Source organism: Fibrisoma limi BUZ 3 (assembly GCF_000296815.2).
In the GTDB taxonomy this organism is placed as follows: Bacteria; Bacteroidota; Bacteroidia; order Cytophagales; family Spirosomataceae; genus Fibrisoma; species Fibrisoma limi.
On the sequence record NZ_CAIT01000009.1, the window covers coordinates 1557131 to 1613689 of the forward strand.

Consider the following 56559-nt stretch of genomic DNA (forward strand, 5'->3'; position numbering starts at 1 on the left):
GGTGCTGTTACGTAGCTTTCCTTGAACACCCGCTCATTCGGCACGCCCAGCAACGATAAAGCCGAACGGGCTTCGGCCATCATGCCGTCTGGTCCACACAGATAGAACGTGGCATTCTGAAGCTGGTACGTATCTAACTCACTTAGCAGCTTTGTCAACGAATGCTGATTGAGCCGCCCTTCAAGTCCATTCCAGCCAAAACCGGGTTGACTCAATACGTGTGTCACCCGAAACCGGTTTTTACCATGAGCCTGCTCCATTGCATCCAGGTGTGCCCTATAAATGATAGACTCCTTATTACGGTTACCGTAAATCAGCCACACCCGACTAGCCGGTTCGACATGCAAAATGGATTTAGCCATCGAGAACAGGGGCGTTATGCCACTACCCGCTCCGATCAGTATAATTAACCGCTGGTTCTGTGCTTCCAGTCTGGGAGTGAAAGTCCCCATGGGCTCCAGCGTTTCGATAATGTCGCCGGGTTTGATACGGTCGCAGAGGTAGTTCGAAGCCAATCCGCCCGGTACGCGCTTCACCGATACGGCCAGCGATACGTCCACGTGGGGCGAACTAGCCATCGAATACGACCGCCGAACCTTCTGCCCGTTGATATTCAGCAGAAAGGTGAGAAACTGCCCCGGCTGATACCGAACTTCTTCGTTGATGGGGTGCCAGAAGGTAATCGTAACGGCGTCCGGGGTTTCACGAACGACGTCTTTCACTTTTAAAAAATATCGATTTGCCATTGTTTCAGGTTGCGCTTTGCTCTTTACAGACATTGACTGTCAACCCCATCCGGGTTTATTGGCCACTGTCTGGCATCTGCAAAAGTACGGCAGACAGCCGTTTGATACGCTTTATAAACGGTGAAACTCAACCAGCCGTTCAGCCGGGGCTTTTAAAATACGACCCATGGTCATCCCCTCCTCAGCCACGACCTGGCTTAGCTGGTCAGCGAAGTAGTAGGCAATCGACCCGACGAAGTGAACAGGCCATTCACCTGCCTCCGGAAACCGACGCACGTAGATCGTCAGAAATAACCTGAACGCTTCTTTCACCAGGATAACAACGTACGGATGCGCCAGATGTTCGGTCAGGAAGGGTGTGAAGGACGCGAAGTAGCGGTTGGGAAACGGCTTCTGGTACGCATTTTCCAACAGTGTAGCCCGGTCGAGGGAGTATCGTTCGTGGAAAGCAGCGCGCAGATCGTCCGGTAGCCGCTCCTGAAAGTAATCGCGGACAAGCGTTTTGCCAAGATACCCTCCGCTGCCTTCGTCGCCCAGCCAGAAGCCCAGCGACTGAATGCCGCGCGTAATCTGCCCATCAGCGTAGCAACAGGCATTGGCTCCGGTACCCAGAATGCATACGATAGCAGCCTCCTGACCAGCCGCCCCCCGGGCCGCGCCCAGCATATCACTGTTGACATCGACAGTTAACAGGTTAGGGAACACCCCCTTGAGCGCATCAGCCACGATGTAGTTTACGGTAGGCCCAATGCAGCCCGTTCCGTAAAAAAATACGTTTTGAACGGCAGCTCCGTTAATTTGAGGAAGCAGTTGCAACCGTAGGCGGTCAATTATGGTCTCTGTAGTCTGGTAATACGGATTAAATCCGTCGGTATGCAGGGTTTGAACGGTACCATTGGCAGCCACTAACCGCCAGTCTGTTTTTGTGGAGCCGCTATCGGCAATGAGCATCATAGATTTTGTTTTGTGTGACGCCGGGAACTTCCGTTATGCGTAAGCCTGGCGAATGGGAATCAGATTAACCGGCCTACGGCTTTGAATTTGGCAAAAACCCAATCGGCATGCGGGGCATCGGCCAGCTCGGCCGTAAGGTCCTGACCGGCCCAGTGTTCGTAGTGTTTGCCGTTACGCCAGAGTCTCGATGCCGATACGTCGTAGATGATACCCTCGTAAGCGCACCAGATTTCGTCGCGGTCGCTGCCGTTGCGGAGTGCCAGTTGGGATCGGGTATACGGGGTCAGCAGCGGCAGATCAGTAGAATGCATACGTCCGTTTAGTCAATCGGAATAATTATTGCTCACTTTACATTGTGGGTGAACACAAATTTAGCGTAACTTTAGCCACTTCTGTTTACATGCAACGATTAACCATGAGAAAGACTTCTCTCCCCTTATTATTCACTATAGTAGCGCTGGTAGGCCTGCTGACAGGTTGCAGCAAGGAAAAAACGCCACCTATTTCTGAGCGAATTGCCAAAATCTGGACGGCCCGGATTGTGGAAGAGAATACTGTAGTGGTGTACAGCCGGGGCGTTACGAACCCTGCTCCCGTTCGGCCTACGTACTCAAACTTCAGACTTGATCTGTCTTCTGCGCCAACGGTTCGTTATACTGAGTTCGACGGCAATACCTTCGTTGGTCAATACACCGTAACGGATTCAAAACTGACACTGACTTCCCTAAACCCTCAGCCTACCGGTACTACGGGTACCATTGAGTTTACGATCAACTCGATCAGCGACAACGAATTAGTGCTGACGCGGTCGTCGCAGAGCCAGAAAACCGGTAATACGACGAACAAGTACACCCTGTCGAATCCGTAAGGTTCGCAAACCAATTCTCACTCAAAGCCGTTCCGTTCATCAGACGGAACGGCTTTTTTGTTCCATTTTCATCCTTCTGACTGTCACTTCGTTTCTTTTTAGTCGGCAGTCCAGCCTTAATTTAACCATGACTGATCTGAACGCACTTGGCGAAATTGGATTAATCGACCGCATCCGGCAGGCTACAACCGCACCCACCCATCCGGAAACCATCCGGGGCATCGGCGACGACGCGGCCGTATTTGACTGGGGGGATAACTACGGTCTTCTGTCGACGGATATGCTGGTCGAGGGCGTTCATTTTGACCTGACCTACGTACCCTTAAAACACCTTGGTTTCAAGGCTGTGGCCGTAAACGTATCGGACATCGCAGCGATGAACGGCTTACCTGTCCAGCTTACGGTCTCGGTGGGGCTAAGCAGTCGTTTTCCGGTCGAGGCCGTTGACGAGCTGTATGCTGGTATCCGGGCGGCCTGCGAAGCGTACAATGTCGACCTGGTCGGAGGTGATACCACAACCTCCCGGGCGGGACTGATCATTTCAATTTCTGTACTTGGCAAAGTGCCGAAAGATCGAATTACCTATCGCAACACGGCCCAGTTTAACGACGTCATCTGCGTAACGGGCGATTTAGGAGCGGCTTATCTGGGCTTGCAATTGCTGGAGCGCGAAAAACAGGTGTTTCTGGCCGATCCGAATATGCAGCCAAGCCTGTCGGAAGAACGGTCATACCTGATTCAGCGCCAGCTACGCCCCGACGCCCGCACCGACGTTGTCCACGAACTTCGCGACCTGAACATCGTGCCCACGGCCATGATCGATATTTCGGACGGACTGGCGTCGGAACTGCTGCATATATGCCGCCAATCGAACAAAGGGGCGGTTATCTTCGACGAAAACATTCCTATCGACGATCAGACGTATCTGGCGGCTGATGAATTCAAGATTAGCCCGATTACGTCGGCGCTGAACGGCGGGGAAGACTACGAGCTACTGTTCACCGTGCGGCCGCAGGCGTTCGAGCAATTGCAGAATAACTCCCGCATCACGGCCATCGGCTACCTCACGGCCGACCCGTCGCAGGTAGTGCTGGCTACCAAAGCCGGTCAACAGACGCCGATCCGGGCACAGGGCTGGCAAAGCGTTTAAACCCGTGGTTTATCGCGCCCGTACGAACTTAAGATAACAGCTATTGCAGGGCGGAATAATCAGCATTGAATCCTGCCGGACGCGCAACGCCTGCTGAAAGCGAACATTGGCGCCGTTGGTTGAGATAAACAGGTTAAGCCGAAGTGTGTCAGAATCAGGCCGAAGGGCATCAGGATCAACGCGATAGTTACTGATTGGCCGGTAATACGAAACCTCATTACCTTCAGCGGTCAATTTACCATCGGCTTCAAACGTCAGGGTCTGCGGGTTCGTTGTCGGGTATCGCCGGGTAACGTAGAAGGTAGTATCCCGATTGTAGCTGACGGTATCGACCCGGATAGAGTACACAGAGTCCTGGAAAAAGCCCCGCTCGGCCAGCCGCCACGTACCCACCACGCGTGGGTCACCGGGGCCCGTTGAAAAGGAGGCAGTGGGGTCGCTGCTACAACCGATAACGAAACCCGCTACTACCAGTAGCCAGCTATATGCCAGAAGGTGCCTTTGCACGATCAAAGAGGATAGGTTGACAAAATAAGTAGTCGATAGCCTGCGTCGGTATAAAACGCAACGCAGGCTATCGACTAACAAAACGACATTTGCGAAATTTTCTTACACAAATTCAGCACCGCGCTCTTTCGCATCGGCCACGAACGCCTTCACTTTCTGCTCTTCTTCCTTGCGGCAGATCATCAGCACGTTGTCATACTCGGCCACAATGTACCCATCGAGTCCATTGACCACCACGAGCCGGTCTTTCGGTGTTTTGATGATACAGTTGCGGGTGTCGTACAGCATGATATGCCCGTCGATTACGTTCAGATCATCGTTTTTATCCGACACCTCATACAACGACTTCCAGGTGCCCAGATCTGACCAGCCAAAATCGCTCAGCACAACGTGTACGTTATCTGCCCGCTCCATTACGCCGTTGTCGATGGAAATACTTTTGCTGTGCGAATACGCCTTATCAACAAAAGCCTGTTCCTGGTCGGTATAATAGACATCCTTTCCCTCGGCAAAAATCTCGGCTATTTCAGGCAGATATTCTTCAAACGCCTTGATGATAGACTGCGCATTCCAGACGAAGATTCCGGCATTCCAGACGAACTCGCCACTTTCAATGAATTGCTGAGCCAGTTCAAGATGCGGCTTTTCGGTGAATGTTTTCACCTTTTTGACCGGGCTATCCGCATCGGGTACGTACTGGATATAGCCGTAGCCCGTGTCAGGGCGGCTGGGCTGAATGCCCAGAGTTACCAGGATATCCGTGCCCTGAGTAGCGTCTAAAGCTGTTTGGATAGTGCGCTGAAACTCTTCTTCCTTCAGGATGATATGATCGGCGGGCGCTACCACGACGTTGGCCTGCGGATCGCGCTGGGCAATTTTGTAGCAGGCATAGGCAATACAGGGAGCGGTATTACGGGCTATCGGCTCACACAGAATTTGTTCGTACGAAAGCTGCGGCAACTGCTGCTTGCACAACTCGCGGTACTTATCGCTGGTAACGATAAATATATTTTCGGGAGGGCAGATACCGTCGAACCGATCGGCTGTTTGCTGAAGTAATGTTCGGCCGGTGCCTAACACATCGTGGAACTGCTTTGGATAATTTGAGCGGCTAAATGGCCAGAAGCGCGTTCCTACGCCACCCGCCATGATTACTACATACGTATGGTTCATTGACACACTGACTTGATTGGGGGGTTATTGCACTAAAGTTGCATTACTCCTACCCCGAAATTACCAGAAAAGTTTGGATTTCTACCAGTTTCTTAGGCAGGGCAAAGCCCAGTGCCCAAATTACGCAACCAGCGGAATGTCAGCAAACAAAATGTATATAATAACAGAGATTTCATAAATCAAAAGTCCCCCCCAAGCGATTTGAGCAAGGCTACCACATACTGAGCTTCCTGACTACGGAGTTGCACCAGTTGTTGCTCAGAAATCAGCACTGTCCGTTGCGCGTCCAGTACTTCGAGGTACGTAGTGAGCCCACGGACATACAGTTCCCGATTGTATTGCTCCGTCCGGCGGGCCAGGGTCAGGGCTTCGCTTTGTTGCTCAATCTGCTGCCGCAACATACTGAGGTTATCCAGTGCCGTTTCGGCTTCGCGCTGGGCCACCTGCAAGGCCTGCTGGTAAGCTTGCTGATTAGTTTGTACCTGCTGTCTGGAAAGCGCTACATTCTGGCGATTCCGGTGGCCTTCGTAAAGCGGCACCGAGGCATTTACACCCACCAGGTACGTTGCACTACTGGGCGTAATCCACGGACCAATCTGCCCCGAAAGTAATCCGCCCGAGCCAACCACCGTTACGCGTGGTAACGTAGTAGCCTGCAACACCTGTATTTGGGCTTGCGCAATCTCCGTTTGTTTCTCAAATTGCTGTAAATCGGGTCGGCGACGAAGCAGTTCGGCGGGGACATTGTTGTACGACAGCGTTGGTAACGTAGCCGGTAGTGTTCCGGATGCAAGCTGAAATGCAGCCGGGTCCTGTGCACAAAGTTGCGCCAGGCCGTTTACCAGTTCAGTCCGGACGCGTTGTAGTCCACGTAGCTGAACCTGTAGATTGGCATAATCAGTTTCGGCCCGCTGGACATCAATCTGATTGATTAAGCCCGCCCGAAAGCGTTCGCGGATAATGGCAATGGTCGTATCGCGCGACCGGATGTTACGTTGGAAAACAGCCTGTTCAGCGTCGTTGCCCCGAATGAGGTAATAAAATCGGGCAATGTCCGATGCCAGGATCAGCCGTAGGGTTCGGTAGTCGGTTTCAGATGCCTGTATCTGCAACGAAGCCACGGCAATCGAGCTGCGAATCCGTCGGAACAGGTCAATTTCGTAGCTGGCATCAATCGGCAGCAGTTGAAACGTATTTAACTGGAACCGGGGCAATCGGTCGGCGGCCGTCGGAATGGCAATGGGCCGATGCTCCGACAAGCTTTGCGTTGTGACGAGTGCACTGCTCCGTACCGATGGCAACAGATACGACTGAGCTACCTGCAGGCGAATGCGCCCCTCCTCAATACGACTTACGGCCGTGCGCAGGTTGGGGCTATTGTCCAGCCCCTGCCTGACCAACGATTCGAGCGTGGGATCACCAAAGCGGCTGATACCGGCCTGAATCAGATCGGGGGTCGACGGAATAGGATTAACTCCATTTACGGCTGCCGCCTGCCCCGGCACTGTTGCATTCCCCCCGGTCGGGGCTGGCGAAGGATTTACTACCGATGGATTGTTGCCAAGGGTAACCGCCCCCCCGCTGGTGTTCTGCGGCATTGTTTGCGCCGACAACTCACCAATTGAAAGATAGACCGTTAAGCAGAATAAATAGCTTGTTCGCACGTGTATAAACCGAAAACAGACTAACAGAAACCGCACTTACCGCTGCGCAATATTTTTTTCGCTACCTGCCTTGCGCAACCGCACCCGTTGCCCGTCGCGCAGACGATCATTGGGGTTGGTTATAACCCGCTCCTGCCCTGTGAGGCCACTGATGACTTCGATCGTAGTACCGTAATCACGCCCAAGCGTAACGGGTTGAAAACGCACGGTCTGGTTTGGATCGACCACTACCACACGGGGGCCCTGGGGTGTGATCTGCAAGGCATTGGCAGGGACAAGCACAGGTGCGTTAGCTGCAATCATGTCAAATTTTACCTGTCCGTAGAGACCCGACGGCAACGCCCCACCCCGGTTGGGGATGGCAACCTCGGCCAGTAGGGTCCGCGAATCACTACGCAACGCCCCTGATGTCCGGACCACCCGCCCCTTAAGTGTCTGGTTCTGCAATTCGGGAATAGTGACCTGGGCTGGCAGCCCAACTTTCACGTACCGGAAGTACGTTTGTGGTACATCGACAAACACCCGTAGCGTATCCAGTTTCGCAATCGTAAACAACGGTTGTCCACTGCCCGGCGATACTAGTGCGCCAATATCCACGTTCCGGTTCGTGACAACGCCACTGAACGGCGCATGAATCTGCTGCAAAGCCTTTAAAGCCTGCAAGCGACGCAGATTCGCCTGCGAGACCGTAACGGCCGAACGGCGGGTATCTATGTCCTGTTTGGCTACCGCACCCGGCAGCGTTACGCTTTCTAAACGATTGAGGTTGGCTTCGGCCAGTTGCTGATCGGCCTGAGCTCGGGCAATATCCTGGTCAAGTTCCGGTACGTCGATGGTAGCAAGCAGTTGTCCCTGGCGAACGTTGGTGCCAATGTCCACATACCACCGGCGCAGGAATCCCTGGGTACGGGCATACAGGGGCGTTTCACGATACGGACGTATCTGGCCCGGTAAGGTCAACGCGGTCGTATCCGAGGCCTGTTTCAACGGTACGGCATTGACCACCGGCTCCCGATTGGCTTCCCGGTCGGCGGCTGCCTTCAACTCCTGCGTGTTTTTAATCCGGGGCAATACACCGACAAAGACAAACAGCGCAATCAGTAAAGCTACCGGAATAAGTATTCTGAGCGATTTCATACAGGTGCTTGATAAGCAGTTATCGTATTGCTTCCACGCTCACAACGGCGTCTTTATCCAAGGGGCCGTAGAGGTGCGGAAAATGGTCATTATTCGTCGATACTTCGTACGTCAATTCGTGCGTCAGTCGGGCTGGGTCAATCTGTATCAGCAGTAAGTCGGGAACTCCCTGATAATACCGCTCCAGAACACCGGCCACCTGTTTGTCCGTCGATAGGTGAATGAACCCTTCTGATCTCAGGCTGGCTGCTTCGTAGGTCGGCTTATCCGCCCAGTTAGCCCAGTCGACGGCCGAGACGATATGGTACACAAACTCATTAGACATAGCTTTATGCGTTTGCTGGCTGGGTTTGCGGTTTCTCCCCTTTATACTTAGCGAGGTAGCTGAACACAACCGGCACGAACAGTAGCGTTGTGAACGTAGCCAGCAACAACCCCCCAATCACAGCCCGGCCCAGGGGCGCGTTCTGCTCACCACCTTCACCCAGGCCCAGCGACATCGGCAACATACCAATCACCATCGCGATGGCCGTCATCAGGATCGGGCGCAAGCGGGTACGTCCTGCCTCCAGAGCCGCTTCGAGCGCATTCCCTCCTACTTCGGGCAAATGATCCTTGGCAAAACTTACCATCAGAATGCTGTTGGCCGTAGCCACCCCCACACTCATAATTGCGCCCATCAGCGACGGAATGCTGAACGTAGTATGCGTCAGGAACAGCATCCAGACCATGCCGCAAAGGGCACCCGGCAACGCCGTAATGATGATAAACGGATAGCGGAACGACTGGAAATTGACCACCATCAGCAGATACACCAGCACAGCCGCGAAGATGATACCGATACCCAGCCGGTTGAAGGCGCTCTCCATACTTTCAACCTGCCCCCGAATGGCGATTTTATTACCGGGCTTCAGTTGGCTTTCGTACTCTTTAGCCAGCTTGTTCAGTTCATCGGCTACCGATCCGAGGTCCGTACCTTCAACGGCCGCGTACACATCGTAGGCTGGTTGCGTATTCACCCGGTTAATGATCACCGGCGCGGCCGTGCGCTTGATGGTTGTTACATTGCTCAGCAGTTGAGGAACCGCCTGTTGATTGGCCGCTACGGGAATTCGGAGCAGTTTGTCGTACGAATCAAGCTTATAGGGTGGCGTCTGCACGACAATCAGGTAGGGAAAACCCGTTACCGGGTCGGGCCAGAAGTTCGGCCGCGTTTGCCCGGTACCGCTGAGCGAAATGTTCATGTTCGTCGCCACCCGTTGTTCGGTCAATCCGAACTGGTTAGCTCGTTCACGATCAATATCCAGAAACAGTTCCGGTGCGTCGAGCACCTGATGCAGGTGTACGTCAACCGCACCCGGTATCTGCGCAATTCGCTGCCGTAGTTCACGCGCTACCCGCAGGTTGTTAGCCCGGTCGAAGCCACTGACCTGCACATCGATGGACGAAGTCAGGCCAAAGTTCAGAATCTGACTGACGATGTCGGCGGGCTGGAAGAAGTACGTCACCTCGGGCATTTCTTCCTGCAGTCGATTGCGTAGTTCCCGAATGTAGTCGTTCGTAGGACGGGAGCGCTCTTCTGTCAGAGAGATCAACAATTCGGCGTCAGCCACCCCGGCAGTTGAATTATCAGTAAAGATGAAGTTGTACCGCTCAGAGGTCAGACCAATGTTGCTAATCACCGAACCAACTTCTTCGACGGGAATTACATCACGCACGATTTCTGATGTTAAGGCGGCAATGCGTTCGGTTTCTTCCAGTCGCGAGCCGGCTGGAGCCCGCAGGTGCAGCTTAATCTGGCCCGCATCAACTTTTGGAAAGAAATCGCGACCGATAAAAGGCAACATGGCGCCCGTGAACGCTACAACGCCGAGAAAGATTACAAATACCAGTTTCCGGTTAGACAACGTCCAATTCAGCGCCCGCATGTACCGGGCCTGGAAACGCTCAAATCCAGCATTGAAGCGGTCATAAAACGAAGGACGCGCAGTAGAGGTAAGCGCATCGTGCCCCCCGTCCTTCGCCCCGTGCCCTTCATTACGAAGCATCAGGTCGGCCATCATCGGCACGAGCGTCCGCGACAGCACATACGACGCCAGCATGGCAAACACTACCGAGAGCGCCAGCGGCCCGAACAGGAAGCGGGCCGGCCCTTCGAGGAACAAGACCGACGTAAATACAATACAGATGGTCAGTGTCGAAACCAGAGTTGGCGTAGCGATCTGATGCGCTCCTTCCAGAATAGCCGTCCGTAACGGCATGCCCAGCTCCTCGTTCCGGTGAATATTTTCAATGGTTACCGTTGCGTCGTCGACGAGGATACCGATAGCCAGCGCTAATCCGCCCAGGGTCATGATGTTGAGCGTTTCGCCCATGAAATACAGGACACAAATCGACGTCAGAATTGACAGTGGAATGGAAACGGCAACAATCAACGTACTCCGCCAACTGCCTAAGAAAAGCAGAATCATGGCCGCCGTGAGCAGGGCCGCAATGAGCCCTTCGACCAACACGCCCTGAATCGACGCCCGCACAAACACCGACTGATCGAAGAGTTCCTGAATTCGGAGATTCGATGGAGCGGCTGCGCGGATGGTAGGCAGAATCTGGTTTCGAATCCGATCGACAATCTGTGTCGTAGAGGCACTACCGGTTTTTACGATACTCAGCAAAACGCCCCGGCTGCCGTCCTGCTTCACTACGTTAGCCTGCACGGCAGCCCCGTCGTGCACGTTGGCTACGTCGCGCATGTGGACAACCGTACCACCCACGCTTTTGATCGGTATGTCGTTCAGCGTTGTGATAACATCCGGTTTACTGTTCAGGCGGACATTGTATTCCCGTTCGGCCACGCGCAGGCTACCGGTGGGCAGCGTAAGGTTCTGGGCCGATACTGCGTTCAGCACTTCTTCCGGCGTGACACCATAAGCAACCAGTTGGTCCGGTTCCAGATCGACCATAATCTGGCGGGTTTTTCCGCCAAATGCCTGCGACAGCCGGCTGCCCGGTACGGTCGATATCTGCGGCCGAATGCGCGTAGTGGAATAATCGGTGATCTGCGGTTCAGTAAGGCTGTCGGAGGAGAGACCTAACTGTAGCACAGGTACGTCGGTGGCGTTGTAGCGAACGATCAGCGGAGGCTGCGTGCCGGGGGGCATTCGAACCAGAATGGTCTGCGAAATAGCCGTCACCTGCGCAATGGCCTCTTCAATTTTAACCGTCGGGTGAAAATAAATCCGGATGGACGACGTGCCATTGTACGTTTGTGATTCGACACGCTGAATATCGGCTACGTTATTGATCAGCGATGTTTCGGAGAAGTTGGTAACCATCTTCTCCATTTCGTTTGTCGACAGGCCGTTGTACCCCCAGAGAACCGAAACAACCGGAATGTTAATCCGCGGAAAAATGTCGGTCGGCATCTGTGTGACCGATACGCCCCCCATGATCAGGATCAGCAGGGCCATCACCGCAATGGTATATTTCTTCTCGAGAGCTAAACGTACTATCCACATACTCGCCGAAAGCGTTGCAGCAAAGTCAGCCCTGACAGTGATCCAGCGTAAGACAATGCCGTATTAAACAAACAAAAATAACCGGGTGCCGACCGCCACAACAGGTATGTTTCGCAGTTTCACTGGTAAAAAATGCAGACGCTCTATTCTCTCGCAGGTAAAAATACCATTATTAATAGATTAAGTTGTGCTCAGGTACTCAACCTCACACAGTTACGGTCAGCCCCTGTTCCTGCTCACGGTACGCCCGGGGGGTAACACCCGTCAGGTGTTTAAAGAATTTGGTAAAATTGGAAGGATCGTCGAAGTGAAGCTGGTAACCAATTTCCGCTACCGTCAGGTTGGTGTTTCGCAGTAGGGTCTGCGCTTCCAGAATAGTACGGTCCCGGATGTGTTGTAAAGCCGTCTTGCCGGTATATTTTTTCAGGATGTCGCTCAGATAATGCGGATGGATGTGCAATTGCTGAGCAATGGCATGTACCGTGGGCAACGTACGGCCATTTCCCAGATAATACGTCTGAATCAATGTCTGGAAGCTTTCGACTAACGACACCGGATGCGCGTGGTTGGTAGCCGAAAGCGCCTGCTGGTAAATGGTACGGCTCTTGATCAGCAGTACCTGGAGCAGATGATAAAGCAGGTCGTGTCGTTCTGCTTTCTGGAGTTCAGGATTGACGAACTCCGTACGTAGCTGTTCAAACAGAATGGCTAACCGGTGTGTATCAACGGGTTCAATCTGAATGAGTGGATGGGCTCCCCGCCGGTAAAACGGATGCTCTCGCATTGGATCGGTCAGCACCGACCGCCTGGACACAAACTCTGGCGTAAACATTAAAACATACCCGTGCCATTGATCGTCCTTACGCAGCGATCGGAGCGTCCAGGGTCGTAAAAAGTATAGCGTACCGGGGTTGACTGCATACGGCAATCCATCGAGATGAATTGTCCCGCTGCCTTCGGTAACCAAAGCCGCCACATACGTATTACTACGAAATGGTGGAATTACCTCCCCCGGCCCGCCAAACTGTTCGAACGGGTAGATAACAAAGCAACGATTCGTGGCTTCAATGGACTTAACTACCTTCAGGAAGTCGGGTAGATTGTCGTAGTAAGGTATCGCTTGAGTCTCCACGGCGTATGAACACAGGCAACAATGCCAATCTAACCGTGAAAGTTACCAAACAATTCGTTTAAAAGCGCACGAAATTCCAAAAGATGTTTGGCGCAGGCACCTTTTATCTACCTGTATTAATGCCGAACTTCCAGTTCCATTACCGGCGGCTTGCGGGTGATAATACCCGATATGGCCAGCAGAACAGCTCCGACTGCCCCCGCTATGGCGAACAGCGGAATGCGCTCATTCCCCTCCTGTTCCACCGCTATAGCAACATAAGCCCAGGCAAACACCAGAATGTAAGACAGGCTCCGGAATCGATTAAACACGAACGCGCCAATAACCAGCCCTACAACCAGAATAATCACGCCCCATTCGGCCTCATTCAGTCCAAACAGGTCAAACTCGGTCGCTTCCAGATACACCGCTACGTTCAGAATCGTTGCTACCGTGAGCCAGCCAAAGTAAATCGAGAAGGGAACCCGAGCCAGCCAGGTTTCCGTGGCTGATACGTACGATTCGGGTAGCGACGCATCCAGGTCCGGCGCGACAACCGGTACGTGGTGGCGGGCCAGCAGTTTCTGCTCAATGACGATGAGTGAGAACAGCATAACGAGAATAACCAGCAGCGCCAACCCAATCTGCTCATTGTTGAACAGGGGGCTCCAGATGGCGTTGCAGAAGGCATTCAGGATCACCCACGGTCCGATGGCCTGAAAACGCGGGTTCGTCCGCTGCGACGGCAAGGCCTGATACACCGCAAAGGCCAGTAAACCCAGGAAAATAAGCCCCCAGATTGCAAAGGCATAACCAGCCGGGGTGATAAGCGTATGGTACTTGTCGGAAACCTCGCCGTTGGTTTGGCCACCAAACACCCCTGCATTGGACAGGTAGTTCATCACAATCAGCGACACGATGCTGAAGACGACGAGAAACTGTCTGAGTTTATCGTTATCGTTACCCATAAAAAACCCGTTTATTGATACGTATTCAACAAACGGGTTTGGGTAATGTTTGTAATAAGATACTGAGCAGGAAGGCCGTGGATTACACAAATCCATGGCCTGTGTAGCAATCAGCCTACAGCGACAGAATCTTGAACTCCGTCCGGCGGTTGCGCTGGTGTTCCTCTTCAGTTTTGGCGTTTTTCACCACCAGCACGGTCTCGCCGTAGCCCTTGGCAACCATGCGGCTCGGATCGATTCCCTTCGATACAATGTAATCAACGGCCGCCTTAGCCCGGTTCTGCGACAGACGCATGTTGTAGGCATCCGGTGCCCGTACGTCTGTGTGCGAACTTAGCTCAATTTTCAGCGTCGGGTTATCTTTCAGGATCGTTACCAGCTTATCCAGTTCTTCGGCTGCATCCGGACGGATGTTGTATTTATCCAGATCGTAGTAAATGTTTTCCAGCACGAATGTTCGGTTCAGTGTTGCCTTGTCCAGCAGGATTGCTACGTTAAATGTCGTGTCGGTCTGGGGCTTGGTCAGGAACACTTCCGGAATACTCTTTCCCTGCATTGTGAACGGTTCCCGGCGCGTCAGATAGCCTTTACGTTCCGCCAGAATGGTATAATCTTTACCTTCCTGCAGCGGGTACTTGCCGAACGTACCGGGCTGACCCGTCACCACCTCCGCGATCGGCTGACCAGTAGCATCATCGATGATCCGAACGCGCGCCGAGTCGAGTGGCGCAACCGGCTGCTCATTGGCCGATACGGTTCCGGCCAGAAAGTAGCGAACGGTTTTGGGTGCATTCTGGGCAATGGTCGGCGGTGCTTCGGTGGTTGTCCCTTCCTCGAAGAAGTAAATATCGTCGTCGCCCTTGCCGCCTTCCCGATTCGACGCCAGGAATCCTTTGTCGGGCTCGGTAAAGACCAGGCCAAAGTCATCGGCGGGTGAGTTGATTGGCTGGCCCATATTCTCGACCCGCGTTACGCCCCCTGAGCGGGTTGCCACAAAAACATCCAGCTTACCAAGACCCGGATGCCCATCAGATGCAAAATACAGCTTGGCATCGGCGCTGACGTACGGAAACATCTCGTCGCCGGGGGTATTGATGTCGCGCCCCATATTTACGGGACGGCTAAAACGGCCCGATGCGTCGATACTGGTCCGGTACAGATCAATACCGCCCTGCCCACCGGCCCGGTTAGAGGCAAAGTACAGAGTTTTACCATCGGCCGAAAACGCCGGCGAACCATCCCAGGCGGTTGAGTCGCTGATCGGCAGTCGCTGCGGCTCGCTCCAGCTATTTCCTTCGCCAAGCCGGCTAATGAACAGATCCACATCCAGCCCGCCCTTACGCTTGCCGTTGTTACCCCGCGCCAGAATCATCGTCTTGCCATCTTTCGAAAAAGCGGGCGTTCCCTCGTTAACGTCTTCCTTGAAAATATTGGCGCTGAACCGTTCGGGGGCGTTACCGGTTTCGTCAAGCTTTTGATTGAGTTTGGTCTTGTACAAACCCAGCATCTGCTGACCATTGTTCTTGTAGACTTTGTCTTTCCGCGAAGCCGTGAAGATCAGTTCATCTCCTCGCACAATGGGCGCAAACTCCGCCCCCGGCGAGTTGAGGTTCCCCATATTTTTCAGGTTAATCTGGGTCTTTTTACGGGCAAGGATATCCATAGCCCGTAAGGTTTCGACCTCACGTTTTGCTTTTTCGAGGGTGGCTTTACCGGTCGTTTTGGGAGCCTTCGCGACAAACTGCTGGAGTTGCTCCAATGCCCCGGCATAATTCCCCTGCGATTTCAGAGCGTAAGCGTAGTTGAAACGAGCGTTTGGTTCCTGCGTACCGGCTTCGATGGCTTTCTGATACAACGGAGCGGCTTCGGCAAATCGGTTCGACAGGCGGTATGCTTCGGCTTCGTAATAATTCAGCTTGGCCGCATCGATATTACCCTTCCGAGCCTTTTCGAATTGCGGAATGGCCAGGTTGTACTCCCCGGCGTCGTAGTGCCGGACACCTTTTTTATACGCCTGCATGGCTGAGTTACAGCCCGCCAGCCCGGTGGCTAAGCCTAACGCCACCAGCAGCACAGACGACGTATTGATTCTCATATAACTTACGTGAAGGGTAAACAGTACTTTGCCGCCAAGATAAGCAAATCCTGACGGGTCTTACTTTTAACGAATACAATCTGATTTTATTGGTGAATGTTTGGACGTAAACAACCTACGTACGCGCTTTTTCATCGGCCGTATTCTCCTCTATAACACCAACGTTTTATAATCGACCTACTACGACCTGAAAGGGTTGCAGTGTGGACTAAAATTCACCTGCATACGATGAGTATAGCGTACCTACACCCATCAAAGTCACAAGAATATGAGACTTTAACAATCGAACAAAAAAGTATACACTCCCTGCGTTCTCTCTTCCAACTGCCTTTTGCCGTAAATTCGCACCTGTTATGACCATAAAACCGTTTATCGTCGGTATTACCGGCGGCAGTGCCTCCGGCAAAACATCGTTCCTTCGTGGGTTGCTCAGTGCGTTTTCAGCGAACGATGTTTGCCTGATTTCCCAGGATAACTATTACCGCCCGCTTCACGAAATCGCCGTCGATGATCAGGGTGTCCATAATTTTGATCTCCCCGAAACAATTGACCACCATCGCTACGCCGAACACATCCATCAACTGCGGGAAGGCCATGTTGTGGAGCAGATCGAATACACATTCAACAACCCGAACGTTGTTCCCCAGATTCTAACCTTCCACCCGGCTCCGATCATTGTTGTGGAGGGTATTTTCGTATTCCACTTTCGCGAGCTGGCCGACCAGATGGACCTGAAAATTTTCATCGATGCCAAGAATAGCATCAAGCTTGAACGACGAGTCAGGCGCGACGCCGAAGAGCGTGGCTATGATCTCGACGATGTAATGTACCGGTGGAAATACCACGTTAAGCCAACGTACAAGCGGTATATCAAGCCCTACCGCGCCGAAGCCGACATTGTCATTCCCAACAATGTCCATTATCAGAAAGGATTAGACGTTGTGATTGAGTTTCTGAAAACGAAGGTGGGGTAAAAAGGAGAAAAGGGAGGAGAAACAAAGGGGAGAAAAGGAAAAAGGTCGCTGTCCAGGTCTGACGGTACGTCTGACCATTTGGTTACTAGACAGTCAAGACGGTCAGACGTACCGTCAGACCTGGACGGAGATCATCCTCCCCTAAATCTCCACTATGACTCCATCGCTTTCCGGGTAGCCGGTGCAGGTTAATATCCAGCCGTCGCGAAGGTCTTTGTCCGTCAGTACGTCGTTGATGGTCATGTGCACGCTGCCAGAAAGACAACGGGCCGCACAGGTAGAACACCGGCCGCCTTTACAGCTATACGGCAGAGAAACCCCCTCATCCAGAGCCGCCTGAAGAATCGACTTATAGGCCGGAACCTGTATGTCAATTTCCCGTCCACGGAACCGGAGTAACACCGTGCGATCAACGGCAAGGGCCGGTGGGGGCGTTTGTACAACCTGGTCGATCACAAAATTCTCCCGTCGAATCTGTTCTGGCGAAAGACCACTGAATACCAGCGTAAACTGCACCATGCGCATGTAATCGGCTGGTCCGCAGACGTAGCAGCGGACTGTATTCAGATCGGGGCCGGCCAGGGTAGGCAGCAGGCGTTCCAGCATCATATTGTTCAGCCGCCCCGGCTGAACGCTTCCACGTAGTCGATGCCAGTCGTCGGCTGGATTACTAAGCAGATACAGTAATCGAAAACGACCGGGGAATTGCCGTTGCAGGTCGTCAAGTTCGTCGCGGAAAATGACGTTACGTTCGTTGGAACTGCTATACAGTAGCGTTATGCGTCGGCCAGGCTCCACGTGTAATGAATGTTTCAGAATAGAAAACAAGGGCGTAATGCCACTTCCGGCCCCAAGCAGCAAGAGGTCGCCCGGTTGGTTTGAGTCGATCGTAAAGCGACCGGCGGGGGGCAAACTGGTCAGTACATCGCCCACCTGAAGCGTATCCAGCAAATGGCGGGAAATCTCACCGTTGGTAATCCGTTTGATGGTCAGCCGGAGCTGCTGATCAACGTCGGGCGCTGAACTAAGCGAGTATGACCGCCGGACCTCATGGCCCCCATGTTCGATAATCAGGGTCAGAAACTGCCCGGCCCGGTATGGAACCCTCCGTCCGTCAACCGGTTCGAGCCAGTAGCTTTTAGCATCCGGCGTTTCGGCCCTTATTTCAGTAATGCGTAGATATAAAAACTCGTCGTTCATAATGCGCACTCCATGGTCTCCTGCTACAACATGGTAAATACGGTCAGATGTTTGAAAGCCGAAAACCTTTACGCAAATTCGCCGGTTGAGACATTTTTTGGCCTCTGATTGTTTAGTTGTTACAAACTGCCGACTACATGGAAGCACTCCTGGAAGAAGTAAAGCGCGTGGGTTATGTAAACGAACCCGTAGCCGACAATATAGATTTAGTGGCCGAGATTAACCGGCTCAGAAAAGAAAAGAATGCGGTCATTCTGGCTCATTACTACGTAGATGGTGCTATTCAGGACCTGGCCGACTACATCGGCGACAGCCTGGGCCTTTCGCAGCAGGCCGCCAGCACCGACGCCGAAATGATCGTGTTCTGCGGTGTTCATTTTATGGGCGAGACGGCCAAAATTTTGTCGCCGGACAAGAAAGTAGTCATTCCGGATCTGAATGCCGGGTGCTCACTGGCCGACTCGGCCCCTGCCGATAAATTCGCGGCCTTCAAAGCGCAGTACCCCGACCATATTGTGTTGTCGTATATCAACTGCTCGGCCGACATAAAAGCCCTCTCCGACATCATCGTTACGTCGTCGAACGCCTTGAAGATCGTGGAGAGCCTGCCCAAGGATCAGAAGATTATCTTCGCGCCCGACGCGAACCTGGGTCGCTTTATCATCAATAAAACTGGCCGCGACATGGTGTTGTGGGATGGCGCCTGCATCGTTCACATCGATATTTCGTTAGAGAAACTCCAGGCGTTACGTCAAAAATACCCGGAGGCTAAATTCATTGCCCACCCCGAATGTCAGGAGCACATTCTGGTCCATGCCGACTACGTTGGGTCAACAACGGCCCTGCTGAAATACGTAGTCGACAGCCCAGAGCAAACGTTTATCGTAGGGACCGAAGCGGGTATTCTACACAAGATGCGTCAGGCCGCTCCTCATAAGAAAATTATTCCCGCTCCGGCCAGCCAGAACAATACGTGTGCCTGCTCGGAGTGTCCATACATGAAGATGAACACGCTGGAAAAGCTATACAACTGCATGTTGTACGAACAGCCGGAGATTCTGGTGCCGGAAGACGTGCGGGTGAAGGCTGAAGCCTCGGTGTTGCGGATGCTGGAGATGAGTAAGAGCTTATAAATGGAAATCTATGCAAACGATCATAGTGCACCCCAAAAACCAGGAGGAGCTCCAGTTTGTCACTCAGTTAATGAAGCGAATGAAGATCAAAGCTGCAGTAATTGACGAACAACCTAAACAGCGGAAGAAGCAAGAGATACTGGAAGGCCTGGAACGAAGTGTAGATCAAATGAATGCTCATTTGCGGGGCGAAATCAAGCTTAGATCAGCAGACGAGTTGCTCAATGAGTTATAAGGTGGTGGTAACTGACGACGCAGCCAAATATGCTAAGCAGTTACATAAGCGCTATAATTCGTTCAAAGCAGACCTGGCTAAATTGATCTCATCTCTTGAGCAAACACCTCAACAAGGCGAACCATTGGGGAAGGATTGTTACAAGGTCAGGCTGGCTATTAAGGCAAAGAAGAAAGGGAAAAGTGGCGGAGCCAGAGTCATCACCTGCGTCAAAATTGTACAGGAAACCGTTTTCTTGCTGTCTATATATGACAAAAGCGAAGCCGCAACTATTTCAGACAAAGAACTAAAGGATCGGCTCAAAAACGCCGGTCTTTATACATGAAGATGAACACACGGGAAAAACTCTATAACTGCATGCTTTTGGCAACGGTCAGACTATATCCCAACTACTGGAAGCATACCCACGGGTTAGCGAAGCAGCATTGTACGCTTGTCTTTTATTTGCATCAGAAACCGTGAAGAACGAGGTTGTGTATGCCCAGGCCGGATGAGTTGGTTTTGGTGGCTGACGAAACCTTTGATTTCAGTACAGGTAAAGCATTAAGGGCCAAAGGTTTTTCAGTAATTGCCATTGCTGAGACATTTCCCAGCATTGCCGATACGCAGGTCCTGTAAATTGCCGTGGACAAGAATGCGCTCCTGCTCACTGAAGATAAAGATTTTGGTGAGCTTGTCCATCAATTACGTATGCCTCTATTGCGGAATTTTGCTGGTTCGTTTATTGAAGTTAGATAATGCGGAAAAGTCGAGACGGGTTTGCGAATTCATCGAAACAAGAGGAAATGAGCTTCTTGATTGCTTTTCGGTGCTAAGCAATGACCAACTTCGAATAAAACCCGCCCAACCAAAGTAACAAGCAATGCCCCACCAATATGATTTCCTAGTCATCGGCTCCGGAATTGCCGGACTGAGCTACGCCACCAAACTGGCGATGCATTTCGAGGAACAACAGCAACCGGTCCGGATCGCCGTTATCACGAAAGTGCAGGCCGACGAAACCAATACTAAATACGCTCAGGGCGGCATTGCGGCCGTTTGGTCGGAAGAGGATTCGTTTGAGAAGCACATTGAAGACACGATGGTTGCCGGCGACTATCTCAGCGACCGGCACATCGTTGAAACTGTGGTACGTGAAGCACCGGATCGTATTCGTGAGCTGATTAGCTACGGCACCCGATTCGACAAGGAACACAACGGCAACGGCTATGATCTGGCTAAGGAGGGCGGCCATTCCGATTATCGGATTCTGCATTTCAAAGACATTACCGGCGCGGAGATCGAGCGGGCTTTACTGGAAAAAGCCCGCTCGCTGAAATCAATCGAGATTTTTACTCACTATTATGCCGTTGAACTGATTACCCGCCACCACCTCGGCGAAACGGTTCACCGCTACGATACCGACAACAAGTGCTTTGGCGCTTATGTCCTGAACACGCAGACTGGCCAGGTGGAGAAATTTCTGGCCAAGACCACACTGCTGGCAACCGGCGGGATTGGTAACGTATATCAGAACACGACGAATCCCAGCATTGCTACCGGCGATGGTATTGCCATGGCCTACCGCGCCAAAGGTATCTGCAAAGACATGGAATTCATCCAGTTCCACCCTACGGCGTTATACGAACCCGACAAGAAACCGAACTTTCTGATTTCGGAGGCTGTGCGGGGCTTTGGGGGCGTGTTGAAAAACATGAAGGGCGAAACGTTCATGGAGCACTACGACCCTCGGCTGTCGCTCGCTCCCCGCGACATTGTGGCCCGTGCCATCGATTCCGAGATGAAGAAGACCGGCGATCCGCACGTGTACATTGATGTAACGCATGTGAACTACGAACGGTTTGTCGAACACTTTCCCAACATCACAGCCTATTGCCGCGATACTTATGGGCTTGACTTGAGAAAAGATTACATCCCGGTTGTGCCAGCCCAGCATTATATGTGCGGAGGTATCCGGGTCAACGAGTGGGGGCAAACTAACATCAATTACCTCTACGCTGTAGGCGAGTGTGCCTGCACGGGGCTACACGGGGCCAACCGGCTGGCTTCTAACTCCTTGCTCGAAGCCGTTGTATTCGGGCATAGAGCGTTCCTGAAGACCCTCGATCAGTTAGAACAGGTTATGATCCCGGAAACCATTCCGGATTGGAACGACGCCGGTACTACCCACCCCGAAGAACTGATTCTGGTGACGGAAATCCAACGCGAGCTGGAGGCTATTATGTCCAACTACGTTGGTATTGTACGCTCAAATCGTCGGTTAAAGCGAGCAATGGATCGTCTGGAGCTGTTATACCTGGAGCACGAGGAGTTGTACCGGCAATCGAAAGTATCAGTACGTATCTGCGAACTCCGGAATATGATTGAGGTCGCTTACCTGGTTATTAAAGCGGCCATGTCCCGGCGCGACAACCGGGGCCTGCACTTCAATCTGGACAATGTGAAGTAATTCAGGGGAGTTACTTCACCCGTTCGAGTAACTCATCGCGGTAGCTTCCGCTGAGCGGTACCTGTACCTTCCCAATGGTTAACTGGTGCCGCTCAATCTTTTCAATCCGGTTCAGAGCAACGATATAGGATTTATGAATACGCATGAATTCATCGGCGGGCAGCATATCAACCGCTTCGCCGATGGTCATACGTGTCAGAGTTTTCTTGCCGATCTCCTGAAACGTTAGGTAGTTTCCTTCCGACTCCACGTAGAGCAATTCGTCCAGATTGATACGTACCCAGTCATAACCATCCTTAACAAATACGTAGGGCGACTTTTTGTCGGAACCGGCCAGCCGTTCGAAGGCTTTGTTGGCCGCCTGCAGGAACCGACCAAATGCAACCGGCTTAAGCAAATAATCCAGCGCACTTAGTTCAAATCCCTGCAAAGCGTATTCAGGATAGGCCGTCGTGAAGATTACCAGCGATTTGTTACCGACTACCTGCGCAAAATCCAGCCCCGTCAAGTCGGGCATATTGATGTCGAGAAAGATCAACTCAACCGGCTCTGTTTTCAGATAGGCAAGCGCTTCGATCGCATTAACAAACGTCCGCCGTAAGTATAAGAACGGCACTTTACCAGCGTGCGCATTGATTACATCCAGTGCAATCGGCTCGTCGTCAATAGCAATACAACGGAGGGTGGCAGGCATATGGATTGCTGTTCAGATAGAATTATTTCTGGTATAAGATAGGCACTATCGCTGTAAGTATCAGTATGAAAAACAACCCAACTACAATGGCTTCTTCTGGCTGCATACCCGCACCAGCAAAAGCCAAACCTAAAAAGGCAAAAGCTGTACTGATTCCACAAAGCAATGCCGAATGGGCTCGGCTAATCTTCGTTTTCATACTTATGTGTAATCTGATTGTTTTTACAATCCTCTTCGCTAACCGTCAGCGAATATCACCGGCGCAATAACCAGATGCTTTCGAAGCCCATCAGGATGGCAGATACGTAACGTACGTCCAAAACTTCCCTCATCAAAGGGCCGTAGCATCAGCAGGCCGCGACAGCCTATCCGGTGCCACCCCCTCAGCCGAAGCCGGTTGGTGCTTTCCTTTGGCAGGTTTAGCGTTGGTGGGCTTAGCTGGTTGGCCGGTAGGTTGTTCAAAACCTTCAACAGCCTGACTCGGCTCCACTAAGGAATCAGGGCGGGCCGAAGTATAAGCAAGTAAGGCTTTAGCAGGCCTGATGTCGTTGTTGGTGCAGGCTGTGAAAGCCAAAGTAATTAAGAATAGTGCCCAGATACGTTTGATTGTTCTCGTTTTCATGGCGAAGTATGTTGTTGGTTACTGTTCAGCAGCAGAGCTACCTGATTGACAGGTCAAAACAAACACATCGCCAGCCGGCGTTAAAATGGATGTGATGAAGACGCCAGTATCTGGGAGCAAACCTCAAAAGTTTGTGATTTTTCGGGATTGTGTTCCTCATATGCCCTGCCTTTGAAACGCCTGGTTGAGCCCCTGTTAAAGGCTTGCTACGTCCCAATGAATACAACAGCCTGGGCAATTCTTCTAATCTACCAGGCCAAATGACTTCTTATAGTGATTCTATTGACCTAAATAGAGAAGTCTACGATTCATTCATAACCTCCTGTCTTTCTTTGATTTACGTGTCAAAAAATCAATTACTGCAACGATACGGCTCTCAAAAAATTGTTTGACAATACAATGGGAAATCCGTTTCTTTGCGCAGTTTTTTAACTACAAAGGGCTACTAAAATGTCAGAAATTGCACAAAAGGTCAAAAACATCATTGTTGAGAAACTGGGTGTAGAAGAGTCAGAGGTTACTCCGGAGGCCAGCTTCACAAACGACCTGGGCGCCGACTCACTGGACACCGTTGAACTCATCATGGAGTTTGAAAAAGAGTTTAACATTTCTATTCCCGACGATCAGGCCGAAAACATTGGTACGGTAGGTCAGGCAATTACCTATCTGGAAGAAAACGCCGGCAAGTAACAGCAACGCCTAAGCGTTTATCGCTTCCCTTCTTTTATTACCCCGCAGTTCATCTGTATGACATTCAAACGAGTAGTAGTGACAGGCCTCGGTGCCCTGACACCGATCGGTAATAACGTATCTACCTATTGGACCAATTTAGCCGCCGGTGTGAGTGGTGCCGGTCCTATCACGAAGTTCGATGCCTCAAAATTCCGCACGCAGTTTGCTTGTGAAGTTAAGGGCTTGGATGTCAATGAATTTATTCCCCGTCAGGAAGCCCGCAAGATGGACCCCTTCGCGCAATACGCCATTGTCGTAGCCGACGAAGCCGTTAAAGATGCCGGGCTGAATCTCGAATCAATTGACCTCGACCGAGCCGGTGTTATCTGGGGGTCGGGTATTGGGGGCCTCAAGACATTTGAAGATGAGGTCAAAAACTACGCTCGTGGCGACGGTACCCCCCGCATCAATCCGTTCTTTATTCCAAAGATGATTGCCGACAGTGCGTCGGGGCTGCTTTCTATTCGTTACGGTTTCCGCGGGGTCAACTACGTAACAGTCTCTGCCTGCGCATCGGCCACCAACGCCATGGTTGATGCATTCAACTACATCCGCCTTGGTCGCCTGAAGCTGGCCATAACGGGTGGGTCTGAAGCCGCTGTTACGGAAGCTGGCATTGGTGGCTTTAATGCGCTCCGGGCACTTTCTGAACGGAACGACTCACCCGAAACAGCTTCCCGTCCATTCGATAAGGACCGCGACGGCTTTGTACTTGGCGAAGGGGCTGGTGCTATTATTCTGGAAGAATATGAGCACGCCAAAGCTCGTGGTGCCAAAATTTACGCCGAACTCATTGGTGGCGGCATGTCGTCCGATGCCTACCATATTACAGCCCCTCACCCGGAGGGGGCCGGTGCTATCAGCGTAATGAAAGATGCCCTGGATGATGCCGGAATCCCGGCTGAAGCTGTAGACTATATCAACGTACACGGAACTTCAACCCCGCTAGGCGATGTTAGTGAAGCGTTGGCTATTGAGAAGGTATTTGGCGACCACGCATACAAGTTGAATATCAGTTCAACTAAATCCATGACAGGTCACCTGTTAGGTGCTGCGGGCGCTGTTGAGGCTATTGCCTGCCTTATGGCTATGCAACATGATACCGTTCCGCCTACAATCAATCATTTTACGGACGACGAAGAATTTAATCCGCAATTAAATTTTACCTTTAATACGGCTCAGCAAAGACCAGTAAATGTTGCTTTGAGCAACACGTTCGGTTTTGGTGGGCACAATGTTTCGGTAATATTCAGGAAATTGGACGCCTAAGTTGTGCAACTCGCTTTGCCCCGCAATGTTTTAAGTCCTATTTTGAGTTTGTTCCGCTCCGGCGACACCGATCCGCGGAAGAATCTCAGGCGCTCTATTGGCCATATAATTGGAGCCCGTCCATTTAATATTGGGCTCTATCAATTAGCGCTTCGCCATACATCCGCTTCTAAAGCAACAGCCATTGAAGGATTTCGCGAATCAAACGAACGGCTGGAGTATTTGGGTGATGCGGTACTGGGGATGGTCATTGCGGAGTACCTGTTTAAGCGCTACCCGTATAAAGATGAAGGTTTCCTGACTGAGATCCGCTCCCGGATCGTCAATCGCGAAACCCTGAACGGCATTTCACGTAAGATCGGCCTCGACCGGCTTATTGAATTTGATGGTAGCCGTACCCGCAGCCTACCAGCCCGTACGTCTATGTACGGCGATGCGCTGGAAGCGTTAGTTGGCGCCGTTTACCTGGACAAAGGCTTTCCGTTTACCCGTCGCTTCATTCTCAAAAAGCTCCTTGCTCATTACGATATTGATCTGGTCGTACAGAACAACGCCAATTTCAAAAGCCGACTCATTGAGTGGGCTCAGCGGGAAGGTAAAGAGATTCGTTTTGAAATAATCTCAGAGAAAGGGAATAGCCATTATCGTGAGTTTATTGCTCAGGTTACGGTTAATGAGGAACCGTTTGCGACTGGCAGCGGCTATAGCAAAAAGAAAGCAGAACAATCGGCTGCCGAGAAAGCCCTCGAACTGCTACAATCTACCTAGCTTTTCTCCTATTAATTTTATAGACTTTTTTCAATAAAATCCCGAACAATTTTAGGGTTTGCTCACTTGTATTTATGTCTGAGTTGATATGTCGATAAACAGCTTTTAGCCTGTGTTTACGACAACCTGACATATTATCACCTCTTTTAAGAACGATTTGCTGACAAAATGTTCGTTTAATTCAACCAGTACCTTGTGGTATGAGGTTTGTAATTAGATAGGACAGGTAACACTCAATTACTAGCAATCTTAAACCAAAAAGACTATGAACTCATTAATGCGTTCGAACAACAGTTTTCCGTCGTTGATCGAAAACTTTTTTGGCCGTGACATGAACGACTTTTTCGGTGCTGGTATGCCCTCTATGAATAGTGTACCGGCTGTCAATGTAGTTGAACATAACGATGGATTTCGCATTGAGGTGGCCGCGCCTGGTTTAAAGAAGGAAGATTTCAAGCTTCACCTGAGCCACAATAACCTGACGATTTCGGCTTATCAGGAAAATCAAAAGGAAGAGCAGGCAAGCGAGAACGAAAAATATACGCGTCGGGAATTTAGTTATTCTTCCTTCCAGCGTACATTCATGCTACCTAACTCAGTAAATGCTGACTCGATTCAGGCAACTTATGCCGACGGTGTGTTAAAAATCGAAATACCTAAGCGGGAAGAAGCAAAAGTGAAACCGCCCCGTCAAATTGAAATAGGTGGCTAACTTACTTCTTAATGTTACTTAAAGTGGCCCGTGGGACCATTTCCTGCGGGTTTTTTACTTTTTTTGTATAGCTTAACAAAGCCCTGTTAAAATTTGTTAAGCACCATACAATACCGAATTTTTCAGAGACGTCTTTCTGTTATATTGGTGAAAGTAATTTACCCGTCTAACACACAAGACAGCAATCAGATTATCCCATTTGAACATGAAAAGCAACTGGAAAATTTTAGCGTTGATTGCCCTCCTTTCGAGCGCGGTAACGTTAGCCGCTTACAATATCTTAGGATTCAATAAGCGGGACGTAATTTTTAACGAATCGGCTCCAGCTCCCACCATCACTGGTCGGCTGGCGGCTTTGACTGGCAATGATGGCGCAGGCGCCCCTGGCGACTTTTCCTATGCGGCTGAGTCGGTAACGCCCACCGTTGTGCACATCCGGACTACTATTACCCGGACCGTCCGTCAGCAACAAGTTCCTGATATCTTCCGGGACTTCTTTGGCGATGAGTTCGGTGGTGGTAGCGGTCGTCCACGCCGTCAGCAAGGACAGGCCTCCGGCTCAGGCGTAATCATCAGTAAAGATGGCTATATTGTTACCAACAACCACGTAGTGCAGGACGCCGATGAAGTGGAAGTGATTCTGACGGACAAGCGCAGCCTGAAAGCAAAGGTTATTGGTACTGATCCTCTAACGGACCTGGCGGTTGTTAAGATTGATGCTAACAATCTGCCGTCCATTACCCTCGGTGATTCAGACGCCCTGAAACTGGGCGAATGGGTGCTGGCAGTAGGTTATCCGCTCGATCTCGAATCAACGGTAACGGCTGGTATTGTAAGTGCAAAAGGCCGTGGTATCGGTATCCTGAATCAGAATGTAGACCGTAATAACCCTAAAGCTGACACACCGATTGAGGCCTTCATCCAGACGGATGCAGCTATTAACCCAGGTAACTCAGGTGGTGCGCTCGTTAACCTGCGGGGTGAGCTGGTTGGTATTAACTCCGCCATTGCCTCAGCAACGGGCTACTACAGTGGTTATGGCTTTGCTGTTCCGGTATCCTTGGTAAAGAAAGTGACAGCCGATATCCTGAAGTATGGGAATGTACAGCGTGGCTACCTCGGCATCATTCCGATCGAACTGAACAGCACGGTTGCAAAAGAGAAAAACGCTAAGGTCGGTCGTGGTATCTACGTTGAAGACATCGTCGACAACGGTGCTGCCAAAGCCGCTGGATTGCAAAAAGGTGACGTGATTGTGAAAATGGAAGGTCAGGCAATCGATTCTGACGCTCAGATGCGTGAAATCATCGGTCGCCGTCGTCCGGGTGATGCGATCACTGTAACTGTAAATCGTGGCGGTACCGAACGCGACTTCAAAGTTGAACTGCGTAACCGGAACGGCGGTCGTGAAGTGATTAAGAAGTCCGACGTAACAGCCGCTAACACATCGCTCAAAGCGCTGGGTGCCGATTTTGAAGATATAAGCGCAGCCGACGCTAAGCAACTCGGCATTAGCGGTGGGGTTCGGGTAAAAAAGGTTTACGATGGTAAACTAGCTGAAACCGACATTGAAGAAGGCTTTATCATTGTAAAAGCCAATGGTAAGAACATCAAGTCAACGAAAGAGCTGCAAACCATCATGAACGCTGTAAAAGAAGGCGAAGGTCTGCTGCTCATCGGCATGTATCCGAACAGTTCCCGGATGTACTACTACGCTGTTCCTGTATAAGGCTTGTCGTAGGGCATAATAAAAGCGAAGGGCCGGATCATTGATCCGGCCCCTTGTTTTTAAATGAACAGTGATATTGTTTGAATAGCTTAATACAGGTGGTTATTCAAAATAGTTTAACACCTGGTGACCACTTTGCGCCAGGAACTGATCGCGACGGAACAGATCAACATCTGCCGTCATCATATCTTTTACCAGAGCCGCCAGATCGTATTTAGGCTTCCAGCCAAGCTTGGTCATAGCTTTTGTCGGATCGCCTAACAGCAGATCAACTTCAGTTGGACGGAAGTATCGCTCATCAATGCAAACAACTTCTTTACCAACCGCAACCGGGAAGTCAGGATTTGAAGCGCTGACAACAACCCCCGTTTCGTTGACACCTTCACCCTTGAATTCAAGTTCAACGCCCACCTCAGCAAATGACATGCGAACGAAATCGCGGATGCGGGTTGTAGTACCAGTTGCAATCACAAAATCCTCGGCCTGCTCTTGCTGTAAAATCAGCCACATAGCTTCGACATAATCTTTTGCATGCCCCCAGTCGCGTTGTGCATCAAGGTTTCCAAGGTACACCTTATCCTGAAGACCAAGCGCGATACGTGCAACTGCCCGGGTAATCTTACGGGTAACGAACGTTTCGCCCCGCAGCGGTGATTCGTGGTTAAAAAGAATACCGTTGCAGGCATACATGTTATACGCTTCGCGGTAATTAACCGTAATCCAGTAGCCGTACAATTTAGCAACTGCGTACGGGGAACGCGGATAGAATGGGGTAGTTTCCGACTGCGCGTGACCCTGCACACCACCATACAGTTCAGATGTCGAGGCCTGATAGATCCGGGTTTTTTCGGTCATGCCCAGCAGCCGAACAGCTTCCAGAATACGAAGCGTACCAATCCCGTCAACCTGTGCCGTGTATTCCGGCTCATCGAAGCTCACACGTACGTGCGACATAGCCCCCAGGTTATAAATCTCGTCGGGCTGTACTTCCTGAATGATACGAATGATATTGGTTGAGTCTGAGAGGTCTCCGTAATGAAGTTTGAAGCGCACGTTTCGCTCATGCGGGTCTTCATACATATGGTCGATCCGTTGCGTATTAAACAACGAACTCCGGCGCTTAATGCCATGAACTTCATATCCTTTTTCTAAAAGAAGTTCTGCCAGATAGGCACCGTCCTGGCCGGTAATACCGGTAATCAACGCTTTCTTCATGTTGCTTATAATTGGAAAAGGCTGAGCACAAACCGCTTAAAGCTTATCAAAGCTACAGCATAGTTGCCAAAAATTGTTACTTATTTCATTATTTTATTAATAGGCTTCTTCGGATTTCTACCTTATCGGATTGTAGCTGTGCCGAAGGGATCAGTTGCCGAATTGATGAATAGTACCGTTCGGCATCTAAGCGACGCATGAAATCACCGACTTTAAGTCGATATGTTGGCTGGTTGTAGGTCAGGTATGCACTAAGTTCGGGAAAATTCTGATAAATCAACAGCTTTGCCGATTCGGCCTGCTGCCGCTGGTTACCCACATACACCTGAATCCGAAAGCCGGGCGCATACCGCACAGAGCGATTCGTAGCCGCGATGGTATCAAGAACCAAATCCAACTGGCGATTTACGTGCATAGCCTCCATCGGTTTTGAAGGCCGCCGGGTTTCAGGCCGGGTAGTGGGGTTAGTGGGTGGAGGTGCCGCCGGGCGGGTTGTTGGACTGGCCGTAGCCGGTGCATACGATGGCCTGGTGGCTGACAGATCATCGTTGTACGCGTTATAGTCCGACGATGTGGTGCGGTTGGTAGCCGGGCGGCTTGATGCACAGCCTGCTATCAAAAGACTTATAAAGAAGTAAATCCAACCGTCAGTAAAACGCATAACCAAATAATTAACAGGCAAAATTAGCTAATTATCCAGACGCAAACACGACCGTAGAGTAATACCTCATCCCGGAAATTGGTTAATTTTGTTCTTCCATCTTGCGATAACATGCTGAACATACAAAGCCACGTGTCGCTCAAACCCTATAATACATTTGGGATTGCGGCCAACGCGCGGTACTGGGTTGAAATTAATACGGAAGAAGATTTACAAACGCTGCTCCAGTTAACTGATTACACCGGATTTCCGAGGTTGATTCTAGGGGGGGGCAGCAATCTGCTACTCACACATAATTTCGACGGGCTGGTTGTTAAAATTAATATTCAGGGCATCGATGTAGTCAGAGAAGACGATCGGCACGTATACATTAAAGCAGGAGCCGGGGTAAACTGGCATGAACTGGTTATGTACTGCGTTAATCATGACCACGCCGGCCTGGAAAATCTTTCGCTCATTCCAGGAACGGTTGGAGCTGCGCCAATGCAGAACATCGGTGCATACGGCGTTGAGATTGAGCAGGTATTTGATTCCCTGACCGCAGTGCATGTGCCTACGGGCCAATCCCGGACCTTTACCCATGCCGATTGTGGCTTTGGCTATCGGGAAAGCGTTTTTAAGCGAGAATGTAAAGGGCAGTATATTATCACCAGCGTTACGTTCCGGCTCGACAAACAACCAACGTTTCATACTAGCTACGGGGCTATTCAGGAAATCCTGTCTGATATGGGCATTGACGAAAGTCGTCTATCAATCAAGTCAATCAGCGACGCAGTGATTAGAATTCGACGGAGTAAACTGCCCGACCCAGCCGAGATTGGAAATGCCGGCAGCTTCTTTAAAAATCCGGAGATCCCCAAATCACAATACGAAACCCTGAAAGAGCAGTTCCCGGCTATGCCTGGGTATCCGGTTGGTGATAGAGCAGTTAAGGTCCCCGCTGGATGGTTGATCGAACAGGCAGGCTGGAAAGGATACCGGGAGGGCGATGCCGGTGTACACGCCAAACAGGCACTGGTACTGGTTAACTACGGAAACGCTACGGGCAATGAAATTTTAAACCTTGCCCATCGGGTACAGGCATCAGTTGCTGACAAGTTTGGCGTTTCAATAACCCCGGAAGTGAATGTGATTTAGAAGCGAGAAAAGGGAAGAAAAGAAGGAGGAAGGGAGAACCAGTATTAATTCATTTCTCCCTTCCTCCTTCTTTTCTATTTAATCAAAGCAAAGCGACGCTGCACCCAGCAGCCCGGCATCGTTTCCAAGCGTTGCGCGTTTGATGAGCAGGCCGTTTTTGTAATATGGATTGAGCCAGTAATCCAGCGTTTTGTGGACGGCCGGCAAAATATAGTCATACGACGCTGACAGCCCTCCGCCAATCAATACCTGCTTGATATCCAGAATTTTGATCAACGCAGCCAACCCTTCGCCCAGCATCTCGCCGACCTCATTCCAGATTTGAAGCGCAAGTTCATCACCTTCGGCCGCTGCGGCTACCAGACCAGTAGTCGAAATACTATCGTCGTTAGGAAGCTGCGTTTCGCCGGTATACTCAGCGCGTCGTTGAGTAGCCAGTTCGAGTAGTTCCTTCTTGCCGATGTTCCGCTCAAGAACCCGCCCGTTTCGTGACGGAATGTGCCCTGGTTCCATAGCATTGCCATCCCCTCCGGTAAAAATTCGTTTGTTGATAATCGCGGCTCCGCCCACCCCGGTACCCAGCGTAATGAAAATGTAGTTTTCCGTGATTTTTTCTTCCGCGAAGTAGTACTCTCCGAGTGCCGCTGCGTTGGCGTCATTTTCCAGAAAAAAGTCAACCCCCGGAAAGCGTTTTGTCAGCATATCGACCATCGGTACATTATTGATTTCCGGGATGGCCGTGATTTCCAGTGGAACGGTGCGTTCGCGGTTCAGCATACCCGGCAGGCCGATACCCACTTTCTTAACGCTTTTGTTCGCGTATAACTGAAGGGCAATGGCGTCGCCGAAGCGTTCAACAAAGTGACCTGATTGCCGCCAGCTTATAGTGTCGTGGCTGTAGAAATTGGAAATTTTACCAGTGTCGGCTTCAACGATACCCATTTTGACGTTCGTACCGCCAACGTCGATGCCCAGATACTCAACGGAAGACATTCTATCAGTTTAGAGTTTACAGTGATTAGTTCTCGGCTGCTTAAGATGAAGTGGGCCAGTGGGCCGCAAGATACGAAAGAGAAAGCAGTCAGCCTTGTTAGTAAACAACTCCGCTGCTTTTTATCGGATAGTACTGACTAAATATCACCTAGTTGCGGACGTAACAGAATTTCTTCCACCACGGCACTTTTCGACAGTGTGTACGCGGTCCAGGCAGTGGCAGCGACATCGGTGGCCTGCATAAAACGGTCGTCGGGCAGATCGGTGCCCTCCCAACTGGCCGTTAGCGTAGCACCGGGCAAAATAGCCGTCACTTTAACGCCATGGGGCTTAAGTTCTTCGCGAAGTACCCGGCTCATCCCCAACAAAGCAAATTTGGAGACACAGTAAGAGCCACCGTTGGTATACGCGGTGATGCTGGCCGTTGAGCACATCATGAAAATATGCCCCTGACGCCTGGCAATCATATCCTTCACCAGCCCGCGAGTCAGGTGATAGGCGCTTGCTACGTTGGTATTCATCGTCGCTTCGAATGTCCCCTCGGCTTCGTCCTGAATCTGACCCGGCAGAAAGACGCCCGTATTATTGACCAATACGTCAACGGGCCGATTTAATGACCGGATATAGTCTATCAATGCATTTACCCCCGCGCGCGTCGACAGGTCGGCGGCAAAGGGCAACCGATTTGGACCCGTAACATCCTCAACAGAACGAGCGCATACAACAGCGTCGAACCTCTCTGCAACAAACCGATCTACAATGGCCTGGCCTATGCCTTTGGTGCCACCTGTCACTACGATTAATGGATTCATTCGGCAAACTTTGCCAAAGTTTTGATTTTTGCCAACGTTTACACCCCGAACCATTCTACCTTTACCCGGGTTTTGACTGGTGCGGGCGGGCTGTTAGTGGCCCAGCGATGCCGTTAAAGACCGTACGTTGGCATTTCGGTCTGCTTCAAGCTTTATGTCGCATATTGGCAAGTACTTCATTTTTCTGGGTACGCTTTTTACCAACCGGGAGAAAGCGGGCGTTTATTACCGACTGGTCATGGACGAATGCATATCCATCGGCATTCGGTCGGTTTTTATCGTTTCCATCGTTTCAACCTTTATTGGTGCCGTAACCTGCGTACAGACGGCCTATAACCTGGTTAGCCCGCTGGTGCCGTTGTATATCATTTCGGTGATCGTGCGCGACAGCACGATTCTGGAGCTGGCACCAACGATTACCAGCATCGTACTGGCGGGTAAAGTCGGCTCGAACATTGCGGGTCAATTGGGTACTATGCGCATCACGGAACAGATTGACGCCTTGGAAGTGATCGGTATTAATTCCAGCTCCTATCTGGTGCTTCCCAAAGTGATTGCCGCGATGCTGATGTTTCCGTTGCTGGTGATTCTGGCAGGCTTTCTGTCCATCTGGGGCGGCTACGTGGCCGGTACGCTGGCCGATATCATCACTCCACAGGACTATATTTTCGGACTTCGCTCGGGTTTCAATTCGTTCAGCGTCACGTTTGCTATTATAAAATCGGTGGTGTTTGCGTTCCTGATTGCAACCATATCCGCCTATCAGGGCTATAACGCCCGGGGAGGAGCGCTGGAAGTCGGCAATGCCTCCACAACCGCCGTAACCAATAGTTGTATTGCCGTGCTGGCGGCCGACTTTCTACTGGCCCAGCTCTTACTGTAAGGTTTTACGTATGCTTGAGATCAAGAATATATCCAAAACGTTTGGCGACCGGCAAGTGCTGTATAACATCAGCGGCTCGTTTGAACCAGGGCAAACCAGCCTGATCATTGGCGGCAGCGGCACGGGCAAAAGCGTACTGTTGAAGTGCATGATTGGTTTGGTTAAACCCGATTCGGGCGAAGTGCTTTATGACGGCCGCAATTTTCTGGCCGATAACGAAGAAGAGCAGAAAACCATCCGGCGCGAAATGGGCGTTCTGTTTCAGGGCTCAGCCCTGTTCGACTCAAAAACAGTTCTAGAAAACGTTCGCTTTCCGCTTGACATGCTGACAGACATGAGTTCGAGCGAAAAAAACGATCGTGCCCAGATTTGTCTGCAACGCGTTGGTCTGGAAGGAGCCGGTGACCGGATGCCATCGGAAATCAGCGGAGGAATGAAGAAACGGGTTGGTATTGCCCGGGCCATTGTGCTGAACCCAAAGTACCTGTTCTGCGATGAACCGAACTCTGGTCTTGATCCGCTGACGTCCATTAAGATTGATCAGCTCATCAAAGAAATTACGGATGAGTATCAGATCACAACCGTGGTGATCACGCACGATATGAACTCCATGCTCGAAATTGGGGAAAAAATTATGTTCCTCTACAAGGGCAAAAAATTGTGGGAGGGGAACAGTGATACCATCGTTCACTCATCCGTATCGGAACTGAACGACTTCATCTACGCCAATAAGCTGCTCCGCGAGATGGAGAAATGACCACTTACTGCGAGCTACCAACGGGCGCAGGCTTTCGGCTACGTCGGAACCGCGCCCAGCCCTCGCGAATCGTATCTCGTTCGATCACCGCAATAACGGCCACGCTCAGTCCAAACAGCGCCAGGTGAAACGGCACCGCGATCCACGGATTAGGAATATTGATCTGCAACGACGCATAAATCAACAGACCAGCCCCGGTAATATAACCCAGCGCCGACCGTACATCGTAGGGAACCGGGTAATGCTTCTCGCCCAGTACGTAGCAAATAACGGTCATGACGACGCTGGAGGCCAGAAACGCCACCGCACAGCCCATGTAGCCCATCAGCGGGATCAGGAACATGTTGCCCAGCAACGTCACTACGGCACCGATAACGGTAATTAACGTACCGTATTTGGTTTTGTCGCTCAGTTTGAACCAGAATGCCAGGTTGAAGTATATTCCAAGGAAGAGGTTGCCCAGCAACAGCAACGGTACTATCCCAAGACCCTGCCGGTATTTAGGTCCGATTAGTAAGCCCAGTACGTCGAGGTTCAGGCTAACCCCAATCCAGATCAACACGCAGACAATGATGAACCACTTCGTTACGCGGGCCAGCAGGCCGGGTGCGTTTTTGTCTTCGGCTTTCGAGAAAAAGAACGGATCGGCCGCAAAGCGGAACGACTGAATGGCCAGCGCCATAAAAACCGACAGCTTATAACACTGCCCATAAATACCAAGCGCATCCTCGTTGGTCAGGTTTGGGTAGAATCCTTCGGGCAGGTAGTGGCGCAGAAACAGCCGATCGGTCAGGTTATTCACTACGTTGGCCAGGCCGGTGAGCATGATCGGATAGGCGTAGAGATACAGCGTCCGGATTTCAGGCCAGTCGAGCTGGAAGCGAAACCCTTTAAACGCCTTCCGCAATAGCAGGAAGTAACAGGCGTTGCCGAGCAGATTCGCCAGGAAAATATAGCCGGGGCCAATCTGCGGATTATAGATGTAGTCAACAAACGGCCGTAGCTGTGGCAGATAATCGCCTTCATACACATCCTTGCAGAAGATAATGAAGAACACGTTTAGAGCCACTACGATACCGATGTTAATCATTTTGGCTTTTACAAATTGCCGGGCTTTGTTTTCGACCCGTAGCCGGGCAAACGGAATGGCCGTAATGGCATCGATCGCTACGATCAGCGCCGACCAGCGGATGAATGTTGTCTGATCGGGGTAATCGAGCCAGATGGCAATATCAGGAGCGAGCCACAACAACACAACCGTAGCCATCGACGTAATTACGATCACCATGCTGAGCGTGTCGCTGAATACCTTCGGAGTAGTTTCGGGACGGCGGGCTGCAAACCGGAAAAACGCCGTTTCCAGGCCGAGGGTGTAGAGCACCAGCAGCAAGGCGATGTAGGCGTAAAGTTCAACGTTGGAAGCAAGCTGTTTCGGTTGCCCAAACGCGTAGGTCTGTACGGGAACCAGCGCATAATTCAGTAGCCGTCCGAGAATGGTACTGACGCCATAAAGAGCGGTGTCGCTGGCTAATTTTTTAAATGCACTCATGTACCGGAATGGCTGGCTGTACGCCAGATTTAGACGTAAAGATACGCCTTTCCAACGCGGAACCACCTGTTCTTCCCGGCGAATCGCTGTTATCTGTTCAATCGTGGCTATCTTTGAAGCCTGATTACCACAGATTACCTTACAATTCTGATGTCTCTTACGATTTCCTCCGCGCTCATTTCTGTCTATTACAAAGATGGCCTCGAACCCTTGGTCCGGCTGCTGCACGAGCATAACGTCAGGCTGTATTCAACGGGCGGTACGCAAACGTTCATTGAACAGCTAGGCGTACCTGTCACGGCCGTCGAAGACCTGACAGGCTATCCGTCAATCTTTGGCGGGCGGGTTAAAACGCTTCATCCGGCCGTAATGGGCGGCATTCTATATCGCCGGGAGCTTCCCGAAGATCTGGCTCAGGCTGAACGGCACCGGATTCCGCCTATCGACATGGTTGTCGTGGACCTGTACCCTTTCGAGGAAACCGTAAGCGCTGGCGCATCAGAAGAAGACGTCATCGAGAAGATTGACATTGGCGGCATTTCGCTTATCCGGGCGGCAGCCAAGAACCACAAAGACGTACTGATTGTATCGTCACGGACCCAATACGAAAGCGTTGTTTCGCTGCTAACCGAGAAAAACGGCGCAACGGACCTGGCCGACCGCCGGCAATACGCCGGCGAAGCTTTTGCTGTTACGTCGCACTACGATACGGCCATTCAGGCTTACTTTGCCGGCAATGGCGAGTCGCCTAAGTCTGCATCGGAGTTATCTGAAACCTATAAAGACTTGCCGCAACAAACGCTTCGATACGGCGAGAACCCTCACCAGCAGGCTACGTTCTACGGTGACCTGGACGCCATGTTCGATAAACTGCATGGCAAAGAACTGTCGTACAACAACCTGGTTGATGTAGACGCCTGCGTTGGGCTGATCGACGAGTTTGCGGATGGTGCACCCACATTCGCGATCATCAAACACACAAACGCCTGCGGCATCGCCATGGCACCAACGGCCAAAGAATCGTATCTGAACGCCCTGGCCTGTGATCCGGTATCGGCTTTTGGCGGTGTTATTATCACCAATACTACGGTCGATCCTGAAACGGCTGAAGAGTTGAACAAGCTGTTCATGGAAATCCTGATCGCACCCGACTACGCTCCGGAAGCGCTGGATTTGTTAAAGTCGAAGAAAAACCGGATTCTGCTGAAGCGTAAGCCTGTTGAGTTACCCACCCGAATGATCAAAACCATTTTGAATGGCGTACTGGAACAGGATAAAGACAACCAGACCGAAACGGCCGCGCAGTTTAAGACCGTTACCGAGAAGGCCCCCACAGACAGCGAAATCCGGGCACTCGAATTTGCCCTGAAGGTTTGCAAGCATACAAAATCCAACACAATTGTGCTGGCTAAAGAGGGTGGCACGGCATACCGGCAGTTGCTCGCCAGTGGTGTCGGTCAAACCTCGCGCGTGGATGCGTTGAAACAGGCCATTGAAAAAGCTGGTGCTTTTGGGTTTGACCTGAATGGGGCCGTTATGGCTTCAGACGCCTTCTTCCCGTTTCCCGATTGCGTAGAGATTGCTGATAAGGCCGGCATTACGGCCGTTGTGCAGCCCGGCGGCTCCATCCGCGACCAGGATTCAATTGATTATTGCAATCAGCACGGCCTGGCTATGGTGACGACCGGTGTGCGGCATTTTAAACATTAATTAGAACGGCACGGGGGCTCTCGCAGCGTCGCCCGTGCCGTTCAGATACTATGCGACTCCTTTACACAGCCTGGTGCGCTTTCTACATCGTAGTGTTGTACCTGATCCTGTTTCCCGTTCAGTTCGTATTTCTGCAACGTGAAGACTGGAAACCGTTGGCTCATCGAGTCAACCGGTTATGGGGGAGGCTTTTTTTTGCGGGTGTCGGCATTTCAGTCCAGGTTGAGTACCGGTTCCGGCCGGAGCCGAGGGGTGTCTATGTGTTCTGCGCCAACCATTTTTCGTACCTCGATATTGCCGTGATGGGCGTCGTGCTGGACAATTACTACGCCTTCGTGGGAAAGAGTGACGTTAAGCACATTCCGCTGCTGGGCTATATGTTTGCCAAACTCCACGTACAGGTTGACCGGGAGCAGGCTAACAGCCGGGCGTATTCACTGGCCAAATCGATTCGGTTGCTGGCATCGGGGCGAAGCATCATGATCTTTCCGGAGGGTGGCATCAAGACGAAGCAGCCCCCCCAGATGCACCAGTCGTTTAAAGACGGGGCGTTTATTATGGCCATTCAGCAGCAGGTGCCCATCGTTCCGATCACCCTGCTGACCAATCATCAGATCCTGCCAGATACTCCCACCATTCGGATGCACCGGTACCCCATGCGGGCTGTGGTTCATGCTCCCCTCGATACCAGGGGGCTAACCCAGGCTGATGTCCAGCAGTTGAAGGAGCAAACGTATCAGATTATTGACCAGGAATTAAAAAAGGGAGCGGCCGTTATGGCTTGAGTACCTATGAAAGTAGATCAGGAAACGTTACAGAAGATAGCTCATCTGGCTCGGCTGGAGGTTCGACCGGAAGAGGAAGCCGACCTGCTGAACAGTCTCAACAATGTGCTGACGTGGATGGAGCAGTTGAACGAAGTGGATACAACGGGCGTGGAACCCCTGACCCATATTTCTGAAGAGCAGAACGTGCTGCGGCCGGATGCGGTGGGTGAGCATCTCTCCCGTGAGCAGGCGCTTGCCAATGCGCCCCAGCATGACCAGCAGTTTTTTCAGGTACCAAAAGTGCTGGAATAACTCCTGGCCAATGAATTGTCGATGCGCCAGTCGAATAAATAATTACCTATGCAGTCTACCAAAACAAGCGTTTCTAGTCCGGACAAAAAGACTGATGCACTATTCAACCGCAGAGATATCTTTGCGTATTTCATTGTCGCAGCTATTGGTGCTTCGTTACAACTCGTTATCAGTTCTATTTCACAGGAATGGTTCAAGATTTCGTATGAGCAGGGTATTCTGATCGGCTACATTGTTTCGTTTTTTGTAGGCTTCGTTCTGACGAAGCTTTTTGCCTTTAATGCTAAAAATTCGGCAAAAACCCGGCGCGAAATTGCCAAGTTCACGCTGGTTTCCGTCATCTCCTGCCTGATTACGGTATTTGGCTCATCGCTACTCTACGATTTCTCGGTGAATCGCATACAGGCCTTTACGTTCGTCATCCCTTTCTCAGTAAAAGTGGTGAACGTTAATAAACTGGTGTCACATACGACCGGCATGGGGTTGAGTTTCATCAGCAACTACATACTGCATAAAACCTTCACCTTCCGCAACACCGGATTTTACGAGAAGCTAAAACGATTGCTGGGGCTTTAAACGTAGCTAGTGTTAGGGGGCGTACAGTGGTGTCAGGTTTAGAACCTGACACCACTGTACGCCCCCTAACACTAATTTAATCAACGAGTTACAATATCAAACGCGTCGGCGTCCAGATACGCAGGAAATTTGTTTCGAAAGGCCCGTAGCTCGTCGAGCGAAAGCGTCTGCTGATGTACTGTTTCAGAGTCGGCGTGCCGGAACAGAATATCTCCTTTGAAATCGATCACGGCCGATTCACCGGCGTATGGCAACCCATTACCGTCCTCCCCTACCCGATTGACACCAATAACGTAGCTCAGGTTCTCAATGGCGCGTGCCTGAAGTAACGTATTCCAGGCATTTCGGCGGGCCGACGGCCAATTGGCCACGTAGAGCAACACATCATACTCTACTTGCGGACTGTTTGCGTCAAGCGCCACCGCGTCACCCCGATTCCGGCTCCACACCGGAAACCGAAGATCATAACAGATCAGCGGGCAAATCCGCCATCCTTTCCAGTCTTTCACCAGTCGGCGCGTACCGGCGGTGTAGACCTGGTCTTCGCCTGCCATCCGGAACAGGTGCCGTTTGTCGTACGTATCAAACGTACCGTCCGGTTCCATCCAGATCAGCCGGTTATAATAATTGCCGTCTTCCTGCACCACGTAGCTCCCCGTCACAACGGCCTTTGTTTGTGCGGCCATCTGCTTCAACCATCGAAACGTAGTAAGAAGCATCGGTTCGGCCACCGCACGAGCATCCATCGTGAACCCCGTCGTGAACATTTCGGGAAGCACAATAAGATCTGTAGGCTCAGGCAGACTGAAAATATGCTCCTCCAGCATCGCCCGGTTTGCAACAGGATCATGCCAGTGGAGATTGGGCTGAAGGAGGGTGATGTTCATGGGGAGGGAGAAAAGGAGGAAGGGGAGGAAAGGACATAGATACCCTCCATTGCTCCCCATCCTCCATCTATTTTGGAAACTTCATCCGGTATTCCGCATCCGTTTTTCCCTTCGTGATGTCGGACAGTTTCTTTTTGATAAGCTGCCGTTTGAGAGATGGCAGATAATCGGTAAATAGCTTCCCTTCAAGATGGTCGTACTCGTGCTGGATAATCCGGGCCGCCATGCCGTCATATTCCTCCTCGTGTTCGTTCCAGTCGGTATCGAAGTAGTGAATCACTACGATTTCAGGTCGGAACACCTCCCCCCGAATACCAGGAATACTCAGGCACCCCTCTTCAAAACCCCAGTCGTCGCCCGCTTCTTCAATAATCTCGGGGTTGATAAAAACTTTTTTAAACCCTACCAGGCTGGGGTCTTTTTCGTCTTCCGGCTCGTCCTCGTTCAGGACCGTTCCATCAACCACAAACATCCGGATACTCTGACCGATTTGCGGAGCCGCCAGCCCAACACCAGATGCCTGGTACATGGTCTCGAACATGTCCTCGCTCAGCTTTTTAACATCCAGACTACCGGGTTCTATATCTTTTGCCCGCTTCCGCAAAACCGGGTCTCCATACGCTATAATTGGAAGTACCATAATTCTATTTTCCGTTATCGGTTTTAGTTTTCCAGGTTCAGTGGATCATAAACGCAAACCGAGAACACTATTGTTTACTTTCCATGTACGATTGCAGAATGATGGCGGCACTGACTTTATCGAGGTTTCCCTTATCACGCCGGTCTTTTTTGGTCGAGCCGTTTGTAATCATCGCCTGCATGGCCATCTTAGACGTAAACCGCTCATCATGCCAATAAACCGGAATGTCGGGGAGAGCGGTTTGCAGACGCGTTACGAACGACCGAACACGGGGGGTGTTATCCGTATCCGTACCGTCCAACCGCTTCGGCAGGCCTACTACAAACGCTTCTACCGGCTCGGTTACCACGTACCTTTTCAGGTAGTCCAGTAACTGGTGCGTCGGTACGGTTTCCAGTGCCGTCGCGATCAGTTGCAACGGGTCCGTCACGGCAATACCCGTGCGTTTCTGTCCGTAGTCAATTGCCATCAATCTTGCCATCCGGACGCAAAGATACGAAACCTGCTTTGTTTCAGGCTCCTTGTTTTAAACAGAACCTGGCTCCACCTGCCACGACAGCAAACCAAATTACCCGTTAGCTCTGTTACACTGGAAACTTAGCATAAACAGCCCATGCCCCAAATGAACTACTGCCCGCAATGCGCCAGTCCTCTCGTGAAAGGCATAGCCAGCGGCCGCGAACGGCTCATCTGCTCCAAACCGTGCGGCTACATCTTCTACGACAATCCGTTGCCCGTTGTAGGAGCCATTGTTGAATATGATAACGATACGGTGATTCTAACCCAGAACATTGGCTGGCCTGCCGACTGGTTTGGCATCGTAACGGGCTTTCTGGAAAAAGATGAAGAACCCGCAGATGCCATACTACGCGAGATTCGGGAGGAAATAGGCCTGACAGACGTTCAGATTGTCGAGTTTCTCGGTATTTATACGTTTTACCAGCGCAACGAGGTTATTTTCACCTATCACGTTCGGGCAACGGGCCCGATTGTGATGGACGAAACCGAACTACAGGCTATCAAAGTGGTACCGATTGCGCAGATCAGGCCCTGGCCGTTTGGCACCGGCCCGGCTGTGCGGGACTGGCAGGCGAAACGACTGGCGAAGGGCCCTCTTCCGTAATACAGCCATACATTGACCCGCCTGACAACGTCCGTTTTACAAGAAATCATTACGGCGTCTTAATGATCGGAATGCCTCGTTTCCACTCAACAGGTACGTTTGATAATAACCAGGTTCGGCCCTTATCCTTATTGCCCTGAAAGAACAAGTACGTATGCCCCCGCTCGTTCGTGAAAATGTGCGGATGGCCGGATTCGCTGCTGTTCCAGGCACCTGGGGCACCATTTTTCAGGAAAGGTTCGGTCTGAATACGTTCCCAATGCAATCCGTCCTGGCTACGGGCTATGCCGATCTGCTGCGGCCAGTTGTTGTAAGCCCCGGCATAAAACATGATTAGCTGGCCGTCGCGCTCGGTTACCGACGCCCCCTCGATGCACTCACCCTCCCAGGGAAGTTCGGGTTTTAGAATGGGGCCATCCACTGCCACCTGACGCCAGTCCTCACGGTTAAAATTGGTGGTCAATGGAGCAACCGCCACACCTAACTGCTGAATTTTATAAGCCGGATCGCGGGTGGCGAAATACAGAAAATACTGGTTTTTGAACCGGTGCACTTCGGCATCAATGGCTCTGCCACACGACCAGGTACTCACCGCCGGCCGAAAAATGGGATTTGTTGGATTACGCTCAAAATGGAGTCCATCGGACGAAACCGCATGGCAAATCGCATCGTTGGGGCCGTTGCCGTAGGTTTGGTAAAACAGATGTACCTGACCATCGCGGACCAGTGCCCCGGGCGCGCAGATACCTTTGGCTTCATAATCGGCCACGGGTGGTATTTCGCCAATTTTAACCCAATCGAATAGGTTACGGCTCTGGGCCACCCCAATTCCCCAGCCGTGTTTAGTACCTTGTTTATCGGTGTATTCGGGGATGGAATAATACATCAGGTAACGATCATTGAAGCGTACTACGTGCGGGTCTTTAGCCATTGGCCGCCCCAGCCGTGAGGAATCTGCAAAATACATCCGGGGCGCACTAGGCAGCGGAGCCTGACTAACGGCAATAAAGGGGAGCCCGACTACAAGGAGAAAAATGACCGTTATTTTGAACATACTTTCTTTTAGAGGAAACTGGCAATGAGACAAAATAACTGGCTTATTACCAGATCAACGGCCTGGTTTTAACTTGTGCTTTGAATAACTCGCCGGGGAGCCAAAACCCATCTATTCCCCGGCAAGTCCCGCCCGCCAGGCCAGCAGCTTAGGCCGCATAGCGCCCACGAGTTTCGGTTGCTGACCGGACACATCCATTTGTTCGGAGGGATCGGTGGCGAGATTATAAAGTTCAGTCCCAGAGCCATCATCATTGACCAGCAGTTTCCAGTTGCCCTCCCGTATGGCCAGATTCGGGCTTTTATCGCGCCCCGCCGGATAACGGAACGATTCGTTGTTGCGGCCATATTCCCAGAAAAGAGGCTTTTTACGAACGCCAGGTTTGCCCAGCAACACCGCTGCCCTATTCTCTCCATCACCGGGCGAACGGCTCCCCTTCTTACCCGCCAGACTCACGAACGTCGGCAAAAGGTCAACCGCGCTAAGCACCGACAGGCTATCAACCTTGCCTTTGGGAGTTTGGGCCGGATAGCGAACGATAAAGGGCATGCGAATACCACCTTCGTAAAGCGAGAGTTTACTACCCCGGAACGTACCCGACCGGCTCCCCTGAAAAGTAGGCAAGGCACCGTTATCGCTGGTGAACACGACGAGCGTATTGTCGTCGACACCCAATGCTTTCAGGCCCGCCATCAGCCGGCCAATCTGTACGTCGAGTTCGGCCAGAACGGCCTTAAATTCGCGCGGCTTTTCGGTTCCTTTCGGAAACTCGTTGAGCGTCATTTCGTCGGGTACCCAGGGCGTGTGTACATCGTCGGGCCAGAGGTTGATGTAACAGGGTTTACCGGAATTGCGCTTCAGAAAATCAAGCGTTTTGTCAACAAAGTATGCCGTACGGTTCCAGCGTTTTACACTGTCCGATTTGGCCCAGATCCAGTCGGTCGATGTAAGCAGCAGATCAGGATCGGGGCTTTCCCAGGTGCTGGCGTATTCATCGAAACCGTATTGCCGGATACCGGGTGCATTGTCGACATCGCGCCCCCCGCCCATGTGCCACTTCCCAAAGTGAGCCGTAGCATACCCCGCCGTTTTGAGTTCACGGGCCACCGATGGTGCCGACGCATCCAGAAAATCGGCCTGTTGGCAGGTACGATTGTGTTTTCGATCGGCCAGAAAGGATGTGATTCGCCATTTGCCGGGTACGTCGCCTGTTGTGAGGCCCACCCGTGAAGGCGAACAGATGGGGGCAGCACTGTAGTAGTTGGTGAATCTGATCCCCTCAGCGGCCAGCCGGTCGATGTTGGGCGTTGGTGGTAACTGACTGGCAGAACTATTGGATCGGTAGCACCCCACATCGGCCGACCCCATATCGTCGATCAGGATCAAGATGATGTTGGGCAACCGGTTCGGTTGCTTCGGCTTAGCATCAAACCTCGGCAGTGAAGCAGCAAAGCCACTCAATAACAGCACTACAGTTAATGCCGAAAGGGCCAGTCGGATATGCATAGTCAGCTCAGGTCAGACGGATAATGAGCAAAGTAAGTAATTGCCTCTTATACTCATCAGGCCGATGGGTTTGCTGCAAAGGCCGTAGTTTTCCGCTGAGCTTTACGGGGTAGCCCGGGCCTGTTTCTTACGCTGGTAGTAGCGCCGGGCTTTCTCGTTGGTGCCGCAGGTTTGCATATCACACCATTTCCGGCGGTGGTTCTTGGTTTCATCCAGGAAGAACCAGGCGCAGGCTCCGCACTGTTTAATAAGCTTTTGGTCTTTAGTGGTCAGTAACTCATAGGCAGACAGGCTATAGATCCAAACCGGCAGCATGAGTTCAGTGTTGGGACGTTCCCAGCTAAGCATTAATTTGTCGGCCTGCCAGGAAAATCCACGTTTGCCCAATGCCTCGTTGACATCTCCGTTAAAGGCTCTCAAGGCGGAAGCCGTTACGTCTTCCGGATTCCCTTTTACCAATGCTGAAAATACGGTAAGCATCGACTGCCTTACCTGGCGAGCCTTACCCAATACGCGCTCTGCCTGCCGGGGATCATCTTCGGCCAATCGCTCCAGGGCAGCAAGGGTGTCATCATCCAGCAGGGATAACCGGCGGCTGAGAATCAGCAGATCCTGGTAACTATGCAACCGCTCCACGGGCTCATCAAACTCAAGAGCCGTGTTGACAAAATCAAGACACACAGCCCCGCCAGTCAGATCCATTTCGGTAATCGTACTAACCTTTGCCATTTGTTCGAAAGTCAACAAACTTTATAACCTGTAAAACAACTTTAGCCAGTTATAGTTTTTTACGTATAATTTATCACCTGTAAAACCAACTTAAAAGGTAATAAATGAAATCAGCAAGCGCTCCTCGTTTTTGGTTAGTACTGGCTTTTATAGCAGTATATTTCATTTGGGGAACAACGTATCTGGCTAATCTGTACGCCCTGAAAGCCATTCCGCCATTTATTATCTCGGCGCTGCGGTATCTAATTGCCGGTGGCCTATTGGCAATGCTTGCTCGTAGTAAGAGACAGTCCTTTCCTCCTGCCAAGGAAATTCGCGATCTGGCCATCAGTGGCATTCTTATGCTTGTCGGCGGCTCCGGCTTAGTCGTCGTTGCCGAGCAGTACATCTCGTCCGGCTCGGCAGCCGTAATCGTAGCAACCGAGCCACTTTGGTTCGTTCTGTTAGATTACCCGCACTGGAAGCTGTATTTCACGAACAAAAAGATTATGGCCGGGCTGCTTATTGGCTTTTCCGGCATCGTTCTGTTCGCGCATTTCGCGCCCCTGCCCACTTCCCAAGCTGATCAATCGACAGACACGCTGGTAGGTACGGCAATCGTGTTAGCGGGTGCAGTCTTGTGGGTCATCGGGACTTTGTTTCTTTCGCGAAGGATAAAGCCAGGCCGGTTTACCTTATGGCATACTACGATCCAGCTACTGGCGGCAGGTGTTTTTGCTGGGTTTATCGCGCTGGTCAATGGCGAATGGTTTGCATTTAACCCGCAAACGGTACCGTTGCCAGCCTGGGGTGGGCTTGCTTTTCTGATCGTATTTGGTTCACTCATCGCCTATCTTGCCTTTGCCTGGCTGGTCACCGTTCAGCCGCCCGCGCTTGTCAGTACCCACACATACGTCAATCCAGTAGTGGCTGTGCTGATTGGCTGGCTGGTGGCTGGTGAGCCGATAACTGGGCTGCAAGTTATCGCGCTGGGGGTTGTTCTAACGGGTGTACTTCTAACCCAGTTGAGCCAGACGCGTACTGACGATTAAGCCGCTGCGTCGGTATAGCATAGCATCAACCGTAATTTCTTAATAGCATAACATAAGCTTACGGCGCTTTTTAACTTCTCCTATCTTTGCCGCACATTACTCACAACTCATTTCATGACTGCTCAGGAAACCGTTACCAACTACTACGACGCTTTTAATCGCAAAGACTGGCGTACTATGCTCGATCTGGTTCATCCAAACGTTCGCCACGATAGCAACCAGGGGTCGACGCGCATGGGTAAGGAATTATTCAGCCAGTTCCTACAACACATGGACGATTGCTACGATGAGACCCTGACCGAGATCGTCGTCATGACTGAGCCGACTGGTACGCGGGTTGCCTGTGAGTTTGTCGTAAACGGGGTGTACAAGAAAACAGATGGCGATCTGCCGCCGGCTACCGGCCAAACGTACGTATTGCCGGCTGGTTCGTTTCTGGACGTATCGGATGGCTTGATTACACGCATCACGACATACTACAACCTGCCACTCTGGGAATCATTAGTGCTGGGTAAACAGTAATACGTTGTCTATTGTACCAACTTCTTCCCTGACGTTCGCCCGGTTTGTTGGCTCGGCGTTTCGTACTGTTTTCGACGAGTTGGCCGCCTTGCGGATTACGGTGTTTCGCGACTTTCCGTATCTCTACGAAGGCTCCGTCGACTACGAAAAAGCGTATCTGGAAACGTACGCCCGGTCTGAACGATCGTTTCTGTTCGCGGTTTACGACGGCGACCGGATGGTTGGGGCGACTACAGCCATCCCGCTACGTGACGAAACTCCGGACGTGCAACACCCTTTTCTTCGGGCGGGCTACGATCTGGATACGATCTTCTACTTCGGCGAAAGTATTCTGCTACCGGCCTACCGCGGCCTGGGGCTTGGCCACCGATTTTTCGACGAGCGCGAGGCTCACGCCCGTCGGTTCGGTCAGTACACCATAACCTGCTTCTGCGCCGTGCAACGCCCCGACGATCATCCGCTTCGTCCGGCAGACTACCAGCCGCTCGATGCGTTCTGGACTAAACGCGGCTACCAGCGCAACCCTGATCTGCAAAGTACATTCGCCTGGCCTGACCTCAACGAGACTGTTTCCAGCCCTAAACCTATGGTGTACTGGATGCATAAAATAGGTTAATGTACCATCTCCAGGGATCAAACCAACATAACCGGCTACCAGGCAGTTGTTTCAGCGAATAGAACCTGCAACGCTATGGAACAAAACGCTGGCACAGACCGGGAACTTGGTATCGGTATCATTGGTATGGGCGGCTTCGGCCTCTTTGCCGCTCAACAATTTCTTCAAACTCCTCATACCCGGCTTGTGGCTATTGCCGGCTCCAGACGGGAGGAGGCCCTGCGTACGGCCCAGCGCTTCGGCGCCGACCAGTTGGATTCCATTGAGGAACTGGTGAACCATCCGGATGTGGATGTTGTCTACATTGCTACGCCCCCGTTTCTGCATTACGAACAGGCTATGCTGGCCCTGAACGCCGGCAAACACGTCATCTGCGAAAAACCACTGGCCCTTGACCCCGAACAGGGCCGCGAGATGATCGAGACCGCCAGGCAAAAGGGCCTGCTGATGGTGACGAACCTGATGCAGCGCTATAACCCCATGTTTGCCCGCATCAAGCACCTGATTGAGAAAAAGCTGCTGGGTGAGTTTCTGCACGGCTATTTCGAAAACTACGCGGGCGACGAAGGACTGACGCCTGACCACTGGTTCTGGGACCGCAGCAAAAGCGGGGGCATTTTCATTGAGCACGGCGTTCACTTCTTCGACATGTTTGCAGGCTGGCTTGGCGACGGGAAGGTGGTATCGGCTCAGGTGGTGGAACGGCCGGGAAGCAGCGCTATCGAAGATCAGGTACAGGCCACCGTTCAGTACGGTACCGAGGAAGAAGGCATCAAACTCGTCAATTTTTACCACGGTTTTACGCAAACCGGCCGGATGGATCGGCAGGAAATGCGGCTCGTCTTTGAGCGGGGCGATGTTACGCTCTTTGAATGGGTACCAACCCGGATGATCATGCGCTGCGTAGCCGACGAAGCAACCACCAGGGCCCTGATGGATCTGTTTCCGGGCGCTCAACTGAACGTAACGGAAAACATCGGTGGCAAAGACCGGGTGATGCGCGGGCGGCACAAGGAGTTTGAAGCCTACCAGCGTATTGAGTTGCGGTTTGGCTTCGGCGAAGAGAAGCAGCACCTCTACGGCGAACTACTGCGGCTCATGTTCCGGGATCAGGCCAGCGCAATTCATTACCCCGAAACCCACCGTATCATCACAGAAGAAAACGGATTAAACTCACTCGAAACCGCAACGGCGGCCGATCGGATGGCGCGACAGTAGATTGAAGCAGGTAGTTTGTAAAATCGATATTATAAAAAATTTTAAGAACAATAGCCGATTCCGTGTAAACTCCGACGCAGGCTATAGCAAACTACCTGTTTTTTTTCTGACCTTTGCGCTGTCTTATCATCCTCCGCCAGCGCTATGATTACGGAATCCACGCTACTCGACAGTCCGAACGGACGCGCGTCGGGTGAGCCGGTTCAGTCGGCCATCACCTACGAAAAAATTCCTACGCACATTTACGCCGATGCGAAAGCTGCTTCCCGCGCCGTGGCGCAGGAAATTGCTGATCTGATCCGTCAGAAACAAGGTGAAGGCAAGCCCTGCATACTGGGTTTGGCTACGGGTTCATCGCCCAAAACAGTTTATGCCGAACTCGTGCGCATGCACCGCGAAGAAGGACTTAGCTTCCGCAACGTGGTGTCCTATAACCTTGACGAGTACTACCCGATGGAGCCTGACTCGCTGCAGAGTTACTGGCGCTTCATGAAGGAGCAACTCTTCGACCACGTTGACATCCCGGCAGGAAACTACCACATTCCGGATGGTACGGTTCGTCCGGAAAAAGTAGCGGAATTCTGCAAGCAGTATGAAGCCGATATCGAAGCCGCCGGTGGATTAGACTTTCAGCTACTGGGTATTGGTGGCAACGGTCACATCGGTTTCAACGAACCGGGTTCGCTCAGCAACTCGCATACCCGACTGATGATGCTCGATAATTCGACGCGGGCGGCTGCTTCCGGCGATTTTGGGGGTCTGGCCAAAACGCCCCGTAAGGCTATCACAATGGGGGTTGCCAGCATCCTGAGCGCCCGCCGGATTGTGCTGCTGGCCTGGGGCGAACGCAAAGCACCGGTCATTCGGGGCGCCGTGGAAGGTACCGTTACGGAGCAGAACCCGGCATCGTACCTGCAAACACACCCGAACGTACTGTTCGTGATCGACGAAGCCGCTGCATCCGAACTGACCCGCATGAAAACGCCCTGGTTGGTGGATTCGGTCGTGTGGGACAACAAGATGATTAAAAAGGCCGTTACGCACCTGTCGCTGACGCTGGGCAAGCCCGTCCTGAAACTAACCGACCGCGACTACAACGATAACGGGATGAGCGACCTGCTGGCGCAATACGGCCAGTCGTACGACATCAATATCGATATTTTCAACCAGCTTCAGCATACCATCACCGGCTGGCCGGGTGGTAAACCCAACGCCGACGATACAAATCGGCCGGAGCGGGCGCTGCCGGCACAGAAACGCTGCCTGATCTTCAGTCCCCACCCCGACGACGACATCATTTCGATGGGTGGTACGTTCCAGCGACTGGTCGATCAGGGCCATGAGGTACACGTAGGGTATCAAACGTCCGGTAACATTGCCGTAGCCGACGACGAAGCGCTACGTTTCGCGGATTATGTGGTTGACTTCAACAACCAGTTTGGGATCAAGAGTCCCGAAGCTACCCGTATTTTCCAGGATGCGGCAGCGTCGCTACGTAGCAAAAAGGATTCAGAAATGGATACCGCCGAGGTTCGATACGTAAAAGGGCTGATTCGGCGTGGAGAAGCGAAGTCGACTTGCCGGTTTGTCGGGATTCCGGTGGAAAACGCTCACTTCCTGAACATGCCGTTCTACGAAACGGGTACGGTAGCCAAAAAGCCGCTTGGCGAAGAGGACGTAAAGATTGTGATGGACCTGATTGAGCAGATCAAACCGCACCAGATCTACGCAGCCGGTGATCTGGCCGATCCGCACGGTACGCACAAGGTTTGTCTGGATGCAGTGATGGAGGCCGTTCGCCGGTTGAAACAGTCGAACGCGACCCCGGAAAACTTCATGAAAGACTGCTGGGTTTGGCTCTACCGCGGAGCCTGGGCCGAGTGGGATATTCACGAAATCGAGATGGCCGTACCGATGTCGCCAGACCAGGTGATGCGCAAACGCCTGGGTATCTTCAAGCACCAGTCGCAAAAAGATGGTGTAGTATATCAGGGCACCGACTCGCGTGAGTTCTGGCAACGGGCCGAAGAGCGTAACCGCACAACGGCCGGCCTGTATAATCACCTGGGCCTTGCTGAATACGAAGCCATCGAAGCCTTTGTCCGCTGGAAGTTTTAATACTACAAGCCGAGACTATAATACAAAAATTGGATAGCTTTGCAGAGTTATCCAATTTTTGTATTATAGCACCTTGTTGTAAACTTCCCGTGCGGCATGATAAGACAGAGTAAGCAGAAGGCCCTACGATTGTTCGCGCTTCATGAATTCATTCGTGACCATTTTACCAAGTCCGACTGGATTAAACTTGGATACCTTACCGACAATCAGGAACTGATTGAAGAACACCCGCGCCTGCTCCGTAGTCTGGACTTCAAAGACGACGACTACGAAGGCAACATTATGCAGGTGCTGTCAAAGCTCATTAGCGAAAACAACAGTAACCTGATCGAGATTGAGCGAATAATCGAGGACAAGAAGCTTCGGCTCAGCAGTCCGACGTATACCTTCGTTTCAACGGTTCATACACAGGAACCCGAGCGGGTCATCACGTTTGCCCCCGATGTATTCCGCGTGCCTGATAAACCAGTAGAAAGCAATGTTTTGTCGGTCATGATGCCGTTCGAGTCGCGGTTCATGGGTACCTACACTGCCATCCGCAATGTTTGTTCACGACTGGGTATCGAATGCCGCCGGGCCGACGACATCTGGGACAACAGCATCCTGATTCAGGACGTATTCGACCTGATTTTCACGTCCAGAGCCGTTATCACCGATTTTACCGACCGGAATCCGAACGTATTCTACGAAACCGGAATCGCGCACACATTGGGCAAAGTCGTGATCCCGATCACGCAGGCCGTTGGCGATATTCCGTTTGATCTGCGTCACCACCGGGCGCTGACCTACCTGCCCAATAGCGAAGGTCTGCTGAAGCTGGAAAAAGACCTGGAAAAGAAACTGGCAAAGGTGTTTTCCTGAGCACTCGTTCAGAGTCCCGGCAGTATCAGGCAATTATTCTTTAAAACGTAACGATTTCATTACGCTGAGTTCACAGTAGTTCGCCAGTTTTGACGAAATGATTTATTGGGATGGATGGAGATACGCTTTCAACGCTGACTCCATCCTGAAACCGTTCGTCGTATGGCCTTCAAAACTGTCTTTCAGCTAGTCGCCTTTCTGATTGCTACGTTACCCGCGTTTGCCCAGACCATCGGCCAGCCGCTGAATGCGTGGCAGAACGGGCAGGTTGAGATTCATTTCATTCACACCGGCCGGGGGAACTGTGCGTTCTATGTAATGCCCGACGGCACTACGTTTTTGCAGGATGCGGGCGAACAGGACCCAACCGATCCCCGCACACTGTCGCTGCGTAATACGCCCCTAGTCCCCGACTACACCAAACGGCCCTACGAGTGGATTGCTGACTACATCCGCCAATACATGCCTGCTGGTCGCCAGCCCGAAATTGACCATGCGCTGGTGACGCACTATCACGATGATCACTACGGCCACGTGTATCAGGGCGCTCCGTACGACAGCAGCGGCCGGTACTACAAGACGGGTATTACCGGCCTAGGCTCTGAACTGCCCATACGTCATCTGATGGACCGGGGCACTACGTATCCAAGGCCGTTTGGAAAGGAGGAGTTGACGAAGCGTTTTGTATCCGGTACGTATCCGGAAGAATACGCTACGTTGCAGAACTACTGGACGTTCGTAGAGCATCAGGTACGCCAGAATAAGCTCAAACATGAAGTGTTTGCCGTAGGGCGTGCCGATCAGATCGCCATGCTGCGTAATCCGGCGAAGTACCCTACGTTTAAAATTCAGAACTTCTACAGCAACGGCGACGTCTGGACGGGGCAGGGTGTAAAGCATATCTTCCCGGACTTTAGTAAAGAACCGGCGAACGCCCGCCGATCCGGCATGGCACTGCCCGGCGAAAATCAGGTAAGCTGCGGCTTCAAGCTGACCTACGGGCCGTTTTCGTTCTTTACCTGTACCGACATCAGTGGTATGGCCGAGCTGGGTTTACCCGACTGGTACAACGTCGAAAGCAAGATTGCCCCGTACGTCGGCCAGGTCGACGTAATTACAACGAACCACCACGCCAATACCGACGCCATGAACGTCGATTACCTACGGGCGCTGCGGCCTCGGGTTATCATTCAGGAAGTCTGGTCGTCGGATCACCCCAGCCACGATGCGCTGCGCCGGATGACCTCGCGCTGGGTTTACCCCGAGGACCGCGACCTGTTCGCAACGAACATGCTGGAAGCGAACAAGATCGTGATCGGCCCCGCCCTCGAACATGCGTACAAGGCCTTTGAAGGGCATATTGTGGTGCGGGTGGAGTCGGGGGGCGAACGGTACTGGGTGTACGCCCTGAACCACCGCAGTCGGCAACGGGAAGTCATGAAGGTGTTCGGGCCCTATACACCCAAAGCGAACGTAACGGCGAATCAGACTAGCCGCGGCCGGTAACTGGTCTGGTTGCATGACTTTTTCTTTTGCCCGAATCGTAGTAAACTTACCTTTCGATTAGAAAACGTCCATGCAGACAACTACCTCACCGGCTTCGGTCCGTTCGTCGGAATCGCTAACCAATCCCCAGCGACTGCTTTCTCTGGATGCCTTCCGTGGTCTTACCGTGGCAGGAATGATCCTGGTCAATAACGCTGGCGACTGGCAATACGTGTATGCTCCGCTCAAGCACGCAGCCTGGAACGGCTGGACGCCCACTGATCTGATCTTTCCATTCTTTCTGTTCATCGTTGGGGTATCTATTACGTTTGCATTGGCCGGCGGCCAAGAGCACACGAACGTAATCGGGAAGATTCTGAAGCGGAGTTTTACCCTGTTTATGCTTGGCCTGTTCCTGGCGTTTTTCCCCAAGTTTGACATCACAACCGTCCGCATTCCGGGCGTATTGCAGCGCATCGCCCTGGTGTATCTGGCCTGCTCACTGATCTATCTGCGAACAACCACCCGGCAGCAAACGTGGCTTCTGGCCGCCCTGCTGGTTGGGTACTGGCTGGTAATGACCGTTGTTCCGGTACCCGGTGTTGGTTACGCCAATCTGGAACCCACAACTAATCTGGCTGCCTGGCTCGACCGGACGGTACTAACCACGGATCACCTCTACAGATCGACCAAAGTATGGGACCCGGAAGGATTACTCAGCACCATCCCGGCCATCGGTACGGGTCTGGCGGGCGTGTTGGTCGGTACGTGGCTCCGTCGGCGTGATGTAGCTGATGCAGACAAAATAGCCTGGTTGTTTACGGTCGGTTGCCTAACTACGCTCGGGGGCTTGATCTGGGATGCGTGGTTTCCGATCAACAAAGCCCTGTGGACCAGTTCATACGTACTGCTGGCGGCCGGTCTGGCCATGCTCGGCCTCGCCTTGTGCTACTGGCTCATCGATGCGCAACCGGCATTACGCCCAACCGCTCGCCGGATAGCGCAACCCTTCGTAGCCTTTGGCGTCAACGCCATTACCGTCTTCTTCCTATCGGGGTTGATTCCGCGCATTCTCAACATGATTCATATTCAGCAGCCCGACGGCTCAGAAATCGGAGCGAGGGAGTGGCTCTACCAGCTATTTTTTGTACCTTACTTCACTAATCTGCACAATGCCTCGCTGGCCGGTGCGCTCACATTTGTTCTGATCTGGCTGGTTATTCTGTGGATCATGTACCGGAAACATATCATCATCAAGGTCTGAGCGACCCCAGGGCAAATCAGCCGGTTGAGTTGGTGCCGGCAAACGTAACGCCGGGGCATCAGAGCCTGACCCCAACCGTTATGCGGTCGCTGGAAACGCTTCACCTCAGCGATCTGAAACGTCAGGTTGAGCGAATTCTCGGCTGGGAACCCGCCCGGTACTGGCAACCACGCGATTTCACGCAGCTCAGTAACAAGATTTTTGCGTACACGTATCACTACATCAGCGCCCGGGACTTACAGCGGTTCTGGCAGGGCCCTGCGGCTGCTACCCTTCAACCTCCCCTACTCGACACCCTGGCCCGATTCGTGGATTTCCGTGACTGGGAGGACTTTTGCACCCGCCATACGTACGGCATCATTGAAACCGGCCACGGCACAGTACAACCATATCCCCGGGTCTGGGAAGTACCGACGCGCTGGGTCCTGATTCTCTGGTCACTGTCGGTGCTGGCGTCCATCCTGACGGCCTTGCTACTCGTCTGGTTTCGGTAAACGTTTCCACTGAATATTTCGTTATTTTGTTGCATTTTCCACTGACATAATCATGTACTTGAACGACCGCCTGGTACGTTTTGCTTTTCCCGTAAGCCTGCTGCTTAGCACCACGCTGGTGCTGGCACAACCGGCTACAAAACCAAAACCCACGAAGGCCCCGGCCTCTCAGTCAGTGTCGGCTCCGGCTAAAGCTGGATTCGACCTCAGTAAGCCTATTCCAACCGATCCTGCCGTGAAAGTAGGTAAGCTACCGAATGGCCTTACGTATTACATCCGCAAGAACGCCGAGCCTAAAAACCGCGCTGAACTCCGTCTGGTGATCCGGGCCGGATCGGTGCTGGAAACCGACGAACAGCAGGGGCTGGCGCACTTCATGGAACACATGGAGTTCAACGGCACCAAAAATTTCCCAAAAAACGAACTGGTCAATGTGCTGCAATCGGCGGGTATCCGCTTCGGGGCCGACCTGAACGCCTACACCGGTTTCGACGAGACAGTGTATCAGTTGCCCGTTCCAACGGATTCGGCCAACGTATTCCGGCAGGCCTTCCAGATTCTGGAAGACTGGGCCCACAACGCCACTCTCGACCCCAAAGAGATCGATAAAGAACGGGGCGTTGTGCTCGAAGAATGGCGACTGGGCCGGGGGGCCGGTCAGCGGATGCGCGACAAATATTTTCCGCTGATCCTGAACAACTCCCGGTATGCAAACCGCCTGCCGATCGGTAAAGAGGACGTCATCAAAAACTTTAAGCCGGAGGTGCTTGAGCAGTTTTATAAAGATTGGTACCGCCCGGATCTGATGGCCGTAATTGCCGTGGGTGATTTCAACGTGAATGAAGTGGAAGGTATCATTCGGGAGAAATTCAGCCGGATTCCGGCCGTCCCGAATCCAAAGCCCCGTACGGAATACGACATCCCGGCCCATAAGGATACCAAAGTGGTGATTGTGACGGACCCCGAGCAGCCTAACACGGTTGTTCAGGTTATTTACAAGCGGCCGGAAATTAAAGAACGTACCCTGAACGATCTGCGCGAAAGCATCAAGCGGGGTTTGTTCAACACGATGCTTGGGAATCGAATCCAGGAACTGACCCAGCAGGCCGATCCCCCATTTCTGTTCGGCTACAGCAACTACAGCGATTTCCTGGGTAATCTCGACGCTTTCACGTCCGTAGCTGTGGCAAAAGAAGGGAACGTAGAGCGGGCCATTCGGGCCGTGCTGGACGAG

General features: G+C 52.0%; 58 protein-coding genes (2 of these 58 only partly in view). 31 read left to right on the top strand and 27 right to left on the bottom strand.

Annotated features, from left to right (window positions below; genetic code table 11):
- From BN8_RS26215 to BN8_RS26225, 3 genes are all read right to left on the bottom strand, one after another.
- Positions 1 to 746 carry the 5' portion of a ferredoxin--NADP reductase gene (locus BN8_RS26215; RefSeq protein WP_040006537.1) on the bottom strand. 337 nt of this gene lie to the left of the window's left edge, so 746 of the gene's 1083 nt are visible here — the first part of the coding sequence; the start codon lies at positions 744 to 746; its stop codon lies off the left edge, out of view.
- A gap of 111 nt (positions 747 to 857) precedes the next feature.
- Positions 858 to 1700, bottom strand: coding sequence for an N-acetylglucosamine kinase-like protein (locus BN8_RS26220; protein WP_009284976.1), 843 nt, complete (start codon positions 1698 to 1700; stop codon positions 858 to 860).
- Between the two features lie 59 nt (positions 1701 to 1759).
- Positions 1760 to 2011, bottom strand: a complete 252-nt coding sequence (locus tag BN8_RS26225; RefSeq protein ID WP_009284977.1) for a cytochrome b5 domain-containing protein — start codon at positions 2009 to 2011, stop codon at positions 1760 to 1762.
- Positions 2012 to 2115: 104 nt separating this feature from the next.
- On the opposite strand from BN8_RS26225, the gene BN8_RS26230 reads away from it, so the two are divergent.
- Both BN8_RS26230 and thiL read left to right on the top strand, forming a co-directional pair.
- Complete coding sequence (locus BN8_RS26230) at positions 2116 to 2568, top strand: hypothetical protein (RefSeq protein WP_040006538.1); 453 nt, start codon at positions 2116 to 2118, stop codon at positions 2566 to 2568.
- Positions 2569 to 2695: 127 nt separating this feature from the next.
- The gene (gene thiL, locus BN8_RS26235; RefSeq protein WP_009284979.1) at positions 2696 to 3718 is read left to right on the top strand and encodes a thiamine-phosphate kinase; all 1023 of its coding nucleotides are present in this window, start codon (positions 2696 to 2698) and stop codon (positions 3716 to 3718) included.
- A gap of 9 nt (positions 3719 to 3727) precedes the next feature.
- Here thiL and BN8_RS26240 read toward each other — a convergent pair whose 3' ends face one another.
- The 9 genes from BN8_RS26240 to BN8_RS26280 all read right to left on the bottom strand — a co-directional run bounded on the left by BN8_RS26240 (position 3728) and on the right by BN8_RS26280 (position 15888).
- A complete protein-coding gene (locus tag BN8_RS26240; RefSeq protein ID WP_144051809.1) occupies positions 3728 to 4225 on the bottom strand; it encodes a hypothetical protein in 498 nt (165 codons plus the stop codon).
- 102 nt (positions 4226 to 4327) lie between these two features.
- A complete protein-coding gene (locus tag BN8_RS26245; RefSeq protein ID WP_009284981.1) occupies positions 4328 to 5398 on the bottom strand; it encodes a mannose-1-phosphate guanylyltransferase in 1071 nt (356 codons plus the stop codon).
- Positions 5399 to 5577: 179 nt separating this feature from the next.
- Positions 5578 to 6996 (bottom strand): efflux transporter outer membrane subunit, encoded by a 1419-nt coding sequence (locus tag BN8_RS26250; protein ID WP_009284982.1) that lies wholly within the window; start codon positions 6994 to 6996, stop codon positions 5578 to 5580.
- Positions 6997 to 7098: 102 nt separating this feature from the next.
- The gene (locus tag BN8_RS26255; protein WP_009284983.1) at positions 7099 to 8199 is read right to left on the bottom strand and encodes an efflux RND transporter periplasmic adaptor subunit; all 1101 of its coding nucleotides are present in this window, start codon (positions 8197 to 8199) and stop codon (positions 7099 to 7101) included.
- 19 nt (positions 8200 to 8218) lie between these two features.
- A complete protein-coding gene (locus BN8_RS26260; RefSeq protein WP_009284984.1) occupies positions 8219 to 8524 on the bottom strand; it encodes a DUF952 domain-containing protein in 306 nt (101 codons plus the stop codon).
- 4 nt (positions 8525 to 8528) lie between these two features.
- A complete protein-coding gene (locus tag BN8_RS26265) occupies positions 8529 to 11714 on the bottom strand; it encodes an efflux RND transporter permease subunit (protein ID WP_009284985.1) in 3186 nt (1061 codons plus the stop codon).
- Between the two features lie 205 nt (positions 11715 to 11919).
- Entirely contained in the window at positions 11920 to 12846 is a 927-nt protein-coding gene (locus BN8_RS26270) for an AraC family transcriptional regulator (protein ID WP_009284986.1), read from the bottom strand.
- Between the two features lie 116 nt (positions 12847 to 12962).
- Positions 12963 to 13793, bottom strand: a complete 831-nt coding sequence (locus BN8_RS26275; protein ID WP_009284987.1) for a TspO/MBR family protein — start codon at positions 13791 to 13793, stop codon at positions 12963 to 12965.
- A 115-nt stretch (positions 13794 to 13908) separates the two neighbouring features.
- A complete protein-coding gene (locus tag BN8_RS26280; RefSeq protein ID WP_009284988.1) occupies positions 13909 to 15888 on the bottom strand; it encodes a CHU_0125 family OmpA-like outer membrane integrity protein in 1980 nt (659 codons plus the stop codon).
- 353 nt (positions 15889 to 16241) lie between these two features.
- Here BN8_RS26280 and udk point away from each other — a divergent pair, with 353 nt between their 5' ends.
- Complete coding sequence (udk, locus tag BN8_RS26285; RefSeq protein ID WP_009284989.1) at positions 16242 to 16862, top strand: uridine kinase; 621 nt, start codon at positions 16242 to 16244, stop codon at positions 16860 to 16862.
- Between the two features lie 141 nt (positions 16863 to 17003).
- Here the strand turns inward: udk and BN8_RS26290 are convergent, their stop codons facing one another.
- Positions 17004 to 18062 (bottom strand): 2Fe-2S iron-sulfur cluster-binding protein, encoded by a 1059-nt coding sequence (locus tag BN8_RS26290; protein WP_009284990.1) that lies wholly within the window; start codon positions 18060 to 18062, stop codon positions 17004 to 17006.
- A gap of 137 nt (positions 18063 to 18199) precedes the next feature.
- Here BN8_RS26290 and nadA point away from each other — a divergent pair, with 137 nt between their 5' ends.
- The 5 genes from nadA (at position 18200) to nadB (ending at position 21879) form a co-directional block, all read left to right on the top strand.
- Positions 18200 to 19195, top strand: a complete 996-nt coding sequence (nadA, locus tag BN8_RS26295) for a quinolinate synthase NadA (RefSeq protein ID WP_009284991.1) — start codon at positions 18200 to 18202, stop codon at positions 19193 to 19195.
- A 10-nt stretch (positions 19196 to 19205) separates the two neighbouring features.
- Entirely contained in the window at positions 19206 to 19430 is a 225-nt protein-coding gene (locus BN8_RS26300) for a DUF2683 family protein (RefSeq protein WP_040006540.1), read from the top strand.
- Positions 19420 to 19755 (top strand): type II toxin-antitoxin system RelE/ParE family toxin, encoded by a 336-nt coding sequence (locus BN8_RS26305; protein WP_040006541.1) that lies wholly within the window; start codon positions 19420 to 19422, stop codon positions 19753 to 19755. Before BN8_RS26300 ends, BN8_RS26305 begins: the two co-directional genes overlap by 11 nt.
- Positions 19756 to 19783: 28 nt before the next feature.
- Positions 19784 to 19924 (top strand): DUF433 domain-containing protein, encoded by a 141-nt coding sequence (locus BN8_RS32625; RefSeq protein ID WP_083882544.1) that lies wholly within the window; start codon positions 19784 to 19786, stop codon positions 19922 to 19924.
- Between the two features lie 368 nt (positions 19925 to 20292).
- Positions 20293 to 21879: an L-aspartate oxidase gene (gene nadB, locus BN8_RS26310; protein ID WP_009284994.1), complete on the top strand. Its 1587-nt coding sequence runs from the start codon at positions 20293 to 20295 to the stop codon at positions 21877 to 21879.
- A gap of 10 nt (positions 21880 to 21889) precedes the next feature.
- On the opposite strand, the gene BN8_RS26315 is transcribed toward nadB, so the two are convergent.
- The 3 genes from BN8_RS26315 to BN8_RS26320 form a co-directional block, all read right to left on the bottom strand.
- The gene (locus tag BN8_RS26315) at positions 21890 to 22573 is read right to left on the bottom strand and encodes a LytR/AlgR family response regulator transcription factor (protein WP_009284995.1); all 684 of its coding nucleotides are present in this window, start codon (positions 22571 to 22573) and stop codon (positions 21890 to 21892) included.
- A gap of 22 nt (positions 22574 to 22595) precedes the next feature.
- Positions 22596 to 22772 (bottom strand): hypothetical protein, encoded by a 177-nt coding sequence (locus BN8_RS33435; protein WP_009284996.1) that lies wholly within the window; start codon positions 22770 to 22772, stop codon positions 22596 to 22598.
- Between the two features lie 132 nt (positions 22773 to 22904).
- Entirely contained in the window at positions 22905 to 23195 is a 291-nt protein-coding gene (locus BN8_RS26320) for a hypothetical protein (RefSeq protein ID WP_009284997.1), read from the bottom strand.
- A gap of 450 nt (positions 23196 to 23645) precedes the next feature.
- On the opposite strand from BN8_RS26320, the gene BN8_RS26325 reads away from it, so the two are divergent.
- From BN8_RS26325 to BN8_RS26345, 5 genes are all read left to right on the top strand, one after another.
- A complete protein-coding gene (locus BN8_RS26325) occupies positions 23646 to 23885 on the top strand; it encodes an acyl carrier protein (RefSeq protein WP_009284998.1) in 240 nt (79 codons plus the stop codon).
- Between the two features lie 57 nt (positions 23886 to 23942).
- Positions 23943 to 25196, top strand: a complete 1254-nt coding sequence (fabF, locus tag BN8_RS26330; protein ID WP_009284999.1) for a beta-ketoacyl-ACP synthase II — start codon at positions 23943 to 23945, stop codon at positions 25194 to 25196.
- 3 nt (positions 25197 to 25199) lie between these two features.
- Positions 25200 to 25964: a ribonuclease III gene (rnc, locus tag BN8_RS26335; RefSeq protein ID WP_009285000.1), complete on the top strand. Its 765-nt coding sequence runs from the start codon at positions 25200 to 25202 to the stop codon at positions 25962 to 25964.
- Between the two features lie 265 nt (positions 25965 to 26229).
- A complete protein-coding gene (locus tag BN8_RS26340; protein ID WP_009285001.1) occupies positions 26230 to 26676 on the top strand; it encodes an Hsp20/alpha crystallin family protein in 447 nt (148 codons plus the stop codon).
- 205 nt (positions 26677 to 26881) lie between these two features.
- Entirely contained in the window at positions 26882 to 28405 is a 1524-nt protein-coding gene (locus tag BN8_RS26345; RefSeq protein ID WP_009285002.1) for a Do family serine endopeptidase, read from the top strand.
- A 102-nt stretch (positions 28406 to 28507) separates the two neighbouring features.
- On the opposite strand, the gene gmd is transcribed toward BN8_RS26345, so the two are convergent.
- Positions 28508 to 29620 (bottom strand): GDP-mannose 4,6-dehydratase, encoded by a 1113-nt coding sequence (gene gmd / locus BN8_RS26350; protein WP_009285003.1) that lies wholly within the window; start codon positions 29618 to 29620, stop codon positions 28508 to 28510.
- A gap of 88 nt (positions 29621 to 29708) precedes the next feature.
- Entirely contained in the window at positions 29709 to 30281 is a 573-nt protein-coding gene (locus BN8_RS33710; RefSeq protein WP_009285004.1) for an SPOR domain-containing protein, read from the bottom strand.
- A gap of 111 nt (positions 30282 to 30392) precedes the next feature.
- On the opposite strand from BN8_RS33710, the gene murB reads away from it, so the two are divergent.
- Positions 30393 to 31418, top strand: coding sequence for a UDP-N-acetylmuramate dehydrogenase (gene murB / locus BN8_RS26360; RefSeq protein ID WP_009285005.1), 1026 nt, complete (start codon positions 30393 to 30395; stop codon positions 31416 to 31418).
- A 78-nt stretch (positions 31419 to 31496) separates the two neighbouring features.
- Here the strand turns inward: murB and BN8_RS26365 are convergent, their stop codons facing one another.
- Both BN8_RS26365 and BN8_RS26370 read right to left on the bottom strand, forming a co-directional pair.
- Entirely contained in the window at positions 31497 to 32411 is a 915-nt protein-coding gene (locus BN8_RS26365; RefSeq protein WP_009285006.1) for an ROK family protein, read from the bottom strand.
- Positions 32412 to 32548: 137 nt separating this feature from the next.
- On the bottom strand, positions 32549 to 33223 hold the full coding sequence (locus BN8_RS26370) for an SDR family oxidoreductase (RefSeq protein WP_040006885.1): 675 nt from the start codon (positions 33221 to 33223) through the stop codon (positions 32549 to 32551).
- A gap of 154 nt (positions 33224 to 33377) precedes the next feature.
- Between BN8_RS26370 and BN8_RS26375 the strand changes: the two genes are divergently transcribed.
- Together BN8_RS26375 and BN8_RS26380 are read left to right on the top strand one after the other, a co-directional pair.
- Entirely contained in the window at positions 33378 to 34106 is a 729-nt protein-coding gene (locus tag BN8_RS26375; protein ID WP_009285008.1) for an MlaE family ABC transporter permease, read from the top strand.
- Positions 34107 to 34116: 10 nt separating this feature from the next.
- The gene (locus BN8_RS26380; protein WP_009285009.1) at positions 34117 to 34863 is read left to right on the top strand and encodes an ABC transporter ATP-binding protein; all 747 of its coding nucleotides are present in this window, start codon (positions 34117 to 34119) and stop codon (positions 34861 to 34863) included.
- Between the two features lie 4 nt (positions 34864 to 34867).
- Here the strand turns inward: BN8_RS26380 and BN8_RS26385 are convergent, their stop codons facing one another.
- Positions 34868 to 36412, bottom strand: coding sequence for a polysaccharide biosynthesis C-terminal domain-containing protein (locus tag BN8_RS26385; protein ID WP_040006543.1), 1545 nt, complete (start codon positions 36410 to 36412; stop codon positions 34868 to 34870).
- Between the two features lie 150 nt (positions 36413 to 36562).
- Between BN8_RS26385 and purH the strand changes: the two genes are divergently transcribed.
- Genes purH through BN8_RS26405 form a run of 4 tightly spaced genes read left to right on the top strand, consistent with a single transcriptional unit; the run spans position 36563 to position 39777 of the window.
- Positions 36563 to 38122 (top strand): bifunctional phosphoribosylaminoimidazolecarboxamide formyltransferase/IMP cyclohydrolase, encoded by a 1560-nt coding sequence (purH, locus tag BN8_RS26390; protein WP_009285011.1) that lies wholly within the window; start codon positions 36563 to 36565, stop codon positions 38120 to 38122.
- Positions 38123 to 38172: 50 nt separating this feature from the next.
- Complete coding sequence (locus tag BN8_RS26395; RefSeq protein ID WP_009285012.1) at positions 38173 to 38907, top strand: lysophospholipid acyltransferase family protein; 735 nt, start codon at positions 38173 to 38175, stop codon at positions 38905 to 38907.
- A 6-nt stretch (positions 38908 to 38913) separates the two neighbouring features.
- Complete coding sequence (gatC, locus tag BN8_RS26400) at positions 38914 to 39201, top strand: Asp-tRNA(Asn)/Glu-tRNA(Gln) amidotransferase subunit GatC (RefSeq protein WP_009285013.1); 288 nt, start codon at positions 38914 to 38916, stop codon at positions 39199 to 39201.
- A gap of 48 nt (positions 39202 to 39249) precedes the next feature.
- Positions 39250 to 39777 carry a GtrA family protein gene (locus BN8_RS26405; RefSeq protein WP_009285014.1) on the top strand — a complete coding sequence of 176 codons (528 nt, stop codon included), beginning with the start codon at positions 39250 to 39252 and terminating at the stop codon, positions 39775 to 39777.
- 80 nt (positions 39778 to 39857) lie between these two features.
- Here BN8_RS26405 and BN8_RS26410 read toward each other — a convergent pair whose 3' ends face one another.
- From BN8_RS26410 to ruvX, 3 genes are all read right to left on the bottom strand, one after another.
- Positions 39858 to 40664 (bottom strand): amidohydrolase, encoded by an 807-nt coding sequence (locus BN8_RS26410; protein WP_009285015.1) that lies wholly within the window; start codon positions 40662 to 40664, stop codon positions 39858 to 39860.
- Positions 40665 to 40731: 67 nt separating this feature from the next.
- On the bottom strand, positions 40732 to 41304 hold the full coding sequence (gene def / locus BN8_RS26415; RefSeq protein ID WP_009285016.1) for a peptide deformylase: 573 nt from the start codon (positions 41302 to 41304) through the stop codon (positions 40732 to 40734).
- Positions 41305 to 41371: 67 nt separating this feature from the next.
- Positions 41372 to 41785 carry a Holliday junction resolvase RuvX gene (gene ruvX, locus BN8_RS26420; protein WP_009285017.1) on the bottom strand — a complete coding sequence of 138 codons (414 nt, stop codon included), beginning with the start codon at positions 41783 to 41785 and terminating at the stop codon, positions 41372 to 41374.
- A gap of 132 nt (positions 41786 to 41917) precedes the next feature.
- Between ruvX and BN8_RS26425 the strand changes: the two genes are divergently transcribed.
- Entirely contained in the window at positions 41918 to 42427 is a 510-nt protein-coding gene (locus tag BN8_RS26425) for an NUDIX domain-containing protein (RefSeq protein ID WP_009285018.1), read from the top strand.
- 49 nt (positions 42428 to 42476) lie between these two features.
- Here BN8_RS26425 and BN8_RS26430 read toward each other — a convergent pair whose 3' ends face one another.
- The 3 genes from BN8_RS26430 to BN8_RS26440 form a co-directional block, all read right to left on the bottom strand.
- Positions 42477 to 43481: a glycoside hydrolase family protein gene (locus tag BN8_RS26430; protein WP_040006544.1), complete on the bottom strand. Its 1005-nt coding sequence runs from the start codon at positions 43479 to 43481 to the stop codon at positions 42477 to 42479.
- A gap of 111 nt (positions 43482 to 43592) precedes the next feature.
- Positions 43593 to 44987 carry a sulfatase-like hydrolase/transferase gene (locus BN8_RS26435; RefSeq protein ID WP_009285020.1) on the bottom strand — a complete coding sequence of 465 codons (1395 nt, stop codon included), beginning with the start codon at positions 44985 to 44987 and terminating at the stop codon, positions 43593 to 43595.
- 102 nt (positions 44988 to 45089) lie between these two features.
- Entirely contained in the window at positions 45090 to 45716 is a 627-nt protein-coding gene (locus BN8_RS26440) for a CGNR zinc finger domain-containing protein (protein WP_009285021.1), read from the bottom strand.
- 104 nt (positions 45717 to 45820) lie between these two features.
- Between BN8_RS26440 and BN8_RS26445 the strand changes: the two genes are divergently transcribed.
- From BN8_RS26445 to BN8_RS26490, 10 genes are all read left to right on the top strand, one after another.
- A complete protein-coding gene (locus BN8_RS26445; RefSeq protein WP_009285022.1) occupies positions 45821 to 46747 on the top strand; it encodes an EamA family transporter in 927 nt (308 codons plus the stop codon).
- A 114-nt stretch (positions 46748 to 46861) separates the two neighbouring features.
- The gene (locus BN8_RS26450) at positions 46862 to 47269 is read left to right on the top strand and encodes a ketosteroid isomerase-related protein (RefSeq protein ID WP_009285023.1); all 408 of its coding nucleotides are present in this window, start codon (positions 46862 to 46864) and stop codon (positions 47267 to 47269) included.
- Positions 47270 to 47273: 4 nt separating this feature from the next.
- A complete protein-coding gene (locus tag BN8_RS26455; protein WP_009285024.1) occupies positions 47274 to 47885 on the top strand; it encodes a GNAT family N-acetyltransferase in 612 nt (203 codons plus the stop codon).
- Positions 47886 to 47960: 75 nt separating this feature from the next.
- Positions 47961 to 49103 carry a Gfo/Idh/MocA family protein gene (locus BN8_RS26460; protein ID WP_009285025.1) on the top strand — a complete coding sequence of 381 codons (1143 nt, stop codon included), beginning with the start codon at positions 47961 to 47963 and terminating at the stop codon, positions 49101 to 49103.
- Between the two features lie 144 nt (positions 49104 to 49247).
- Positions 49248 to 51221, top strand: a complete 1974-nt coding sequence (nagB, locus tag BN8_RS26465; RefSeq protein ID WP_009285026.1) for a glucosamine-6-phosphate deaminase — start codon at positions 49248 to 49250, stop codon at positions 51219 to 51221.
- Positions 51222 to 51317: 96 nt separating this feature from the next.
- Positions 51318 to 52082, top strand: coding sequence for a hypothetical protein (locus BN8_RS26470; protein ID WP_009285027.1), 765 nt, complete (start codon positions 51318 to 51320; stop codon positions 52080 to 52082).
- Positions 52083 to 52244: 162 nt separating this feature from the next.
- Complete coding sequence (locus BN8_RS26475) at positions 52245 to 53588, top strand: ComEC/Rec2 family competence protein (protein ID WP_009285028.1); 1344 nt, start codon at positions 52245 to 52247, stop codon at positions 53586 to 53588.
- 70 nt (positions 53589 to 53658) lie between these two features.
- Complete coding sequence (locus tag BN8_RS26480; protein WP_009285029.1) at positions 53659 to 54831, top strand: acyltransferase family protein; 1173 nt, start codon at positions 53659 to 53661, stop codon at positions 54829 to 54831.
- An 80-nt stretch (positions 54832 to 54911) separates the two neighbouring features.
- Positions 54912 to 55325, top strand: coding sequence for a hypothetical protein (locus BN8_RS26485; RefSeq protein WP_009285030.1), 414 nt, complete (start codon positions 54912 to 54914; stop codon positions 55323 to 55325).
- A gap of 52 nt (positions 55326 to 55377) precedes the next feature.
- Positions 55378 to 56559 carry the 5' end (the start) of a M16 family metallopeptidase gene (locus tag BN8_RS26490; protein WP_009285031.1) on the top strand. 1743 nt of this gene lie beyond the right edge of the window, so only the first 1182 of its 2925 coding nucleotides appear in the window; it begins with the start codon at positions 55378 to 55380; its stop codon lies off the right edge, out of view.

What these genes read in the sequence shown, in the direction of transcription:
- BN8_RS26365 (WP_009285006.1), bottom strand. Translation starts at nt 32,411, where the DNA reads ATGTCTTCCGTTGAGTATCTGGGCATCGACGTTGGCGGTACGAACGTC.
- murB (WP_009285005.1), top strand. Translation starts at nt 30,393, where the DNA reads ATGCTGAACATACAAAGCCACGTGTCGCTCAAACCCTATAATACATTT.
- udk (WP_009284989.1), top strand. Translation starts at nt 16,242, where the DNA reads ATGACCATAAAACCGTTTATCGTCGGTATTACCGGCGGCAGTGCCTCC.
- BN8_RS26380 (WP_009285009.1), top strand. Translation starts at nt 34,117, where the DNA reads ATGCTTGAGATCAAGAATATATCCAAAACGTTTGGCGACCGGCAAGTG.
- BN8_RS26470 (WP_009285027.1), top strand. Translation starts at nt 51,318, where the DNA reads ATGATAAGACAGAGTAAGCAGAAGGCCCTACGATTGTTCGCGCTTCAT.
- BN8_RS26275 (WP_009284987.1), bottom strand. Translation starts at nt 13,793, where the DNA reads ATGGGTAACGATAACGATAAACTCAGACAGTTTCTCGTCGTCTTCAGC.
- BN8_RS26245 (WP_009284981.1), bottom strand. Translation starts at nt 5,398, where the DNA reads ATGAACCATACGTATGTAGTAATCATGGCGGGTGGCGTAGGAACGCGC.
- BN8_RS26280 (WP_009284988.1), bottom strand. Translation starts at nt 15,888, where the DNA reads ATGAGAATCAATACGTCGTCTGTGCTGCTGGTGGCGTTAGGCTTAGCC.
- BN8_RS26475 (WP_009285028.1), top strand. Translation starts at nt 52,245, where the DNA reads ATGGCCTTCAAAACTGTCTTTCAGCTAGTCGCCTTTCTGATTGCTACG.
- BN8_RS26260 (WP_009284984.1), bottom strand. Translation starts at nt 8,524, where the DNA reads ATGTCTAATGAGTTTGTGTACCATATCGTCTCGGCCGTCGACTGGGCT.
- BN8_RS26385 (WP_040006543.1), bottom strand. Translation starts at nt 36,412, where the DNA reads ATGAGTGCATTTAAAAAATTAGCCAGCGACACCGCTCTTTATGGCGTC.
- BN8_RS26315 (WP_009284995.1), bottom strand. Translation starts at nt 22,573, where the DNA reads ATGCCTGCCACCCTCCGTTGTATTGCTATTGACGACGAGCCGATTGCA.
- BN8_RS26430 (WP_040006544.1), bottom strand. Translation starts at nt 43,481, where the DNA reads ATGTTCAAAATAACGGTCATTTTTCTCCTTGTAGTCGGGCTCCCCTTT.
- BN8_RS26250 (WP_009284982.1), bottom strand. Translation starts at nt 6,996, where the DNA reads ATGCCGCAGAACACCAGCGGGGGGGCGGTTACCCTTGGCAACAATCCA.
- BN8_RS26230 (WP_040006538.1), top strand. Translation starts at nt 2,116, where the DNA reads ATGAGAAAGACTTCTCTCCCCTTATTATTCACTATAGTAGCGCTGGTA.
- BN8_RS26340 (WP_009285001.1), top strand. Translation starts at nt 26,230, where the DNA reads ATGAACTCATTAATGCGTTCGAACAACAGTTTTCCGTCGTTGATCGAA.
- BN8_RS26425 (WP_009285018.1), top strand. Translation starts at nt 41,918, where the DNA reads ATGCCCCAAATGAACTACTGCCCGCAATGCGCCAGTCCTCTCGTGAAA.
- def (WP_009285016.1), bottom strand. Translation starts at nt 41,304, where the DNA reads ATGGTACTTCCAATTATAGCGTATGGAGACCCGGTTTTGCGGAAGCGG.
- BN8_RS26345 (WP_009285002.1), top strand. Translation starts at nt 26,882, where the DNA reads ATGAAAAGCAACTGGAAAATTTTAGCGTTGATTGCCCTCCTTTCGAGC.
- BN8_RS26460 (WP_009285025.1), top strand. Translation starts at nt 47,961, where the DNA reads ATGGAACAAAACGCTGGCACAGACCGGGAACTTGGTATCGGTATCATT.
- BN8_RS26320 (WP_009284997.1), bottom strand. Translation starts at nt 23,195, where the DNA reads ATGAAAACGAGAACAATCAAACGTATCTGGGCACTATTCTTAATTACT.
- BN8_RS26435 (WP_009285020.1), bottom strand. Translation starts at nt 44,987, where the DNA reads ATGCATATCCGACTGGCCCTTTCGGCATTAACTGTAGTGCTGTTATTG.
- nagB (WP_009285026.1), top strand. Translation starts at nt 49,248, where the DNA reads ATGATTACGGAATCCACGCTACTCGACAGTCCGAACGGACGCGCGTCG.
- BN8_RS26370 (WP_040006885.1), bottom strand. Translation starts at nt 33,223, where the DNA reads ATGAATCCATTAATCGTAGTGACAGGTGGCACCAAAGGCATAGGCCAG.
- BN8_RS26440 (WP_009285021.1), bottom strand. Translation starts at nt 45,716, where the DNA reads ATGGCAAAGGTTAGTACGATTACCGAAATGGATCTGACTGGCGGGGCT.
- BN8_RS26325 (WP_009284998.1), top strand. Translation starts at nt 23,646, where the DNA reads ATGTCAGAAATTGCACAAAAGGTCAAAAACATCATTGTTGAGAAACTG.
- nadB (WP_009284994.1), top strand. Translation starts at nt 20,293, where the DNA reads ATGCCCCACCAATATGATTTCCTAGTCATCGGCTCCGGAATTGCCGGA.
- BN8_RS26485 (WP_009285030.1), top strand. Translation starts at nt 54,912, where the DNA reads ATGCGGTCGCTGGAAACGCTTCACCTCAGCGATCTGAAACGTCAGGTT.
- BN8_RS26480 (WP_009285029.1), top strand. Translation starts at nt 53,659, where the DNA reads ATGCAGACAACTACCTCACCGGCTTCGGTCCGTTCGTCGGAATCGCTA.
- BN8_RS26290 (WP_009284990.1), bottom strand. Translation starts at nt 18,062, where the DNA reads ATGAACGACGAGTTTTTATATCTACGCATTACTGAAATAAGGGCCGAA.
- BN8_RS26410 (WP_009285015.1), bottom strand. Translation starts at nt 40,664, where the DNA reads ATGAACATCACCCTCCTTCAGCCCAATCTCCACTGGCATGATCCTGTT.
- BN8_RS33435 (WP_009284996.1), bottom strand. Translation starts at nt 22,772, where the DNA reads ATGAAAACGAAGATTAGCCGAGCCCATTCGGCATTGCTTTGTGGAATC.
- BN8_RS26445 (WP_009285022.1), top strand. Translation starts at nt 45,821, where the DNA reads ATGAAATCAGCAAGCGCTCCTCGTTTTTGGTTAGTACTGGCTTTTATA.
- BN8_RS26255 (WP_009284983.1), bottom strand. Translation starts at nt 8,199, where the DNA reads ATGAAATCGCTCAGAATACTTATTCCGGTAGCTTTACTGATTGCGCTG.
- BN8_RS26375 (WP_009285008.1), top strand. Translation starts at nt 33,378, where the DNA reads ATGTCGCATATTGGCAAGTACTTCATTTTTCTGGGTACGCTTTTTACC.
- BN8_RS26300 (WP_040006540.1), top strand. Translation starts at nt 19,206, where the DNA reads ATGCAAACGATCATAGTGCACCCCAAAAACCAGGAGGAGCTCCAGTTT.
- purH (WP_009285011.1), top strand. Translation starts at nt 36,563, where the DNA reads ATGTCTCTTACGATTTCCTCCGCGCTCATTTCTGTCTATTACAAAGAT.
- BN8_RS33710 (WP_009285004.1), bottom strand. Translation starts at nt 30,281, where the DNA reads ATGCGTTTTACTGACGGTTGGATTTACTTCTTTATAAGTCTTTTGATA.
- BN8_RS26450 (WP_009285023.1), top strand. Translation starts at nt 46,862, where the DNA reads ATGACTGCTCAGGAAACCGTTACCAACTACTACGACGCTTTTAATCGC.
- BN8_RS26305 (WP_040006541.1), top strand. Translation starts at nt 19,420, where the DNA reads ATGAGTTATAAGGTGGTGGTAACTGACGACGCAGCCAAATATGCTAAG.
- thiL (WP_009284979.1), top strand. Translation starts at nt 2,696, where the DNA reads ATGACTGATCTGAACGCACTTGGCGAAATTGGATTAATCGACCGCATC.
- BN8_RS26405 (WP_009285014.1), top strand. Translation starts at nt 39,250, where the DNA reads ATGCAGTCTACCAAAACAAGCGTTTCTAGTCCGGACAAAAAGACTGAT.
- BN8_RS26395 (WP_009285012.1), top strand. Translation starts at nt 38,173, where the DNA reads ATGCGACTCCTTTACACAGCCTGGTGCGCTTTCTACATCGTAGTGTTG.
- gmd (WP_009285003.1), bottom strand. Translation starts at nt 29,620, where the DNA reads ATGAAGAAAGCGTTGATTACCGGTATTACCGGCCAGGACGGTGCCTAT.
- BN8_RS26220 (WP_009284976.1), bottom strand. Translation starts at nt 1,700, where the DNA reads ATGATGCTCATTGCCGATAGCGGCTCCACAAAAACAGACTGGCGGTTA.
- ruvX (WP_009285017.1), bottom strand. Translation starts at nt 41,785, where the DNA reads ATGGCAAGATTGATGGCAATTGACTACGGACAGAAACGCACGGGTATT.
- BN8_RS26225 (WP_009284977.1), bottom strand. Translation starts at nt 2,011, where the DNA reads ATGCATTCTACTGATCTGCCGCTGCTGACCCCGTATACCCGATCCCAA.
- fabF (WP_009284999.1), top strand. Translation starts at nt 23,943, where the DNA reads ATGACATTCAAACGAGTAGTAGTGACAGGCCTCGGTGCCCTGACACCG.
- nadA (WP_009284991.1), top strand. Translation starts at nt 18,200, where the DNA reads ATGGAAGCACTCCTGGAAGAAGTAAAGCGCGTGGGTTATGTAAACGAA.
- BN8_RS26265 (WP_009284985.1), bottom strand. Translation starts at nt 11,714, where the DNA reads ATGTGGATAGTACGTTTAGCTCTCGAGAAGAAATATACCATTGCGGTG.
- gatC (WP_009285013.1), top strand. Translation starts at nt 38,914, where the DNA reads ATGAAAGTAGATCAGGAAACGTTACAGAAGATAGCTCATCTGGCTCGG.